Here is a 57,671-nt window from a genome sequence, read left to right on the forward strand (position 1 = left end):
GCCGATCAGCTCGGCGACCGCCGCGTCGGTGGCCGGGTCCGAGCCCACGGCGTACTCGACCACCTCGGCCTTGCCCGCCCGCTCGAACCGGCTGATCTGGTTGCGCAGCTTGCGCGCCCTCGGCCCGTCGACGTCGAACGCCGACAGGTCCTCGATGCGCTGGACCGCGCCGAACGGGGTCGCCGACAGCGGCCGGCCACCGGCCTCGGCCAGCGGTGACATCGCCAGGAACGCGGGCTTCGCGCCCTGGGCCGCCGCGTGCGCCAGCCATTCCCCCGCCAGTTCCGGCAGGTAGTCGGCGGTGCCGACGTAGCTCCACGCGAACAGCACGTCACCGCGCCGGGAGAAGTGGAAGTAGCCCTCGCGCCGGGAGCCCAGGAAGATCAGCGGCGCGATGTCGCGCCCCGGGAGACCGCCTTCCTTGGCGTGCGCGAGGTCGAGCCGCCGCACCAGCTCGGCCAGCTCGGGCCGCTCGTCCAGCTCGCGCTTGCCGACGACCAGCTCGCCGCCCGCGACGGCGTCGGGCACCGTGCTCGGCTCGGCCCGCTCGGTGCCGGCGATCAGCTCGGCGACGCCCGGCCCGAACACCTCGTCGAGGTGGGCCGCGAGGCGGGCCGGGGTCGGGTGGTCCAGCAACAGCGTCTTGCGCAGCGCGCCGAGGCCGCGTTCCAGGGCGGCGACGACCCGCAGCAGGTCGAACGACGTGAAGCCGCTGTCCTCGAAGGTGGCCTCCGGTTCGACCCGGTGCCCGACGGTGTCGAGGACGAACCCGATCAGCGCGTCGACGGTGGAGCGGGACTCCGGGGCCGGGGCTGGGATCGGGGTCGGGGCTGGGATCGGGGTCAGGGCTGGGATCGGGGTCGGGGCCGGGGCGTCGGGGGCGGCGACCAGGGGCGCGACGAAGTTCGCCAGCAGATCGACGGTGTCGTGGTCGTACAGCTCGACGGCCTTGAGGTCGAGCTCGAAGGTCGAGTTGATCAGCCGCACCAGGTCCATCCGGTAGATGGAGTCGAGGCCCAGCTCACCGAACGGGCGGTCGGGCTCGATCTCGTCGGCGGGGGTGCCGAGGATGTCGGCCAGCCGTTCGGTGACCACCTGGGCGACCCGGGCGATCGCCGCCGCCGGGGCCGGGACCGGGGTGGCTGCGGGCGTGGGCGGGGCGGCCACAGGCGCGGGCGCGGGCTGGACGGGGGCCGCCACAGCGGGCGCGGGCGGCGCGGGGGCAGGTGGCGCGGGGGCGACCGGTGCGGGCTCCGCGCCCGGCCGCGACAGCTTGATCTTGGGGCGCTGCGGCGCGGGCTTCGCGGCTGGGCGCACGGTGGCCTCCTCGGTGGTGGGTGTCGCGACGCTCGGCGTCACGGTCGCCGTCGGCGTCGCGGTCGGCGTCGCCGTCGGCGTCGCGGTCGGCGTCGGCGTCACGGTCGGCGTCGGCATCGCGGTCTGCGTCGGCATCGTGGTCGGCGTTTCGATCTCGGTGTCGAACCAGTGGCGGTCGGCGGCGAACTCCGTGCCGGGCAGTGGGACCCGGCGGGGTGCCGGGCCGGGCAGGCAGGTCGCCCAGTCCACCTCCGCGCCCCGCACCCAGGCGCGGACCAGGTCGCCGGGGGACGCCCCCGGTTCGGCGGGTGCCTCGCCCCTCCTCGCCCGGCCGCGGTGGACCCGGTCGTCGTCCAGGTCGCGCAGGAGCGCGATCAGCTCGTCCCGGTCCGCCGCCACGAACGCGGCGCGCTCGGGCAGCGCGTCCCGACCGTGCCGGAGCACGTGCGCGACCGTGGCCGGGTCGAGGTCGGCGCGCTCGACGTGGTCGGCCAGCGCCCGTGCGGTGCGGCGCAGCGCGTCCCCCGTCGAGGCGGACAGCGGCACCACGACCGGACCGGTGGGCACCGGCAGGTCGGGGGCGCTCGGCGCGGACTCGACGACCACGTGGGCGTTGGCGCCGCCGAACCCGAACGAGCTGACCCCGGCCCGGCGGACCGGCACGTCCGACCAGTCCACCGGCTCGGTGGCGAGCCGCAGCGGCGTGCCGTCGAGCCGGACGAGCGGGTTGACCTCGGTGACGTGCAGGGTCGCGGGCACCACGCCGCGCGACACCGCGAGCAGCGCCTTCACCAGGCCCGCCACGCCGGCCGCCGCCTCCAGGTGGCCGATGTTGGACTTCACCGACCCCAGGGCGACGTGGGCCGTGCCGGCGGGCGGCAGGCCGTGGTCGGCGTAAAGGGTGTCGAAGGCGCGCTTGAGCCCTTCGACCTCCACCGGGTCGCCGAGGGCGGTGCCGGTGCCGTGCGCCTCCACGTAGCCGACGGTGCGCGGGTCGACGCCGGCGGCGCGGTGGGCGCGCACCACCACCTGGGCCTGCGCCTCGGGGTTGGGCGCGGTCAGCGACGCGGCCCGGCCGCCGTGGTTGACCGCCGAACCGGTGACGACACCGTAGACGTGGTCGCCGTCCGCCACGGCCGCCCGCAGCGGCTTGAGCAGCAGCACGCCGCAGCCCTCGCCGCGCACGTAGCCGTCCGCGCCGGCCGCGAACGCCTGGCACGCCCCGGTGGGGCTGAGCATCCCGGACTGGGTGAACGCGCTGAACAGCCCGGGGCTGAGCAGGACGTTCACCCCGCCCACCAGCGCCAGGTCGCACTCCCCCGCCTTCAGCGCGGCGACGGCCCGGTGCACGGCCACGAGGGAGCCCGAGCACGCGGTGTCGACCGCTTCGCTGGGTCCGCGCAGGTTGAGCAGGTAGGACACCCGGTTGGCCAGCACGGAGTGGGCGATGCCGGTGGCGGTGTGCGCCCGCACCGGCACGCCGTGATCCTTGAGCAGGTCGTCGTAGTCGGAGGTGGACACCGCCGCGAACAGGCCGGTGCTCGTGCCCGCCAACGAGGACGGCCGGTAACCGGCGTCCTCGACCGCGCGCCACGTGGTCTGGAGGAACAGCCGCTGCTGCGGGTCCATCAGCGCCGCCTCGCGCGGGGCGATGCCGAACAGCCGGGCGTCGAACCGGTCCACGTGGTCGAGGAACCCGCCGCGGACGCCCGCCGCCTGCTCGTCGGCCAGCAGGTCGGTGCGGTCGGCGGGCACCGGGCCGACCAGGTGCCGGCCCGCGAGCAGGTTGTCCCAGAACGACTCGACGTCCGGTGAGCCGGGGAACACCCCGGCCATGCCGATGACGGCGATCCCGTCCGGGAGCGCGGCCGGTGCGGGCGCGGGCGCGGGTGCGGCCTCCGGCTCCTGCCCAACGGCGACGGCGGTGTCGGCGGCGTCGGCGGCGTCGTTGGGGTCGGTGTCGGCGGCAGCAGCGGTGGCCGTGGTCGCGGCGGCGATCTCGGCCCGGTGCTCGCGGTCGAGGTATGCGGCGAGCGCGCCCAGGGTGGGGTGCTCGAACAACACCGTCGGCAGCAGGTCCAGGCCGTAGCGCTCGTTGAGCCGGTTGACCAGTTCGGTGAGCGTGATCGAGTCGAAGCCCTGCTCCAGCAGCTCCGCGTCCAGCTCCACGTCGTCCGGTTCGACCAGCAGGAAGTCCGCGGCCAGCGCCTGGAGGTCGGCCGTCACGACCGGCAGGACCGACGCCACCGGGCCACCGGCGGCCGGGACCTGCCGGGTCGCGCGGTCGGCCTCGGCCGCACCAGCTGTGGCGGCGGTCGAGACGGTCACCCTGCTGACCCCGCCGGCCACGGCGCGGTCGAACGCGGCCAGGGCGGCAGCGGTGGGCAGCGGGCGCAGGCCCCAGCGACGCCGCAGCAGCTCCTCGGTCGCGCCGTCGACGGTCATCCCGCCCTCGGCCCACAGCGACCAGCCGATCGACACGGTGCGGCCCGCGCGCAGCCCCGCCGCGCGGCGCTGGTCGCGCTGCTCGGCGAACGCGTCCAGGAACGCGTTGGCGTAGGCGTAGTCGGCCTGGCCGGGGTTGCCGGTCTCGGCGACCACCGAGGAGAACAGCGCGAAGAACTCCAACGGCTGGTCCGCGGTCGCCTCGTCCAGGGCGAGCGTCCCCGCCACCTTGGGCCGCAGCACGGCGGCCAGGTCGTCGGCCGTCTTGACGACGAGTCGGGAGTCCCGCCGCACCCCGGCGGCGTGCACGACGCCGCGCAGCGGACCGACCCGCTCCACCAGCGCGCGCAGCGCGACCGGGTCGGCGACGTCGACCACCTCGTGCGTCGCGCCCGGGATGGCCGCCACCAGCGCCCGCCGCCGGTCGTCGAGCGCCGAGCGCCCCGCCAGGACGACGGTCCCGCCGCGGCGGGCGAGGTGGCGGGCGACGTGCAGGCCGACCGCGCCCGCGCCACCCGTCACCAGGTAGGTGCCCCCGGTCGACGGGGTGGTCGGCGCACCGGGGTCCCACCCGGTCGACGACTTGACCAGGCGTTGCCCGCCGGCGTGCCGCACCTCGGTCACGCCGGCCTCGCAGGACAGCAGTTCCGCGGCGGTCGCCTCGGCCAGCTCGGCGGCCGGGGCGGCGGCCCGCGCGCCCTCGAAGCCCACCACGACGGCCCGCAGGCCGGAGTGCTCCAGCGCGGCGGTGCGCAGGGCCCCGGCGGCGGCCACGTCGTGCGGTCGGGCGTGGGCGGTGGACGCCGAGTAGGTGTAGACCGCCCGCACCGGCCTCGGGCCGCCTTCGGCGAGGACGGCGGCGGTGAGCCACAGGAACGGGGCGAACCCGTGCCCGATCTCGTGCGCCACCTCGGCGGCGGAGGACGGGGCCGCGCCGGGGTCCCAGCAGCGGACCACGGCGTCGGGCAGCACCCCCCGGATCGCGAGTTCGCGCACCACCAGCCCGTACTGGGCCTGCTCGCCGGCGACGACCTCGTGCGTGCGGTGGTCGACCCAGCCGTGCAGGACGCCGGGCACGAGCACGACGCAGCGGACGCCGTCGCGTTCCAGGCGGTCGGCGACGGCCTCGCCGGTCTCCGCGTCGGAGGCCAGCAGGACGGCGGTCGTGGGCGCGTCACCGGCAGGTGCGGTCGCGGCCGGCCGCCAGACCGGCGTGGCGTAGGAGCACTCGTCCACCGTCCCGGTGGCCCGGATCTCCAGCCCGCGCAGCGACACCAGCGGTCGACCGCCGGAGGTGGTCAGGTCTGCGTCGTACAGCTCGCGCGGACCGGTTCCGCCCACGCGGGTCACGTGCACCTCGCACGGACCGGCGAGCACGTCGTGCACGGCCAGCTCGGCCAGCGCCACCGGGACGCGCACCGACGACCCGCCGCACGCGGCGGCCACCGCCTGGAGCGCGCCGTCGAGCAGGGACGCGTCCACATCGGACCGGGGAGCCACCCGGGGGCTGAGCCGCGCCCACGCCACGCCCTCGCCGGTGCGCAGCTCGTCCACGACCCGCAGCCCGGGACCGTGGGCGAGGCCGGCGGCGGCCATGCCCGCGTAGAACCCGGCGACGTCGACGGTGTCGGTGCAGCGGTCCGCGACCGACACGGGCGGGCGGGGCGGGGCGGGGTCGTCGGAGAGCAGCCCGGAGGCGAGGAGCGCGCCGGCCACGCGCACCGCGAAGCGGGTGCCGCCGTCCGCGGGGGTGAGGTCGACCGGCACCGGTCCGGGCAGGTCGTCCACGAGCACCGGCGCGTGCCAGCGCAGGTCGCGCAGGACCGCGGCGGGGTGCCGGTCGCGCGCCGACTCGACCACGGCGGCGGCGGGCAGCCAGCGGACACCGCCGACCCGGTGATCGGCCAGGTGCTCGGGCACACCGGCCCCCGACTGGTCGACGACCGACCGCTCCACGGCGACCTGTTCGGCGGCCAACCGCTCCACGGCGGCCCGATCGGCAGCGGCCCGGTCGGCGGCCGACTGACTGGCGGCAGGCTGGTCCGCGGCGAGTCGGTCGGCGGCCAACTGGTCGGCAGCGAGCCGGTCAGCGGCAGGCAGGTCAGCGATCGGTCCCGGTGCCCAGTAGCGGTTGCGGTGGTCGAACGGGTAGGTGGGCAGGGCGACCACGCGGGGCAGCGGGCCGGTCCAGCGGGCGCGCCAGTCCACCTCCGCGCCGGCGACCCAGGCCGCGGCGACGGTGGCCGGGGACGCGTCCGGCGGCACGACGGCGTCCGTGCGGACGGCGGTGCCCGACGTGACCGCCGGGTGCTCCCCACCACCGGCGAACGCCCGCAGCGCGTCGACCAGGCCCGCCAGGTCCGTCGTCCGCACGGCGACCCGCGCGGGCATCTCCCGCCTGCCGAGCTGGGTGGTCCGGGCGACCCGCGCCAGGTCGACGTCCCCGCCGGCCAGGTGGTCTGCGACCCGGCCGGCCAGGACGCCGAGCCGCTCGTGGTCGCGCGCGGACAGCACGACCAGGTGCTCGCCGCCGAACTCGACCTCGACCTCGGGCTCGACGCGCTCCGCCACGTGCTCCTCCAGGACGATGTGGACGTTGGCCCCGCCCGCGCCGAACGAGCTGACCCCGGCGCGGCGCGGGCGGCCGACGGGTTCGGGCCACGGCGCGGCCTCCCGCTGCACGCGCAGCGGCGAGTCCCGGAAGTCGATCTTCGGGTTGAGCCGCGTGAGGTTCGCGGCGGGCACGAGGGTGCGGTGCCGGAGCTGGAGCAGCACCTTGGTCAGGCCCGCGATGCCCGCCGCGCCCTCCAGGTGGCCCAGGTTGGCCTTCACCGAGCCCAGGGCGCACTCGTGCCCCTCGGCACGGCCCAGCGCCCGGTTCAGCGCGGCGACCTCGATCGGGTCGCCGAGCTGCGTGCCGGTGCCGTGCGCCTCGACGTAGTCCACGGTCGCCGGGTCCACGTCGGCGCGGCGCAGCGCCTCGGCGATCAGCGCCGCCTGCGCGCTCGGGTTGGGCACGGTGTAGCCGCTGGTCTTGCCGCCCGCGTTGGCGAAACCGCCCCGGATGACCGCCCACACGTCGTCGCCGTCGGCGAGCGCGTCGGCCAGCGGCTTGAGCAGCACCGCGCCGACGCCCTCGCCCGGCACGTAACCGTCGGCGGCGGCGTCGAACGCGCGGCAGCCGTCGCCGCCGGCGAGCATGGTCATGCCGGACAGCGCCACCAGGTGCGCGGGGTGCAGCACCAGGTTCACCCCGCCCGCGACGGCCTGCCGGCACTCGCCCCGGCGCAGGCTCTCGCACGCCAGGTGCACGGCCGTGAGCGACGACGAGCACGCCGAGTCGACGGCCAGGCTCGGACCGGTCAGGTCGAAGGTGTACGACACCCGGTTGGCGATGGACCAGTACGCCGAGTGCGCCGCCGGGAACTCGCCCCTGGGCCACCCGTCGACCGCCGCGAGCTTGCCGTAGGACCCGTACATCACGCCGACGAACACGCCGGTCTCGCGGACCGCGCCGTGCCGACCGAGGTGGCCGGTGCTCTCCAGCAGGTTCCAGCAGGTCTCCAGGAACAGCCGCTCCTGCGGGTCGACGGCCGCCGCCTCGCGCGGCAGCACGCCGAACAGCGGGGCGTCGAAGGCGGCGATGTCGTCGAGGAAACCGGCCCACCGGCCCCGGCTGCGGTGCGGGACACCGGGCCGGGGGTCGAAGTGGGTGCGCCAGTCCCACCGGTCGGCGGGCACCTCGGTCACGCAGTTGGCCCCGGCGAGCAGGTTGGTCCAGAGCGCGTCGAGGTCGGGTGACTTCGGGTACCGGCCGCTGACGCCGATGACGGCGATGTCGCCCTCCCGCACCTCCCGCGACCGCGTCACGGCGGGCGGGGCCGCAGCGGGTGCGGTCGCGACGGGGGCGGGCGCGGGGTCGTGGGCCGGGGTTCGCCGCGCGGCGAACGCGTCGGCCAGCCGGGCGGCCAGGTCCTCGACCGTGACGTGCTCGAACAGCAGGGTGGCGGGCAGCTCCCCCAGGTCCTCGGAGAACCGGCGCAGGATCTCGGCCCCGTTGAGCGAGTCGACGCCGAAGTTCTCGAACGTCTCGCGGTCGCCGATGGCCGACTCGGGCAGCTTCAGCACGGCCGCGAACACCGAGCGCACGTAGTCCCGCACCTCCCGGTCGGCGGAGGGCAGGGCGAGCCCGTACTCCGCGAACCGGTCGACGTCGGCCTTGAGCACCAGCGCCTGCCGCACACCGGAGGCCGACAGCGCGCGCAGGACGGCGAACCCCTCCTCGGGGGAGATCGACCCGACGCCGAGCGCCGCGAACCGGCGGGCGTGGGCCTCGTCCGCCACCGCGCCGACGCCGCCCCAGTAGCCCCAGTTGACGACCGTCGCGCCGGCCGCCGCCGCGACGGCGTCGAGCGCGGTGCTGCCCGCCGCGTAGTTGGCCTGCCCCGGCGGGCGGACGAACGACGCCGCGGAGGAGAACACCACGCGCACGTCCAGGTCCTCGTCGGCGACCGCGTCCAGCAGCGCGACCGCGCCGTCCCGCTTGGGTGCCAGCACGTCGGCGAACGCCTCGTCGGTCATCGTCGCGAGCGGACCGTCCCGCCACACGCCCGCGGCGTGCACGACGCCGTCGAGGCCGCCGAAGCGCTCCTTCGCCGCGCGCACCGCCCAGCGCGCCGACGCCGGGTCGGTCACGTCGGCGCTCAGGTAGAGCACCTGGCCGCCGGCGGCGGACACCCGCGCGGCGCGCTCGCCGATCGCGGCGTCGGAGGGGCGGCGCCCCACCCAGACCAGGTTGGCCCGGTGCTCGCGCGCCAGGTGCTCGCTCAGCGCCAGGCCGAGGCCGCCCGCGCCGCCGGTGATCAGGTAGGTGCCGCCGTCCGCGAACGCCGGCCGGGTCGGGGCGGGCAGCGCGAGGGGCGCGAACCGGCGCACGAGCCGCTGCCCGCCGCGCCACGCCACCAGCGGCTCGACCAGGTCCTCGGCGACGACCAGGGCCGCCGCCCGCGCGGTGTCGCCCGGCACGGTGTCGCCCGGCACGGTGTCGCCCAGCGCGGTGTCGTCCAGCGCGGTGTCGCCCGGCACGTCCACGCAGCCGACCCGCCAGCCCGCGTGCTCGGCCCCGGCGGCGCGCGCCAGGCCGATCAGCGCGGCGGCCTCGGGCCGCACGGGGTCGCCGTCGCGCACCGCCACCGCGTCGGCGAGGACGACCCGCACCTCCAGCGTCGGCCTGACCCGCGCCAGCGCGCGCAGCAGCCGGAACGCGGCCGGAACGGCGTCCGGGTCGGTCGTGCCGGCCGCCACCACGTACACCAGGTCGGCGGCGGGGTCGGCGGCGTCGAGCGCGGGCCGGCGGACGTCGTCGCCCGCGTGCTCGGCGGCCAGCGCGGCGGCGAGGGGTTCGCAGCCGGGGGCCGCGTGCACGGCGACGACCCGACGGGGGCCGACGACGCGGACCGGCGTGGGCGCGGGCGTCCACTGCGGCACGTAGACCGGGACCTGGACCGGGCTCGCCGCGCCCCGGTGCGGGCGCAGCGCGAGGCCGGAGAACGAGACCAGCACCCGCCCGTCCGCGTCGCACAGGCGCACGTCGAACCTGTCCTCACCGCTCGCGCGGACCGCGTGGGCGTGGGTCGGGACGCCGTCGTCGTGCACGACGACCTCGTCCACGCCGTGCGGGACCAGCGGCGTCGGGCGCTCACCCACCAGCGCGGCGACGGTCTGCAACGCACCGTCCAGCACGCGCGGGTCGGGGCGGTGCCCGACCGGTTCCCGGCGCGCGAGGGTGGCCAGCGCCTCGTCGTCACCGGCCCGCAGGTCGGTGACGACGCGGAAGCCGGGGCCGTAGCGCAGGCCGGCGCGGTCGAAGGCGGCGTACAGGTCGGTGACCGGCACGGACCGGCCGCACCGGGCGCGGGCGGCGGTCAGGTCGACACGTCGGGCCTCGCCCCCGGTGGTGACCCGACCCGTCGCGCAGGTCTCGCCGCCCTCCGGCGCGAGGCGGAAGGCCGTTCCGTCGAGGGTCAGGGTGGCGGTGGTGGGCCGGTCGACGACCAGGGGCCGCGACCAGGTCACGTCGCTCAGCCGCAGGGGTCCGGTGAGGCCGGCGCGCCGTGCGGCGGTCACCGCCAGGGCGACGGTGGCCGCACCGGGCAGCACGGGCTTGCCGGCCAGCACGTGGTCCACGACCAACGGGGCGTCGGGCTCCAGCGCCAGCGTCACCGGCCGGGTGTCCACCGCTCCGGCGGGCACCGGTCCGGCGAGCGCTGCAACCTCGGGCGCCGTGACCTCGGGGGTGGTGGCTTCGGGCGTCGTGACCTCGGGGGTGACGATCCAGTGCCGGTCGCGGGCGAAGGGGTAGTACGGCAACGACACGGGCCGGCCCGGCAGGTCGGCGAACACGGCGGCCAGGTCGCCCTCGCCGTGCTGCCAGTCCAGCGCGACCCGGTCGAGGTCGGTGTCGCCGCGGACCGGCTCCGCGCCGGCGAGGTGCCGGTCGAGCTGGGCGCGCAGGTCGGCCAGGTCCCGGGCGACGAACGCGACGCGGTGCCGGAAGTGCGCCCGGCGCACGGCGAGGGTGTGCGCGATGTCGGTCAGGTCGCCGCCGCCGAGCACGCCCGAGTGGATCATGCCGGCCGGTTCCAGCGCGGCCCGCAGGTCGGCGACCCGGGCGCGCAGCGCCTCCGGGGTCCGCGCGGACAGCGCCACCACGGACCGCTCGGGGCGCGGCCGGGGGTCGGCGGGCGCGGGCGGGGCCTCCTGGAGCACGACGTGGCAGTTGGTGCCGCTGAAGCCGAAGCTGCTCACCACGCCCGTGCGGACGCCGCTCGGTCCCGGGTACCAGTGCGCCCGGTCGGGCAGGACGCGCAGGGGTCCCCCGGCCAGGTCGATGTCCGGGTTGGCCTCGGTGAAGTGCGGCGACGGCGGCAGCTCGCCGTTGCGCAGCGCCAGCACGACCTTGACCAGGCTGGTGATGCCGGCGGCCAGGGTGGTGTGGCCGACGTTGGCCTTGACCGAGCCCAGGACGCCCGGCGCGCGCCGTCCGCCCAGCACCTCGGCGAGGGCCTTGACCTCGATGGGGTCGCCGAGCGCGGTGCCGGTGCCGTGGGCCTCGACGTAGTCGACGTCCTCGGCGGAGATGCCCGCGCGGGCGTGGACCGCGCGCAGCAGTGCCGCCTGCGAGGTGGCGCTGGGCGCGGTGATGCCGTTGGTGCGGCCGTCGCCGTTCACGCCGCCGGCGCGGATGACCGCGTGCACGCGGTCGCCGTCGGCCAACGCGCGGTCGAGGCGCTTGAGCACCACGGCGGCGCACGCCTCGCCGAGCACGATGCCGTCGGCGGAGGCGTCGAACGGCGCGCTGCGGCCGGTGGGCGAGAGCATCCCGGCCTTGCTGGTCCACACGTGCATCCGGGGCGTGTTCATCACGGCCACGCCGCCCGCGATGGCCGTGTCGCACTCGCCGGCGCGCAGGCTGTCGCACGCCAGGTGCACGGCGACCAGCGACGACGAGCAGGCCGTGTCCACCGCGATCGTCGGACCGGTCAGGTTCAGGTGGTAGGCGATGCGGGCGGGCAGGATCGACGTGGCGCTGCCCAGGAAGCTCTGGCCGGTGTCGTCCCGGCCGGCCTCCTCGACCAGCCGCAGGTAGTCGCCCGCGCCCGCGCCGACGAACACGCCGCACCGGCCGCCGCCGACCTGCCCGGCGTCCTCCAGCGCCGACCAGGCGGTCATCAGGAACAGCCGCTGCTGCGGGTCGACCAGTTCCGCCTCGGCGGGCGAGAGCTGGAAGAACGCGGCGTCGAAGCGGTCCACGTCGGACAACATCGCGGCCCAGCGGCTGTTCGTGGTGCCCGCGCGCAGGCGGTCGGGGTGGTAGACCGCGTCCACGTCCCAGCGCTCACGCGGCACCTCGCGGACGCTGTCGTGGCCGGAGACCAGGTTGTGCCAGAAGGTCGGCACGTCGGGCGCGTCCGGGAAGCGGCCGGACACGCCGATCACCGCGATGGCGTCACCGGGGTACGACTGCGGGCGCGGCTCCAACTGCGGCTTCGCCTCCGACTGCGGCTGTGGCTCCGGCTGCGACTTCGCCTCCGGCTGTGGCTCGGGCTGCGCCGCCGACTGTCGCTGCGGTTCGGGCTGCGGTTCAAGCTCCGACTCCGGTCGGTGCTCCGGCTCGGGGCGCGTCTCGGCGTCGGCCCGGGCGGGTTCGGACTCGTCGCCCTCCCCGGCCAGCGGGCTCCGCTCGGTGCGGACGCGGCGACCACGCGGCGCGGCCAGGGTCAGCGGCGCGGCGGCCGGCCGGGAGGGCGCGCTCAGCACGACCCTCGGCGGTCGGGACGCGGCCGGGACGCTGATCGCGAGAGCGGACGTCGCGGGGGCGGAGGTCGCGGAGGCGGAGGTCGCGGGGTCAACGGGGGCGGGGGCGACGGGGGCGGGTTGGGTGGGCGCATCTGCGAGGGCCGCGTCGAGCAGCGCCCGGGACCGGCCCGCGACCTCCAGCACGTGGTCGGTCAGCCGCTCGACGTCCGGGTGGTCGTAGACGGTCACGGAGTCCAGGTCGAGCCCGAACCGCTCGTTGACGGCCCGGACCAGGCTGACCGCACCGATGGAGTCCACGCCCAGCTCGCTGAACGTCCGACCGGGGTCGATCTCGTCGCGGTCCACGAAGAGCTGCGCGCACAGCGATTCCTCGATGACCTCGATCACCTCGGTCCGAGCGGGCAACGGACGCCCCATGGAGGGATGGGGGGATTGTTCAACAATCCGCGCGGCGGCGACAGGAGCAGGGGTGGCGGACGGCGAGGCGACCGGCGCAGTGGCGACGGGGGCAGTGGCACCAGCGGTGTAGGCAGTGGGAGCGGGAGCCGCCGGCACGGAAGCCACGGGCGCGGGGGTCGCCGGCACGGAGGTCACGGGCGCGGGGGTCACGGGCGCGGGGGTGCCGTTGCGGCGGAAGGCGTCGGCCTTGTCCTGGTGCGCGCGCACCCGTTCCAGCGATTCGGCCCCGAGCACCCGCTCGTGCAGCTCCACCTCCCGGCGCACCACACCCGACAGCTCGGCCAGCACCCGACCGGCCAGCTCCTCCTTGAGCGCGACGACGGCGGCACGCGGCTGGGCGGCGATCGACCGCGCCAGCTCCAGCGCCGCCGGCAGCACGTCGGCCGCGTCGTGCACGACGACGTGCGCGCCCCGCCGCTCCAGCTCGGCCCCGGACAGCGTCCGCGCGCCGAAGAACATCTCGGACGCCGTGGACGCGCCGAACCGGCGCTGGAGCGCCTGGGTGGCGCCGACCCCGGGCGTGAACCCGAACTTGAGGAAGTTCGCCGCGTACCCCGCTTCCCGGGCCAGCAGCACCACGTCCGCGTGCAGCCCGAACGCCAGGCCGCCGCCGGCGGCGTGGCCGTCCATCGCGGCGATCACCGGCAGCGGGCAGCGCGGCAGCCCCTCGTAGACGAACGGCGCGTCGGTGAACCGGCCGTTGCCGTCCGCGAGGTCGGCCAGCCCTTCCGGGGTACCGCCCATGCAGAACACGCCGTCCGAGCCGGTGAGCACGACGACCTTCAGGTCGGTGCGCGCCGCGACCTCGGCGAAGGTCGCCTCCAAGGCGGCCAGCAGCTCGGCCGTGAACATGTTGTGCCCGCCGCGCATGGTGACCAGGGCGATGCCCTCGGCGGGCACGCGCAGCTCGACGGGGGAGGCGGGGGACGCGGGGGTCTGCACCGTGGTCTCCTCGTGGTTCGGTGCGGCGGCCGGCGATGCGGAGCGCCACCGGCCCACCCAGTGGGCCTGCTCGCGGAACGGGTAGGTGGGCAGCGGGACGCGGCGGGCGCCGGGTTCGGCGCAGCGGTCCCACGGGACGTCGGCGCCGGCGACCCAGGCCGCGGCCAGCGCGGTGAGGTCGCCCGCGCGGTGCAGCTCCAGGCAGGTCCGCGGGTCGGGTGCGGTCTCGGGATCGCCGACGCCCCACGCGCACCCGGCGGAGGCGGGGCCGCCGTCGAGGTAGCGGCGCAGGCCGGCGCGCAGCTCGTCGGCGTCGGCGGCGACCACGGCGAGCCTGGTGCGCAGCGGGACGCGGCCCGCGGCGAGGGTGTGGGCGATGTCGCGCAGCGCCGGCCCGGCACCTCCCGGCACCGGTGCCGAGCGCGCGGCGACGAGGGCGGCGAGGTGCGCCGGGGACGCCTCGGGCCCGGCGGTGACCGGCAGCGGCGCGTCGAGGACGTCGTCGCAGCGGCGGGCCAGTTCCCGCAGCATCGGCAGGTCGAAACCCAAGTCGGTCAGCGGCTCCGCCGGGTCGACCCGGTCCGCGGGCACGTCGAGCAGCGCCGCGACCTGCTCCAGCAGCACGGCGAGCACGTGGTCCGCGCCCGGCCGTCGCGGTTCCCGGTCCAGCACCCCGAGCAGGTCTTCGGCACGGCGGCGCAGCGCCTCGTCGTCCCGCGCGGACAGCACGAACAGGCGGGTGGCGGCGACGTCCGGCGCGGCGACCGTCCGGGGCGGTTCCTCCACGACGAGGTGGCCGTTCGCGCCGCCCGCGCCGAACGCGCTCACCCCGGCGCGCAGGACGTCGCCGCCCACCGGCAGCCAGGGGCGCGCGTCCCGCTGCACCGCGAACGGCGAGCCGTCCAGCCGCAGGTGCGGGTTCAGCTCCTCCGCGTGCAGGGAGGGCACGAGGGTGCGGTGCCTCATCTGGAGCAGCACCTTGGTGAGCCCGGCGACGCCGGCCGCCGCCTCCAGGTGGCCGATGTTGGACTTGACCGAGCCGATCGCCACCGAGCCCGCCGGCAGGTCGGCCCCGAACGCGGCGCGCAGCCCGTCGAGTTCGATCGGGTCGCCCAGGGACGTGCCGGTGCCGTGCGCCTCGACGTAGCCGACGGTTCCCGGGTCCACACCCGCGCCGGTCATCGCGCGGCGGATCAGGGAGGTCTGCGCGGTGGGGCTGGGCACGGTGAACCCGCCGGTGTGGCCGGTGTGGTTGAGCGACGTGCCGCGGATGACGCCGTGCACGTGGTCGCCGTCGGCCAGCGCCCGGGACAAGGGCTTGAGCAGCACCACGCCCACGCCCTCGCCCGGCACGTACCCCGCCGCGCCCGCGCCGAAGCTGCGGCACCGACCGTCCGGGGACAGGAACTGGCCCTGGGAGAGCTGGAGGTACTTCTGCGGGTGCACGGAGGTGTTGACCCCGCCCGCGAGGGCCAGGTCGCACTCGCCGCGCCGGATCGCCTGCACGGCCAGGTGCACGGCGGTCAGCGACGACGAGCACGCGGTGTCCACGGACAGGCTGGGGCCGGTCAGGTCGAGCACGTGGGAGACCCGGTTGGCGACGGAGGCGTGCATGGCGACGGGCGCGACCCCGGCGTCCTGGTAGAGCTGGTAGTGGCTCCACGTGACCCCGGCGAACACGCCGACGTCGTGACCGGCCAGCACCCGGCCCGCGTCCTCCACCGCCTGCCAGCAGGTCGTGAGGAACAGGCGCTCCTGCGGGTCCATCCGCTCGGCGTCGCGCCGGGAGATGCCGAAGAACGCGTGGTCGAACCGGTCGACGCCGTCCAGGAAACCGCCCCAGCGGCTGTAGGTCCGGCCGTCGACACCGGGGCGCGGGTCGAAGTGGGCGTCGTGGTCCCAGCGCTCGGCGGGCACCTCGACCACGCTGTCCACGCCGTCGAGCAGGTTGCGCCAGAACGCGTCCAGGTCGGGGGCCTGCGGGTAGCGGCCGGCGAGCCCGATCACCGCGATCGCCCCGTCGTCCGCCGTCTCCCGGACCTCCTCCACGCGGCCCGGACCGGCGGACGGCGACCCGGCGGGGGCCTGCTCGACGGAGGGCGACCCGGCGGGGGCCTGCTCGACGGAGGGCGACCCGGCGGCGGGCTGCTCGGTGAGGGGCTGCCTGGCATGGGGCTGGGCGGCATGGGGCTGCCCGGCATGGGGCTGGGCGGCGGGCGGCGGGACGAGGTCGTCGATCCGCGCCGGGTCGCCGTGGACAACGACCGCGACGCCGTCGGGACCGGTCAGCAGGCGGTCCAGCACGGCCAGGCCGTCGGCAGTGGGCATCGGCGCGGTGCCCTGCACGTCCCACACGCGGCGCAGGGCGGTCTCGGGCAGGCGCATCCCGCCCTCGGCCCACATGGGCCACGCGATCGCCACGCTCGTCCCGGCCCGGTCGGACCGCTCGGCCCGGCGGCGGGCGAAGTCCTCCAGCGCGCCGTTGGCGTAGGCGTAGTCGCTCTGCCCGGTGTTGCCGATGGCGGCCGTGAGCGACGACGCCACCGCGAAGAAGTCGAGGGGCGCGTCGCCGATCGCCTCGTCCAGGTGCACGGCCCCGAGCAGCTTCGGCCCGAGCACGGCGCGCAGGTTGTCGGCGGTCTTGCGGACGAACAGGCCGTCACGGGTCACCCCGGCGAGGTGCAGCACGCCGTCCACCCGGCCGAAGCGGGCACGGGCGGCGGCCACGGCCGACGCGGTGGACGCCGCGTCGGTCAGGTCCGCGCCGACGGGCAGCACCCGCGCGCCGAGCGCGGCGAGGCGGTGGGCGCGTTCCACCAAGCGCGGGTCGTCGGCGTCGCGGCCGACCAGGACCAGGCACGCGCCGGGCCGGCGGGCCAGGTGCTCGGCGACCGGTCCGGCGACACCGCCGGCCGCGCCGGTGACCAGGTAGACGCCGCCGGCGGACCGCACCGCCGGCGCCGCGGGTTCCGGCACCACCGGTTCCGGCACCGCCGGCAGGTGGCGGCGCACGGAGCGCACCGCGCCCCGGTACCGGACCTCGGCCTCCGGCGAGCGGTCCCCCGCCTCGGCCAGCACCAGGGCGGCCAGGACATCGGCCGGCACGTCCTCGACCTCGACCGCGCGGCACCGCACGGACGGCGACTCGGCCGCGATCGTGCGCGCCGCGCCGGCCACCGCCGACCCGAGCGAGCCGTCGTGCACGACGTGCACCGCACCGGCCGCGCCGGTCCGCGCGAGCGCTCCCGCCACGTCCCACAGCGCACCGCCGGCCTCGGCCGGGTCCGGGGCGTCCAGGGCGAGCACGAGCACGGTGGCGGACCGGCCGGTGAGCAGGTCCCCGGCGTCCTGGCCGGTCGCGTCGACCAGCGCGCCGCCGTGGCGGCGGCGGAGGGCTGCGGCCAGCGCCTCGCCCCGCGCACCGGGGACGCGCACCACGACCACGTCGCCGACCGGTGCCGGGACCGGGGCGAGCGGCGTCCACACGGGGCGGTAGACGCGGGTGGTGACCTCGCGAACCGGAGCGGGAGCGGAAGCGGAACCGGGAGCGGGAGCGGGCTCGGCGGTCGCCCCGTGGAAGCCGTGCAGGCCGCCCAGGTGCCCGGCCACGCCCTCGATGTCGGTGAACTCGAACAGCAGCGTCGGGTACAGCGTCGTCCCCGCCGCGCGCTCCAGCTCGCGGCCGAGGTCGAGCAGGGCCACCGAGTCCAGGCCCAGGTCGTAGAAGCCGGCGTCGGCGGGCACGTCCGCAGGCACCCGGCCGAGCACACCGCCGACCAGCTCCCGCAGGTGCGCGCGGTGCGCCCGGACGGCCTCCGGGCCGGGCGGCAGGACCCCGCTGCTCCCCGAAGGCGACTCCACGACGGGCGTCTCCAGGACGGGCGACTCCAGGACAGGCGGTTCGGCGCTCGTCCCGCCGTGCAGCAGCCGGGTGATCAGGCCGGGGAACCTGATCCGCTTGCACGTCAGGCCGCGCACCTCCGCGCACAGCAGGCCGTCCTCGTCGTAGAGGCCGTAGCTGTTGGTGATCACGTCACCGGAGTCGGCCAGCACCTCCACCCCGGCCGCGTACAGCCAGGTCCGCCCGCGCAACGGGCGCGGCGCGCGGAAGCCCTCCACGAACATCGGGATGAACGGGTCCCGGGACACCGCCTCGGTCTGCCCGTAGGCGGCGATCGTGGAGGCGTCCATCTTGGCCGGGTGCAGGTGGAACAGCTCCTCGGACCCGGCGGCGGGGTCCAGGTCCAGTTCGGCGAGCAGGTAGCCGTCGCCCACGTGCAGCGTTCCCCGGCACGTCATGGCGGCCCCGTGCCGGATGTCCTCGGCCCGCGCCCGCGCGTACAGCTCGGCCAGCTCGTAGCGCCGCACCGCGCCGGCCCGCAGCGCCGCCGGGTCGATCCGCCCGTCCGCCTCCCGCTCGTCCAGCAGCAGCCGCGCGGTCAGGTTGGTGTGCCACGGGTTGTCCCCGCCCTCCCACCGGCTCGACACGGACACCGCCCGCACGCCGCCCGCGTCCGGCGCGCCCACCAGCACCCGGATCTCCCTGCCCCGGCCGGGTTCGGTCGCGATCGGCTCGGGGAACAGCACGTCCCGCAGGTCGGCACGGGTGTGCGGCAGGCCGGCGCCGGCGAGCACCCGGTGCACGGCGTCGAGCAGCGTCACGCCGGGCATGACGGACACGCCGTGCACCCGGTGGTTGTCCATCACGAAGTCGTCGTGGGCCAACTGGATGCGGCAGTCGATGGCGCCGTCGTGCATCACGGGGTCCTTTCGCCTTGCTCGCCGGTGCTGTGCTCACTCGTGAAGCGCAGGGTCGCCAGGGACGTCACCAGCCGGGGCGGTGACGGCGGTGGTGACACCGGCTGCGGTGACACCGGCTGCGGTGACACCGGCTGCGGTGACACCGGTGGAGGTGGTGGCGTGCGGTCGATCCAGTGCCTGCTCCGCCGGAACCCCGGTGGCGGCAGGGGTGCCCGCCGGGGCGTGTGCGGGGGCGGGTTGGAGACGATGGCGTGGGCGTTGGTGCCGCCGAGGCCGAAGGCGCTGACCCCGGCCACCCTGCGCCCGCCCTCCCACGGCGCGGTCGCGGTCGCCGGGCGGAACGGCGAGGAGGCGAAGTCGAACCTGGGGTTGGGCCGCTCGCAGTGCAGCGTGGCGGGCACCACGGCCCGTTCGACCGCGAGCGCGGCCTTCACCAGCCCGGCGATCCCGGCCGCGCTCAGCAGGTGCCCGATGCCGGACTTGACGCTGCCGACCGCGCAGAACCCGGTGCGGTCGGTGTCGGCGCGGAACGCGTCGGTCAGCGCGCGCAGCTCGATCGGGTCGCCGATGCGCGTGGCCGTGCCGTGCGCCTCCACCAGGCCCACGTCCCGCGCGGACACCCCGGCGAGGTCCAGCGCCCGGCGCACCACCGCCGCCTGGGCGGTCGGGTTGGGCGTGGTGAGCCCCATGGTCCGGCCGTCGTTGTTGACGGCCACCGCGTCGATCACCGCGCGCACGCGGTCACCGTCGCGCAGCGCCGCCGCCAGCGGCTTGAGCAGCAGCACCCCGCACCCCTCGCCGGGCACGAAACCGTCGGCGCGCTCGTCGAAGGTGCGGCACCGCCCGCTGGGCGACAGCGCCCGCGCGGCGGTGAACTCCACGTAGGGCTCCTCGTCCAGCAGCACGTCGACCGCGCCGGCCAGCGCCAGCTCCGACTCCCCCGCCAGCAGGCTGCGCACGGCGAGCTGCACCGCGACGAGCGCCGACGAGCAGGCGCTGTCCACCACCAGGTTCGGCCCGTGCAGGTCGAGGTGGTGCGCCAGGTGCGCGGCGATGAAGTTCTGGTCGCCCGAGGGCCCGCCCGCGCCCGTGCGCCTGCGGTAGTTCGACATCCGCGCGCCGACGAACACCCCGACGTCCCGGCCGCGCACCTCGTCGTCGTGGTAGCCGCCGTCGCGCAGCGCGGTCACGGCGTTCTCCAGCAGCAGCCGGATCGCCGGGTCGAGCGCGTCGGCCGAGGCGTCGTCCAGGCCGAAGTAGGCGGCGTCGAACCGGTCGATCCCGTCGACGAACCCGCCCCACCGGCTGATGCTGCTGCCGGGCGCGTGGTCGGTGCGGTGCAGCCCGTCGACGTCCCACCGGTCGGCGGGCACCTCGGTGATCGCGTCCACGCCGTCGACCAGGTTGCGCCAGAACGAGTCCACGTCCGGTGCGCCGGGGAAGGCGCACGCCATGCCGATGACCGCGATGCGGTCGTCCACGACCCGTGCCGGGGCTCCGGCGGCGGGCGCGGGCCCCGGCGCCGGGGGCAGGGGCGTGCCGAGGACGGCGGCGAGCCGGTCGACGGTCGGGTGCTCCAGCACCAGCGAGGGGTCCACCGGCCGGCCGAGCCGGGCCTCCAGGCGCACGACCAGCTCGGCCAGCAGCACCGACTCCAGGCCGAGGTCGGCGAAGGGCGTGGCCGGGTCGATCGCGGACGCGTCCGCGCCCAGCGTCTCGGCCACGACCCGCGTCAGCCAGTCGTGGTCGCCGCCGGGGACGGCCGCGCGCGGGGTGGTCGCGGGGCGGTGCCGCAGCGCGGACACCGGGTCGAACCCGCCGGGGGCGGCGGGCGCGGGCAGCAGCACCGGCCGGGCGGTGGCGACCGCGCGGTCCAGGCAGCGGAGCGCCTCGTCGTCACCGAGGGCGCGCAGGCCGACGGCGGCGCAGGCGGCCTCGCCGGACGCGCCCGAGCCGCTGTCCCGCCACACCGGCCACTGCACCGAGGTGAGGCCGCGCACGCGGGCGACGGCGTCGAGGACCGCGTTGGCCGCCGCGTACCCGGCCACACCCGCGCCGAGCGCGGGCAGGGCGGCCGAGACGGACGAGAACAGCACCGTGTACGCGGGCCGGTCGGGCGCGCAGGCGTCGAGCAGGTCGGTCAGCCCGTCCACCTTGGCGGCGAAGGCCCGGTCGAGGTCCGCCGGGTCCTGCCGGCCCAGGGGCGCGGGCGGGCCGCCGGCGTCCCCGGCGCAGTGCACGACGCCGCCGATGGGCCCGAGTTCGGCTCGCACCGCCGCGACCACCGAGGCGGCGTCGGCCAGTTCACCGGACCACAGCCGCACGGTCGCGCCCGCCGCCTCCATCCCGGTGACGGCCGCGGCGATCCGGGCGTCGCGGGCGGGCAGGCCCGGCGCGTTCCAGCGCTCGCGGTCGGCGACCGGGCGGCGGCCGAGCAGCACGACGCGCCGCGCGCCGCGGCGCACCAGGTGCCGCGCCACCGCGATGCCCAGCCCGCCCGTGCCGCCGACGACCAGGTGCACCCGGTCGGGGTCGGGCACGACCGGGTCACCGGTGTCGGTGACGGGGGTCAGCGCGGGCAGGTGCCTGGTGCCGTTGCGCGCGCAGACCTCGCCCGGGGCGTCGGTGACGACCCACTCGGCGGGCACGTCGCGTTCCGGCGCGTCGGTGTCGAGGGTGGTGGCGAGCACCGCCGGGTGTTCGGCGGTCAGCACCCGGGCGAATCCGGCGACCTCCGCGCCGGCCGCGGTCGGCACCGGTCCGGGCAGGTCGGCGAGGCCCGAGGTCACGTGCAGCACCCGCAGGGCGCCGGTCCGCGACCGCAGCAACGCCTGGAGCAGCGCCACGCGGGCGTGCCTCGGGACCGGCGCGGGGTCGAGGTCGCACAGGTCCAGCACCCCCGCGGCGGCCGGGGCGACGCCGGTGGCGTCCAGACCGGTGGCGTCGGGACCGGTGACGTCGGGACCGGTGACGTCCACGAGGGTCGCGCCGCCGATACCGGCGGCCACGCGCCGCGCGAGGTCCGCGGTGGCCGGGGTGTGCAGGCACAGCACGGTCCCGACGACCGGCGCGGTCGGGGCGACGGCGACGGCCGCCACCCAGGTCCGCTCGTACAGGGGCACCTCGACCGAGGGCGCTCCGGCCGCAGGCGCTCCGGTCACGGGCACTCCGGTCACGGGCACTCCGGTCGAGAGCCCATCGGCCGAGCGCGCATCAGCCGGGCGCACCTCGGCCGAGAACGGCGCAGCCGGGCGCACGTCGGCCGAGAACGGCGCAGCCGGGCGCACGTCGGCCGGGAACGGCGCGGCGGGTCGTGCGGCGACCGGCTCCGCTCGCTCAGGGCGCTCCGCGCGCTCCGAGCGCTCCGGCAGGCGGCACGGGACGCGGTCGAAGACCGTGCCCGGCAGCGCCACCGGGCGGTGGCCCCCGTCGTCCAGCAGGGCGAAGTCCGCGTCCTCACCGGCCGCCCACCGGGCGGCCAGCTCGTCCGCCGGCAGGGCGCGCGGGTCGAGTTCCGGGGTCGTGGCGCGTTCGTCGGCCCGCGCCACCCGGCCCCGGTGCACGGCGGTCGGGTCACCCGCGAGGAACCGCGTCAAGCGCTCGCCCGCCTCGGCCCGGGACGACGCGGCGAACGCCAGCCGCTCCACGCCGTGCTCGCGCCCGACCTGGAGGGTGAAGGCGATGTCGGCGAGGTCGTCGGCGGCGGTCAGGCCGAGCAGGTACGCGCCCGCGTCGCGCGCCGAGGCCAGGCCCGGCGGCAGCTCGCCGCGCGCGATCCGCTCCAGCTCGGCCCGGAGCGCGGCCGGGTCGGCGGCGGGGGTCGCGAGGAGGTGGTCGGCCAGCCGGCGGGCCTGTTCGGCGAGGCCGGTGGCGGTGCGCGCGGACAGCACGACCACGGCGGGCCGCGCGGGTCGCGGCGACCGGGGCGCGGCGACGAACTCCTCCACGACCACGTGCGCGTTCGACCCGCCCGCGCCGAAGGCGCTGATGCCCGCGCGGCGGGGGCCGGACCGGGGCGCGGGCCACGGCGCGGCCTCGCGCTGCACCGCGAGCGGGCTCGCCGCCCAGTCGACCTCGGGGTTGAGGCGCTCGGCGTGCAGCGACGGCACGAGGGTGCGGTGCCGCAGCTGGAGCAGCACCTTGGTCAGGCCGGCGATCCCGGCGGCGGCCTCCAGGTGGCCGATGTTGGACTTCACCGACCCCACCGGGACGGAACCGGGCGCGAGCCCGTCGCCCAGCGCGCGGCCCAGCCCGGCGATCTCGATCGGGTCGCCCAGCGACGTGCCGGTGCCGTGCGCCTCCACGTAGCCGACGGTGTCCGGGGCGATGCCCGCCTCGCGCAGCGCCGACGCCACCACCTCGCCCTGCGCCACCGGGTTGGGCACGGTGTAGCCGGAGGTGTGGCCGCCGTGGTTCACCGCCGTCGCCCGGATCACGCCGTGCACCCGGTCGCCGTCGCGCACCGCGTGCGCGAGCGGCTTGAGCAGCACCGCGCCCACGCCCTCGCCGGGCACGAACCCGTCGCCCTCGGCGGAGAACGCGCGGCACCGCCCGCTGTCGGCGGTCATCCGCATGGCCCGCTGCTGGACGAACTTGTTGGGGTGCAGGGACAGGTTGACGCCACCGGCGACGGCCACCTCGCACTCGCCCCGGCGCAGGCTGTGCACGGCCAGGTGCAGGGCGGTCAGCGACGCCGAGCACATCGTGTCGACGGTCATGCTCGGCCCGGACAGGTCGAACGCGTAGGACACCCGGTTGGCGATGCCGCCCGGCGTGGACCCGGTGTAGGCGGGGTCGCCATCGGCGGAGCGCTCCACGCCCAGGAACGGGTACTCGTTGTGCATCGCGCCCACGAACACCCCGACCCGGCCGCGGTGCCGGTCGCGCAGCCTGCGCGCGGAGTAGCCCGCGTCGTCCAGGGTGAGCCTGGCGACCTCCAGGAACAGGCGTTCCTGCGGGTCGATCAGCGCGGCCTCGCGGGGCGCGATGCCGAACAGCAGCGGGTCGAAGTGGTCCACGTCGGACAGGAAGCCGCCGTGCACGGACCCGGCGGGCCAGTCGGGGCGCGCCCGGTCGGCGGGCAGCGGGGTGACGCGGTCGCGCCCGGCGACCAGGTCGGCCCAGAACGCGTCGAGGTCGTCGGCGCCCGGGTAGCGGCCGGCCAGGCCGATCACGGCGATCGCGCCCGCGTCCGGGAACGCCTCCGGGGACGGCTCCGGGAACGGCTCGGGGGACGGCACGGGTGCGGGTTCCGGCTGCCGGGCGGTCACCCGCGCGCCGGTCCCGGTCAGCCGGGCCGCGACCCCGGCGAGGTCGCGGTGCTCGAAGAACAGCGTGGCCGACGCCGGCCCGAAGCGCTCGCGGACGAACACGGTCATCCGCACCGCCGCGGCCGAGGTCAACCCCAGGTCCGCCAGGGGCGTGCGCGGTCCCACCCGCTCGGGCGGCAACCCGGTGACGTCGGCGAAGGCGGCGCACAGCTCGCGCTCGACGTCGGAGAGGTCCGGGGCGGACGCGGCCGGCAGGCCGCTCCGCGCTCCGACCGCCTCCCCCGGGCCGAACCTGCGGGTGGGCAGCGGGACGTGCCGCGCCGGAACCGTCCACAGGGGACGCCAGTCGACGTCCTCGCCCGCGGCCCAGCGGCGTGCCCGCTCGTCGCGCACCGCGACCGCTCCCCCGGCGGCGACCGCGTCGAGGTCGGCGATCAGCGCGGCGAGGTCGCCGGCGTCGAACGCGGCCCGCACCGGGCGCGCGGCCCGACCGCACTGCGTGGTCCAGGCGACGTCCGCCGGCCGGGGCCGCGCGTCCGCGAGGTGGTCGCGCAGGGCGGCGGCCGAGGACCGCAGCGCGGGCGCGTCGTCGGCCGACAGCAGCACGACGGCGGGACCGGCGGGTTCCGGGCGCGGCGGGACCGGGTCGGGGGCGCGCAGCACGACGTGGGCGTGCGAACCGGTGGCGCCGATCGCCGTGACCAGCGCGCGGCGCGGCCCGCCGGTCCACGGCTCGACGGCGGTGCACGGCCGGACCGGGAGGCCGGTCCAGTCGACCAGCGGGCTGGGCTCGTCCGCGAGCAGGGTCGGCGCGAGTTCGCCGTGCCGCAGTTGCAGCAGCACCTTGGTGAGCTGCGCCAGGCCGGCGGCGGCCTCCAAGTGGCCGGTGTTGGGTTTGACGGTGCCGACGGGCACGGGGTCGCGGCGGTCGGCCAGCAGCGCGCTCAGCGCCTCGACCTCCGCCGCGTCGGCGATCGTCGCGCCGGCCGCCGCGCACTCGACGTAGCCGAGGTCCTCGGGACCGACGCCCGCCGCCTCCAGCGCGGCCGACGCCGAGGCGCGCAACGCCTCCGCGTCGGGCGCGCCGAACCGGCCGCCGCCCGCGTGGCCGAGGGCGCTGCCCTCGACGAGCGCGTGCACGGTGTCGTCCGCCGCGTCGGCGGCGCGGCGCAGCAGCAGCACCCCGGCGCCCTCGCCGGGCGACCAGCCGGGGCCGGCCGCGTCGAACGCGCCCGTGGAGCCCTCTTCGGCGACCAGGCCGAGGTCGGACAGCAGCGCGGCGTGGTAGCCGTGGCCGATCAGGTTCACCCCGGCCACCAGGGCCGCGTCGCACTCCCCCGCCCGCAGCGCGGTCGCGGCGAGGTGCACGGCGGTGAGCGCGGAGGAGCAGGCCGTGTCCACGGCCACGCTCGGGCCGGTGAACCCGAACGCGTGCGAGACGCGGTTCGGCAGGTCGGCGGCCAGGGCGGACAGCACCGCCCGGTCGCCCGCGCGCCACCGGTCCGCGCCGACCTGCTGGTGGTCGTGCCACATGGCGGCGGTGAACACGCCCACCCGGGAGGGCAGCGACGCGGGGGTGTGCCCGGCGTGCTCCAGGCACTGCCAGGCGGTGTGCAGCAGCAGGCGCAGCTGCGGGTCCACCGCGTCGCCGTCGACGGACGGGAACAGCGCGGCGTCGACCGGTTCGACGCCCGGCAGGTAGCCGCCGGGCACGGTGCCGAGCACGTCCCGGCGCGCGGCGGGCGGCGGGGCCACGGCGGTCGCGCCGGACCGCAGCAGCCGCCAGAGGCCGTCCACGTCATCGGCTCCCGGGTAGCGGCCCGCGACACCGATCACGGCGACCTCCGCCGGGACCGCGCGCGGCGCGGGGAGCCTGCCGGCGGCGGCCGTCGCGCGCCCGGCCGGTCCGCCGAGGAAGGCGTGCAGCAGCACGTCGTCCTCGGCGAGGCCGAACTCGCCGCGCACCCGGTCGAAGGCGAGGTCGCCGATCGGGCACAGGCCGAGGCCCGCGTCCGCCTGGCCCAGCATGAGGAGCTGGCCGAGGTAGCCGGCCTCCAGCGACAGGTAGTGCCGCGCGTCCTCGCCGTACAGCGGGGCCACCGACCGCGTGCTGCCGACGAGGTACAGCTCGAAGGCCGCCCGGTCGTGCACGGGCCGGTTGTAGACGAAGTGGACGGACCGGTCGATGGCCGGTTCGGCGGTGACGAGCACGAGGGCGTGCTCGTGCGGGTGGTGGTAGTACAGGCCGGGTTCCGCGCCCGTGACCGCGCCGGACCGCAGCCGCACGTAGACCTGCACGCCGTAGGTGTCGCCCGCGGAGGGGTAGAGCCTGCGGGCGCGGCCGTCGACCTCCGCCTCGCGCAGCAGGGCGAGCAGCGCGCCGAGTTCGGCGACGTCCACCGGCCGGTCGTCGAACTCGCGGGTGCTGGCCCGGCGGCGCACCTCCGCGGCGGTCGGCACGGGCCCCGGCAGCGCGACGCGGCGGGCGTCCGCGCCGAACCGCCGGGTGCCCCACCCGGCGGCCTTGAACGCGGCCCGCTCCTCGGCGGAGAAGAAGTCGACCACCGCCGGCGGGCCGGACTGCGCGGGGTGCTCGGGGTGCGCCGGGTGCGCCGGGTGCGCGGGTGGATCGGCGGGGCGGTCCGCCACCGCCCCGCCGGGTTCGGGGAGACCGCCGGTCAGCTCGGCCACGTGGGCGGCGATGGCGGTCACGGTCGGGTCGTCGAGCAGCACCGCGACCGGGATGCGGCAGCCGTGCGAGCGCTGGAGCGCGCCGGAGACCTGCATCATGGTGAACGAGGTCGCGCCCTGGTCCCAGAGGTCGGTGTCCGGGTCGATCTCGGCCACGCCCAGCAGCGAGGACAGGATGCCGCGCAACTCCTCGGCGATGGTGGACGCGGACGCAGCCGCCACGGCGGGCCCAGCAGGCGCAGCGGACGCAGAAGGCACGGCAGACGCAGCAGGCACGGCAGGCGCAGCAGGCACAGCAGCGGCGGCAGGCACGGCTGTGGCCGGCGCAGCGGCAGCAGGCACAGCTGCGGCCGGCACGGCTGCGGCTGGCGCAGCGAGCGCGGCTGCGGCAGGCACGGCGGCCGGCGCAGCGAGCGCGGCAGTGCCCAGCGCGGCGGCGGCAGGTGCGGCGGGTGCGGCAGCAGCGGGTGCGGCGGCAGCGGGCACAGCCGGGGTGGCGGGCACCGGCCAGGGCAGGGCGTCCCGGTCCAGCTTGCCGTTGGCGGTGGCCGGGAACACGGCCAGCGGCACCACCGCGTTGGGCAGCATGTAGTCGGGCAGCGTGCGGGCGGCGTGCGCGCGCAGCTCGGCGGTCGTCACCGGGCCGCCGGTGGGCACGACGTAGGCCACCAGCCTGCGGTCGCCGCCGGGGTCGGTGCGCGCGAGCACCACGACGTCCTGCACGCCGGGGTGGCCGCGCAGCGCGTGCTCCACCTCGCCCAGCTCGACCCGGAACCCGCGGACCTTGACCTGGCCGTCGGCCCGGCCGAGGAACACCATCACGCCGTCCGGCCGGTACAGCGCCCGGTCGCCGGTGCGGTAGAGCCTGCCGCCGGGTTCGGGCGAGAACGGGTCGGCCACGAACCGGGAGGCGGTCAGGGACGGCATCCCGAGGTAGCCGACCGCCAGGCACTCGCCCGCGATGTAGAGGTCGCCCTCGACGTCGACCGGGCACGGGCGCAACCGCTCGTCCAGCACGTAGTAGCGCGCGTTGTCGATCGGCCGGCCGTACGGGATGCTGCGCCACTCGGGGTCCACCCGGTCGACGCGGTGGAAGTTGGACCAGACCGTGGCCTCGGTCGCGCCGCCGAGGCTGACGACCTCCGCGCCGCGGAACACCCGGCGCAGCTCGTCGGGCAGGCTCAGCGGGGTGTAGTCGCCGCTGAGGAACACCAGCCGCAGCGAGTCGGTGCCGGGGTCGCCGCCGCGCAGGTCCGCCAGCAGCGGCATCACCTGGGCCAGGGTGGTCGGCGCGGAGTTCCAGAAGGTGATCGGCTCGGTGCGCAGCAGGTCCAGCAGCACGACCGGGTCGCGCAGCTGCTTCTCGTCGGCGACGTAGACCGACGCGCCGCACCCCAGCAGACCGAACAGGTCGAACACGGACAGGTCGAACCCCAGCGAGGTCACCATCAGGCCGGTGTCGGCCGGGCCGAACGCGAAGGTGCGCCCGCACCAGTTCAGCAGGTTCAGCAGGGCCCGGTGGTCGACCGCGACGCCCTTGGGGGTGCCGGTGCTGCCGGAGGTGAAGATGACGTACGCGAGGTCGTGCTGGTCGGTGACCGGCGTCGGCGGGTGGTCGGCCGGCGCGGTGTCGGCCACGTCCAGCAGGCCGGTGCCGGCGGGCGCCTCCCAGCGCGGGCCGGTGGTCCCGAGCACGACCTCGACGCCGCTGGAGCGCAGCATCGACGCGGCCCGCGCGGCGGGCAGGGCCGGGTCCACGGGCACGTAGCAGCCGCCCGCCTTGAGCACGCCGAGCACGGCGGCGACCAGGTCGGGTCCCCGGGACAGCGACACCGCGACCGCCGTGCCCCGGCGCACGCCCTTCGCCCGCAGGGCGTGCGCGATCCCGTTGGCGCGGCGGTCCAGCTCGCGGTAGGTGGTGGTGCCGGTGCGGTGGCGCACGGCGACGGCGTCCGGGGTGCGGCGGGCCTGGTCCTCGACCAGCACGTGCGCGGGCCGGTCGACGGGGAACGGCGCGGCCGTGTCGTTCCAGGCGTCCAGGTCGGGCGCGGCGGGGCCCGTCACGCCCTCGGCGCGGGCGTCCCAGCCGGTGCCCTCCGCGAGCGCGGCCAGCAGCGCGGTGAACCGCTCGAACGCGGCCTCGACCGCGCCGGGCGCGAAGTCGTCGGGCACGGCGTCCCACCAGCAGGACAGGACGTCGCCCTCGGCCATCGGGATGCAGTCCAGCGACACGTCGGGCGTCGCGGTGCGCCACGGGGCGGTGCGCGTGCCGGGCGGGAGCGCCGCGTCGCCCATCTCCAGCAGGCCGGTCCACACGACCGGGAAGCCGGAGCCGGTGGTGTCGCGCTGCCGCAGCACCTTGCGGCGCAGTTCGCCCAGGCCGCCGACGGCCGACGCGGCCAGGTCGGCGGCGAGCAGGGCGTGGTTGTCGGCGGCGCGCTCGGCCACCGTCCGCCCCGCCGGGCCGCGGGCGAGCCAGCTCAGCACGGTGTGCTCGCCGGGCCGCAGCGCCTCGGTCCCCGCGGTCCAGCGCACCACGGGCACGGCGAAGTCGCGGTCGACGCCCGGTTCCAGGGCGGTCAGCAGCGCGGCGACCAGCACGGCGTCCGGGTGCAGGCCGCGCGCGTCGATCTCGGCGCGCAGCGCCGCCCACCCGGTGAGCCGGGACGACAGCCGGGTGCGCCGCCGCCCGGCGGCGGGGGTCACCGGGGGTCCGGCGGGCAGGTCGGCGAGGCGGTCCCGCCAGTGCGCGGACGCGGCGGCGACCTCCGCCGGGGACGGTGTCGGCGGCACGTGGTCGGCGGGCTCGGGCAGGTACCGGGCGTCCGCGCCGGCCGTGCGGGCGACCAGTTCGCGCAGCACCAGGTGGATGCTGCGGCCGTCGAGGACGATCAGGTCCACCGCGGCGTGCAGGGTGGCGGAGCCGTCGGGGCGGCGCACAACGCGCAGCTCGCACTGCGGCCAGCGGCCCAGCGGGAACGCGGCGCCGACCATGTCGGCGGCGGTGCGCTCGGCGAACGCGTCGGCGTCCTCGTCGGCGGGCAGGTCGACCACGGCGACGTGCGCCCGACCGGGCCCCTGCGGCAGCACGACCAGGTCGCCCTCGTGGGAGGCGCAGGAGCGCAGCGCGTCGTGCCGGTCGACGAGCCTGGTCCACTCGCGGGCCAGCGCGTCGACGTCCAGGTGGTCGAACTCGAAGCCGTGGTGGACCTGGCAGCCGTCGTCGTCGGTGCGCTCGGCGACGCGCGCCACCCAGTACGCCTGCTGCAACTCGTTGAGCGGGCGGCGGACCGGGGCGGCGTCGGGCGTGGCCAGCACGTCCAGCGCGGTGGCGAAGCGGGCGGACAGCACCTCGGGGTCGCCGGTGGCGAACCGGTCCGCGGCCACGTCCCAGCGCCACGCCAGACCGCCGCGCCAGGACCACACCTGGCAGTCGAGGGCCACGCCCGACGTGCGGCTGGAACCGTGCACCACCGCGTCGGCGAAACCGCCGTCCTCGCCCTCGTGCGCGGCGTCCAGCAGGCTGGTGAAGACCACCGGCAGGTCGGGGGCGGGTCCGCGCCCGCGCAGCGCCCGCAGGGCGGTGACGCCCGAGGTGCCGATGTGGTCGAGGTCGCGCCACAGCAGGTCGTGCACCTCGCGGGCGGCGTCGTCGAACGGCCGGGCCGTCGTGGCCGGCGCGGCGAACACCGCGGTCGAGGTGAAGGCGCCGACCACGCGGTCGGCGGTGGCGGGCAGGCGGGTGCGGTCGCTGGTGGTGAGCACGACCGCGCAGGGCTCGGGCGGGCCCGGCCGGGCCAGCGACTCGGTGAACGCGGTCAGCAGCAGGGCGGTCGGCGAGACGCCGAGCCGGTCGGCGCGGGCGCGCAGGGCCGCCCACCGCCCCGGGTCGAGTTCGCCGCCGAACTGCGCGCGCCGCCCCGACGACCCGGCCGCGGGCCGGAGCCGCACCGGGGCGGGCGGCAGCGGGTCGAGCCGGGCGGTCCAGTGGGCCAGGTCGGCCTCGCGGGCGGCCGGGTCGCGTTCGGCGGCGAGGAGCAGGGCGCAGTCGCGCAGCGACAGGGGCGCGGTGGGCGGCACGTGCGCCGGGTCGGTGTAGAGGCGGTGCCAGTCGGCGAGCAGCACGGCCAGGCCGCGGCCGTCGACCGCGAGGCCGTCGAGGGCGAGGTGCACCACGGCGGTGTCGTCGGCGTCGAGGGAGATCTCCACCGCCGCGAGGGGTTCGCCGAACCCCGGGACGCCCCGCTCCAGGCGGTCGCGCACCGCGCGCACGTGGGCGGCGAAGGCGTCCGGGGTCGCGTCGCGCCGGTCGTGCACCGGCACGGGGGGCGCGGCGAGGTCGGGCAGGACCCGTTGGGTCCCGGTCTCGGAGACGACCAGCCGCAGCGCGTCGTGGTGCGCGACGAGCCGGTGCCACGCGGCGACCAGCCGGTCGCAGTCGGCGTCGGGGACGGTGAACTCGCGGTGGACGCGGCAGCCGACCGGGTCGTCGGTCAGCTCCGGGTCGCGGCCGACGACGTACGCCTGCTGGAGGGGGCTGAGGGGGAACGGGTCCGCGGCGTCGCCGGCGGGGGCCGTCGCCGGGGCGGTCGCGGCGCCACCGTCGGCGCGGTCCGCGAGTGCCCGGTCCGCGAGCACCCGGTCGGCCGGCGCCCGGCCTTCCGGCGCCCGGCCTTCCAGCGCCCGGTCCACCAGGGCGGTGGAGTCGGCGCCGGCCAACCACTGCACCGGCACGTCGACGCCGAGCCGGCGACGCAGTTCGAGCACCACGCGGGTGGCCGCGATGGAATCGAGCCCGCATTCCCGGAGGGTTCTCCCGGGAATCGGGTCGGCGGCGGGGAGCACTTCGGCGAGAATTGCCGAGACAACCGAAAGGACATTCTCGCGGTTTGCCGCAAGCGTCGATTCCACGGCTACCTCCGGATATGTCGACCAAGTGGAGGGTAACAACCGCCGCCGTGGATTCCTGCTCACAACTGAGCATGCCGGGGGTGCCGCGCGGGGAGCGCGGCACCCCCGGCCGTCAGCACGGACAGCCCTCCAGGAAGGCCGTCATCCGGGACTCGTTGATGCACAGGAACGAGTCGGGCACCGATTCCACCAGGCCGGCGTCCCGGAAGCGCTTGAGGAAGTACCCGACGCGCGACCGGGTGGTGCCGACCATGCCGGACAGGTCCTCCTGGGTGATCCGGTCGCGGATCTGCACGACGTAACCGCAGTCGGCCCTGCTCCCCACCTTCTGCGCCAGGTGCAGCAGGATCGCGGCCAGCCGCCGCTCGCTGTCCATGGTGAGCAGGTTGGTGATCATCTGCTGCTGCTCGACGACCCGCTCGCCGAGCTTGACGATGAAGTCCTGGAGCAGCGCGTCGTCCGACAGCGCCTGCCGGAGCCTGGACGCCGGCACCTGCCGCAGCACGGTGCGGGTCATCGCCATGGCCGACTCGGCGCGCGGCGGGCCGAACAGCGCCAGCTCGCCGAACGTGTCACCCTCCGGGTGAATCGACAGCAGACATCGCTTGCCGTCCCGAGAATAGGCGACGGTTTTCACCTGGCCGCTTTCGACCAGGTACACGCCGGAATCCCGGCTACCGACGCTGTAAATACTCTCGTCTTTCTCCACGACTAGCCGCGCCGCGCCTGCGCAGTTGTTGCGGATATATGACGAAATACCACTCGTGGACCGTTCGACGACATTGCGGGATGAGCGCACGGAGCACCCCCAGTGTGCATTGTTCGGGCGGATCGAACACGGTTTAGAATGTGCTGCATGTGATGGGACCGCGGCCTCGCGGCCGCCGAACCGGTCCCCTCGGGACTTGCTCAGCCGACCGGCGACCCGGTCCCCGCTAAGCGGGACCGGAGCAGGCCGGTCAGGTGCGCCGGGGCGCGGAACAGGGTGAGGTGGTCACCTTCCGGCTCGACGTGCAGCCGGGCGGCGGACAACCGCTCCGCCACCGCGAGCGACCCCGCGGGGTGCGCGGTGCTGTCCTGTTCACTGGTCACGACCAGCGTCTCGGCCGCCACCCGCGCCAGGTAGGGGCGGGCGTCCTGGGACATGATCACCAGGTTGAGACGGCAGTAGCGGAAGAACAGTTCCTTCGAGGCGTACGGGTAGAGCACGAGGTGCGCCAGGTCGGCGGGCACCCCGGCGAGGGCGTTCTGGAGCAGGACGTCGTGCACGACCGCCGCGGTCTCGCGGTCCTCGGCGGCCATGCCCATCAGCGCTTGCAGGTTGCGCTGGTGGTCGGTCTTCGGCGCGTCGTCGCCCAGGTCGAAGTCGCCGTGCCACAGGCTCAGCGAGTCGACCCGGTCGGGCAGCTCCGCGGCGGCGGCCAGGGCGAGCAGCGCGCCGCCGCACATGCCCGCCACGTGCGCGGAGGGCACCCCGAACGCGTCGAGGACCGCCGCCAGGTCGGCGACCTGCGCGGCGACGTCGTGCGCCAGGTCCACTTCGGACCCCAGGTCGGCGAACAGCCAGCGGCTCTCCCACGTGATGACGCGCCGGTCGGCGGCCAGCGCGCGCAGCCAGCCCTCGGCCAGGCGCACCGGCATCCCGCACGGCAGCACCAGGAGCACCGGCGGCGCCGAGGCGGGACCGACCGCCCACGCGGGCAGCCGCGCGCCGTCGGCCGTCTCCACCACGACACCGTTGTCGGGCGCGAGGAAGTCGTCCGCCAGCGCGCCCGCCACGACGGCGTCCACATCGGACGGTGCGGGCAGGCCGGCGGCGGCGAGCGCGGCGGCCGTGCCCGCCAGGTCGAGGTGGTCGCCCACCACCCGGCTCAGCGCGGGCAGCGCCGCACCGGCCGGACCGACCTCGAAGCGGGGACCGCCCGACAGCGCCGTGACCCGGGCGAGCAGGTCGGTCGCCGCCGCGGGCCACGGCGAACCGTCCTCCGGGGCCGCCTCGACGACCGCGGGCACGGTGAGCGCACCGGCCAGCGGGGCGACCGACCGCACCGCCGCCGCCAGCCTCGCGGCGGGGTGCGGTCGGGCGCCGGTGCTCATCAGGACGCCGCCCCGTCGGCGGACGGGACGTCGTGGCGCGAGGGGAAGCGGTGGCCGCGGGTGGTCTCGGTGACGACCCGGTTGTGCGGGTTGGTGTTCTCGCCGGTGACGAGGACGGCGCCGTAGCGCTCCAGCGACACCCGGCCGCCGTACTCCTCGATGTCCTCGGAGTCCGGGTAGACGTCCACCGACGTGGGCACGTACCGCGAGGCGAAGCCGAGCCGCATCTCGTCGGTGTTGCCGCTGTGCGGGTGCGAGGCGTGCATGAGGGTGGACCAGAACATGATGGCCTCGCCCGGGCGCATGACCATCGACACGGCCTTCGACTCGTCCGGGCTCCAGTTCTCGTCCTTCTGGAGCTCGCGGTAGTCGTAGCCGAAGAAGCCGCGCCGCACGCCGTCCTTCTCCGCGTTGTTGATGCGGTTCGGGTCGTAGTGCATCTTCTTGGTCTCGTCGTAGAACATCTGCTGGTGCGTGCCGGGGATGAACTGGAGGCAGCCGTTGTCCTCGTTCGCCTCGGTGAACGCGGTCCACACGGTGATGGTGCCGCCGAACTCCTCCTGCCCCTCGGGCCACAGGATCTGCGGCTTGCCGGAGGCGTTGGCGAACGTGTCCGCCTGGTGCCAGTCGGTGCCCTCGTCGCCCGGGTACTTGGGGAAGAACTCGGTGCGCCAGCACAGCACGTCCGGGCCGAGCACGCTGTTGACCCGGTCGGTGATCTCCGGGCGGCAGATGTGGTCGGCGAGGAACTGCATGTCCAGGTGCCGGTCGTAGTTGGAGATGTTGGTGTTGCCGGACTCCGCGGCCTCGTCCTGGTACACGGCCATGGACCGGTCGAGCATCCGCAGCCGCTCGCGCCGCCAGGTGGCGACCATCTCGTCGATCTCGTAGACCTTGAACGGGCCGAAGTACCCGTTGGCGCGGAAGCTGTCCAGCTCTTCGGGGGTCAGCGCGAACGTCCGCTCACGACCTGCCAGCGTCATGTCAGGGCTCCTTCGGGTTCAGGCGGTGACGTGCTCGGTGGTGGCGCGCCCCGCGGCGGCCAGGGCCAGTTCGACCTGCTCGGCGATGGCCAGCACGCTGGCCGTGCCGTCCAGCTCCCCGCCGGTGAGGCGCAGGCCGAACCGGAGGTTGACGCCGGTGATGACCCGGACGAGCGACAGGGAGGTGGCGCCGATGTCGAACAGGTCGACCGCGGGGTCGACCTGGCGGCCCATGACCGTCGTGGCGATCTCGCGGACCGCGGTCACGACGTCGGTCGCGGCGGGCGGGTTCTCTTCCGTGAGTGGCAAGTCGCTCACAGCCTTTCTGTTCACCTTGCCCTGGGGGGTGATCGGGAGCGCCGCCACCGGGCAGACGGCGGACGGTCGCAGGTGCGCGGGCAGCAGCCCGGCGACGTGGTCGCGCAGCTCGGCGACGAGGTCGCCGCCGGGGGCGCCGGGGGCGGGCACGACGTGGGCGACCAGGCGCACGTCGCCCTCGCCGAAGTCGCGGGCGGTCACCACGGCCGCCTCGACCCGCGGGTGCGCGAGGAGGCACGCCTCCACCTCGCCGGGCTCGACCCGGTAGCCGCGGACCTTGAGCTGGTCGTCGGCGCGGCCCAGGTAGACCAGCTCGCCGCCGGCCAGCCGGACCCCGAGGTCGCCGGAGTCGTAGAGCCGCAGCACGGGCCGGTCCGCGCCGCGGTCGACCCGCACGAACCGCTCCTCGGTCAGCTCGGGCCGGTTGAGGTAGCCGCGCGCCAGGCCGGGACCGCCGACGTGCAGCACGCCGGGCGTGCCGGCGGGCACCGGCTGGCGGCGCTCGTCCAGCACGTGCACCACCAGGTCCGGGATCGGGCAGCCGATCGGGCTGACCGACGGCTGCTCCAGGTCGGCCTCGGTGATCCGGCGCCGGGTGACGTGCACGCACGTCTCGGTGATGCCGTACATGTTGGTCAGCCGGGGGCGGTCGTCGCCGTACCGCTCGACCCACGGCCGCAGCAGGCCCACGTCGAGGCGCTCGCCGCCGAAGACGACGTGCCGCAGCGCGTACGGGGCGGGCTCGTCGAGCATGTCCGCGGCGATCAGCGCGCGGAACGCCGACGGGGTCTGGTTGAGCACCGTGACGCCCTCGGTGAGCAGGAGCTTGCGCAGCAGCGCCGGCATCCGGGCGGTGTTCGGGGGCACCACGACGACCCGGCCGCCGGTGAGCAGCGGGCCCCACGTCTCCCAGACGGAGAAGTCGAACGACGGCGAGTGGAACATCGTCCACACGTCGTCCTCGCCGAACCCGAACCAGGACCGCGTCTGCGTGATCAGGCGCAGCACGGCGTGGTGCTCGACCACGACGCCCTTGGGCGCGCCGGTCGACCCGGAGGTGTAGATGACGTAGGCGGCGCGGTCCGCGCCGGCGGGCGCGGTCGCGGGGGCGGCGGACCCGGCGGGCGGGTCGGCGTCGGCGGCCCCGTCGAGCCAGACCACGCCGGCGGACAGGTCCGCGGGCAGCGCGCCGGCCGAGCGGGTGGAGGCCACCACGACGGGCACCGCGCTGTCCTCGAACAGGTAGCGCAGCCGCTGCTCGGGGTAGTCGGGGTCGATCGGCACGTACGCGCCGCCCGCCTTGCAGATGCCGAGCAGGCCGACCACCAGCTGCGCGCCGCGCGGCGCGCACAGGCCGACCAGGGTCTCCGGGCCGACGCCGACGGCGCGCAGGCGCTCGGCCAGCTCGGTCGACGCCTCGTCGAGCCGGCGGTAGGTGAGGACGCCGTCGGCGGCGGTCACCGCGACGGCGTCCGGCGTCCGGGCCGCCTGCGCGGCGAACGCCTCGTGCAGGAGCCCGGTCACCGGTTCACCCCCGTTCCTGGTGCCGTCGTTCATGCCTGGTCCGGTTTGGCCGTCGCGTAGAGGCCCCAGTGGTGCGGGGTCAGCGCGGTGTCCAGGAAGCTGCCCTGGGTGAACATCCGGGCCCAGGTGCCGCCGCCGCCCTTCTCCGGGGCGCGCTCGCGGAAGAAGATCTCCCGGGCGCCCTCGTCGCGCACGTGCAGGCGCATCAGGCTGCGGTAGGTGGACAGCGAGCGCATGTGGATCATCCAGTGGATGCGGTCCGCCGCGCCGAACGCCTCCTCGTAGACCAGCACGGTCGCCTCGCCGGCCAGGTTGTCGTTGATCACCTGGGCGGCCTCGCGGGCGAACTGCCTCGCCTCGGACCGGTAGTCGTAGACGATCTCGGCGGTCCGGTGCAGCAGGATGCCGGCGTTGGCCGAGTGCAGCAGCTCCTCGTCGGCCTGGGTCGTCTGGGCCCGGGCCGGCGGGAGGTCGACGTCCGCGTCCTCGCTCAGGTAGACGTCGGTGCTCCGCTCCAGCTCGCCGTCCACCCTGGTGCCGTACATCCCCCAGAACTGGGGCAGCATGACGGTCTCCTGGAGGCTGCCGTCCAGGAACATCCGGGACCACGTGCCGCCGCCCCGCTCGGGGGCGATGCGCTGCTTGCCGAACAGCGCCCGGTACGACTCGTCCGAGTCACCCATCCGGACCAGCGTGTCGTAGGCGTCCAGGGACTTCAGGTGGATCAGCCAGTGGATGCGGTCCTTGGTCCCGAACGTCTCCTCGTACAGGAAGACCGAGGCCACGCCCTCCTGGGTGGTGTTGATGTGCTCCGCCAGCTCGCGGGCGAAGACGCGCGCCTCGGAGTGGAACTCGTTGCGCACCTGGGCGGTCCGCTCGACGATCATGCCCGCGTTGGCGCTGTGCAGCGCGCGGCCCGGCGACAGGCTGGTCTGCCCCTGCGCGCCGCGCGGGGCGGACACCGCGGAAAGCTGCCCACCGGTGCGCGGTTCAACGATTGTCACACATTCCTCCTCCAGTCTTCCGCAGCACCAGGTGCCCTGGAGACGCGGGAACCATATATGGCGAATCCATCCGGCAGAACGTCCGAACGGATGAACGCAACGACCCCCTCATAACCATTTTCGAGGCGACCCTATGCGTCTACCCGATGGCTCCCCAGCTCACTTTTGAGCACGCCACCGCCGGTCATTACGCCGAGCCACCGAGCAAATACGGAGACGGCATCCTCCATCAGGCGCGAGGCCACGACATCGACGTGGCGATTACGCCAATGTGCCAGTTCGGTGCTTTTGAGGTATCGGTTGAACGACCCCATCGCGGGCCCCGTGTGCACCTGGGCGTTCACCCGCTCCCCGCCCCGCAGGGCCGCCCTGGTCCCGTCCACGAAGTAGGCGCGGAAGACCTGGGCCATGCGCGCCTTGGGGTCGCGCAGCGCGCGCTCCAGGTCGGCCGGCCGCTCGCGGCGCAGGTACTCCTCGGTGGTCCGCCACACCTCCGCCAGGGGGCGGCGGAAGAACTTGTCCTCCAGGGACGCCACCGCGGCGCCGTCCAGCTCCTCCAGCGAACCGTGCCGCCGGTACAGCTCGTACAGCCTGGTGGCGCGGGCCGCGAACAGCGTGCCCCGGCGGGCCACCTGCACCCGCGCGCCCATCTCGAACATGTCGCCGGCCGGCGCGTAGGCGGTGTCCTGCACGTCCAGGCCGGCCAGCAGGTCCTTGACGTCGTCGGACACCCCGGCCTCCGGGGTGCACTGGTTGATCGACCCGGTGACGACGAACTCCGCGCCGAGCAGGAAGACCGCCGCGACCGCCTCGGGCGAGCCGAGGCCGCCCGCCGCGCCGACCCGGACGCGCCGCGCGTAGCGGTGCTCGGCCATGACTTCATCGCGCAACCGGCACATTGCGGGGAGTAGCGCCAGGGCCACGCCGCCGTCGGTGTGGCCGGCGGAATCGGATTCCACGCAGATGTCCCCGGCGACCGGCAGGCGAATGGCCGCCGCCGCCTCCGCGCGGGTGAGGTGCCCGCGGGCGACCAGGTCGTCCAACAATGCCCGCGCGGGCGGCCTCATGAATGCGGCGGCGACTTCCGGGCGGGACACCTTGGCCAGCACGTGGCGCACCGCGACCGCATTCCCGTGCTCGTCGAGGTGCGCGCCGGAGAACCGAAACCGGACAACCGGGGCGGTAACGGTCGCGTACCCGGCGGCCTCGACGTGGCGCACGTCGTGCCGCAGGCAGAGGGCGACCAGGTCGTGCTCGCGGGCGTCGTCGTCGAGCCCGTGCAGCAGGTTCACCCCGAAGCGACCGCCGCGCCCGAGCTCGCGGGTCAGCCGGGCCACCGCGTCCTCGACCACGTGCCCGCGCAGCCCGCCGGCCCCGAAGAAGCCCATCAGCCCGGCCCGCGCCATGCGCAGCACCAGTTCCACCGACGAGATGCCGTGGTACATCGACCCGGCGAGGTAGGCGTAGCGCAGCCCGTAGTCGGCGCGGAACTCGGCCGACCCCAGGTTCTCGGCGCGCAGCCCGAACGCGGCGGGCGGCGGCACGACGGGCGCGGCGATCTCGGCGGGCGCGGGCACGACGGCGGGCGGGACGGCCGGCGCGGGGGGTGCGGCGGGCGCGGGCAGCGGGCGTTCCAAGGCCTTGCGCCACAGACCGGTCAGCACGGTCCCGGGTCCCAGTTCGCGCAGCTCGCACACCCCGGCCCGGCGCAGGTGGTCCACGGTCCGCGCCCACTGGACGGGCCTGACGATCTGCTCGGCCAGCAGCTCGGCGACCCGGCCGGGGGTGTACGGCTCGCCGGTCACGTTGGCCACGACGGGCACCGCCGGGTCGGCGAAGGTCTCGGCCGCGACGACCCGCCGGAACTCCTCGGCCGCGCCCGCCATGTACCGCGAGTGGAAGGCGGCGCTGACGTTCAGCGGCACGCACCGCACGCCGGGCAGGGCGGTGAGCACCGGGGCGAGCGCGCTGAGGCTGTCCCTCGGGCCGGACAGCACCACCTGGTCGGGCGCGTTGACGTTGGCCGGGTCCACGTCCGGCGCGTGCTCGGCGACCAGCTCGGCCACCCGCTCCGCGTCCAGGCCCAGCACCGCGAGCATCCCGCCGCCGCGCGCCTCCCCCATCAGCTCGCCGCGCCTGCGGACCATGCGCAGGCCGGCCGCGAAGTCGAAGACGCCCGCCGCGAACAGCGCCGCGTACTCCCCGAGGCTGTGCCCGGCGAGGTACGCGGGCAGCGGCTCGCGCTCCCTCGCGTCGAGGAAGGTCAGCGCGCCCACGACGAACAGCGCGGGCTGGGCGTAGCGGGTCTCGCGCAGCAGGTTGTCCGGGTCGCGCAGCAGCAGGTCGCGCACCGGGAGGCCCAGCTCCGCGTCCGCCCGCGCGACCAGCTCGGGGAAGCGGTCGAGCACGTCCGCGCCCATGCCGCGGCGCTGCGACCCCTGACCGGGGAAAACCCATGCCTGCACGGACACTCCTCACCTCGGCGCGAGACGGGCGTCAGCGTTCCCAGGGGAACCGCTGCTCGGTCACGAACGCGGCCATCCGCTCGCGGACGGTGGCCGAGTCGAGCAGGCGGCGGAACTCGGCGACGGCGGTCCGCTCGACCTCGTCGGTGACGATCCACATCCGCCGGAAGTAGTGCTTGGCGTCACCCACCGTGACCGGGTCGACCTTGCCCACCCGGAACAGCAGCCTGCGCAGCAGCAGGTCGAACTCCTCCGCGCGCTCCACGGCCTCGTCGACGAGGTTCCACCGCTGCGCGCGGTCCACGTCGACCGCGGTGGTGGTCAGGGTCATCGAGTAGGCGGCCTGGAAGCCCGCCCGCCGGATCAGGAACGGCGTGACGCACGCGGGCAGCAGCCCCCACAGCGCCTCGGGCAGGCTGAACCGGGTGCGCGCCGTGGCGTGCACCAGGTCGCAGGCCGCGACGATGCCCACGCCGCCGCCGGTGACCCGGCCGTCCACCTGGGCCACGACCACCCGGGGCGTCTCGGTGAGCCGCCGCAGCACGCCGAGGAACTCGGCGCCGCCGCGCTCGGCGGGGCGCGCGCCCGGGTCCGCCGCCGAGGCGAGGTCCATGCCCGAGCAGAACACCCCGCCGGTCGCGCGCAGCACCACGACCCGGCAGCCGGGGTCCGCCTCGGCGGCGTCGAGCACCCGGTGCAGGTCGGCGAGGAGGTCGCCGGTGATGCTGTTCTGCTCGCCCGGCCGGTCGAGCACGACCGTGCAGACCTCGCCGTCCAGGCTCGCCCGGACCGCGGTGGTGGTCGTCAGCTCCACCGGTACCCCCGGTGGAAGTCGCGGATCTCGTCGAGCACCAGCAGCCCCTGACCGGCGAAGCGGTCGTCGTAGACGTCCTGGTACTCCTTCGTGTCGAAGACGTGGTCGCGCACGCCGCTCATGCGGTGCGCGGCCCCGTCGACCAGGACCTCGTACTCGGGCATCTCCAGCGGCCTGCGGTCGGCGATGCGCCGGCCGACGCCGGCCGCGCCCAGGCGGTCCTTGGCCCGCGGCGGCACCACGCCGCTGTAGAACTCCGACGCGCAGCCCGAGCCGTAGGAGAACATCCCGACCCGGGTGTCCCGGTCGAAGGCGCCGTGGTCGATCGTCGAGCACAGCGCCAGGTACAGCGCGGCGGAGTACACGTTGCCGACCTCGGCGCAGTACTCCAGGGAGCCCGCGACCCGCTCGGCGAAGTCCGCGTCGATCTCCGCGGCCGACAGCCCCGCGTGCCGGCGCACCAGCGTGCGGTGCGCGCCGCGGACCATGCCGGCGAACGGGGTGTGCAGCACCAGGTGGTCGAACGTCGTCACGACGTGCGCGCCGACGACGCGCTCCGCGTAGTGGCGGTAGCTCTGGTCCAGGCACTCCAGGTAGGACAGCAGCGACAGGTCGGAGTCGCCCGCCTCCAGGTCCGGCCGGGGGCGGAGGGTGTCCATCACCTCGTGGCTGTAGTAGCCGTTGGCCCCCGCGTCGAGCGCCAGGACGTCGGCCTGCCGGCTGACCAGCATGGCCACCGCCCCCGCGCCCTGCGACGGCTCCCAGTAGGTGCCGCGGGCCGCCGCCATCGCCGCGTCGGCCGCGATGACCAGCGCTTTCACCTCGGGGTCGGGGTGGGTGCCGACGAACGCCGCGGCCGTCTGGAGCGCGGCGGTGCCGCCGTAGCAGGCGTGCTTGACCTCGAACGAGCGGCAGCGCCTGCCCAGGCCGAGCGCCTCGTGGACGTAGGTGCTGATGGGCTTGCCGAAGTCGATGCCGGACTCGGTGCCGACGACCACCAGCTCGATCAGGTCGCGCTCGTCCGGCGCCAGGGCGTCGACCAGCGGCTTGGCGGCGTTGACCGCGTTGGTCACCGCGTCCTCGCACGGCAGCCCGACGGACTTGCGCCGCATCATCAGGTTCTCGAACCGCCGCTGGTCGAGGTCGCGCGCCTGGAACAGCTCGCGCACGCCGACGCTGGTCCTGCCCACGTAGACGTCGATGGCCTCGATGCCCACCGCTGAGTCCGTCGTCACTCGCACCCCTCGCTCCGGTCGTCGTGGTCGGCGGCGGCGTCAGCTGCCGGCCGCACCGGGGTAGTGCGGGATGAGCACGGTGTCGTGCAGGGAGCCGTCGAGGAACAGGGCGCCCCAGTCGCCGCCGCCCGCGCCGTCCGACACGCGCTGCCTGCTCAGCAGGGCCCGCATCTCGTCGTTGCCGGTCTCCTGCTCCAGGACGGCGCGGTAGTCGTCCAGGGTGCGCAGGTGGATCATCCAGTGGATGCGGTCCTGGGTGCCCCACTGCTCCTCGTACAGGAAGACCGTGCAGCGGCCGGCCAGCTGCTCGTTGAGGTGCGCGCCCCACTCGAAGGCGAACTTGCGGCCCTGCTTGCGCAGCGCGTAGCGCACCTGGCCGGTGCGGTGCAGCACGACCCCGGCGTTGCCGCTGTGCAGCATGACGTCGGGGGCCTGGCTGGTCTGGAACTGCGCGGGGGCGGCGAACAGGCCCTCGACGTCGTGGTCGTCGGCGTGGGTGAGGCCGTGCTGGGGCACGATGATGTGCTCCTGGAAGGACCCCTCGGCGAACATCCGCTCCCAGTTGCCGCCGCCCTCGTCGGCGAGCCGGTCGGCCTGCGCGATCTCCTGGTACTCGGCGTCGTGGTCGACCATCTCCAGCAGGCGGCCGTAGTCGTTGGGCGCCTTCATGTGGATCAGCCAGTGCAGCCGGTCCTGCACGCCGAACAGCTCCTCGTAGACGAGCGTCGTGGCGTACGGGTGCAGCGCCTTGTTGGTGCCGTCCTGGAGGTCCTTGGCGAACGACCGGGCCTGCCGGCGGAACCGGTAGTTGACCTGGCCGACGCGGTGGATGATCAGCCCGCTGTTGCCGGTGTGCAGCAGTTCGTCCACGGGATCGGTGGTCTGCGCCTGCGCGGGCGGTACGAAGGTCCACGCCGTCATCGCCTGCTCCTCTCGAAGGGACGCCCCCGCGGCGGTTGTGCGGCAGGCGGAGCAGGACGCTAAGCACGCCGGGATGGCCGCGCCGCTCAAAGTTGTGCATCCCCGGTCACCTGGCAGGACGCAGTATTCGGGGCACGCCGGGAGGGCGGACAAGCGGACCCGACGGTCCGGTTGGGCTATGCTCCCGCCGTAGGCCCGCCTGCCGCGGGACGCTGTCGGTCGAGCGCACCAGAGGGAGTCCGGTTCCATGGCCCAGACGATGTCCTTCGACAAGGACGCCGACGACTACGACGCCTACCACGGCGGCCTGGAGCGGGGCCGCAAGGCCGCCGCCGACATCGCGCCGCACCTGGTGCCGGGCACCGTGCTGGAGGTCGGCGTCGGCACCGGCCTGGTCGCCTACGGCATCCGCGAACTCGGCCACCCGGTGGTGGGCATCGACGTGGCGCCGCAGATGGCGGCCCGCGCCGGGTACCGGCTCGACGGCATGGCCGTGCTCGGCACCGCCGAGAAGCTGCCGTTCGGCGACGACTCCGTGCCGAACGTGGTCATGGTGCACCTGCTGCACGTCGTGGACGACATGAAGGCCACCCTGAGCGAGGCGGCCCGCGTGCTGGCCCCCGGCGGGCGGCTCGTGGCGGTGCACGGCGTGCCCGAGGCCGAGCCGGACGACATGGTGGCCGCCGCGTCGGTCCTGGACGTGCTCAAGCCCGAGGTGCCCGACACCCCGGAGAAGCTGCACGAGACGGCCGCGTCCCTCGGCCTGAAGCTGGTCGCCACCGGCGGCGCGAACCCGTACGAGCTGGACATCAGCCCGAACGACTACGCGGACAGCATCGCCGGCCGCGTGTGGTCCTACCTCAAGAACGTCGACGAGGCCGACTGGGAGCGCCTGGTCGTGCCCGCGGTGGCCGCCCTGCGCGCGCTGCCCGACCCCGGGACCGAGCGCCACCAGGTGTGGCAGGTCCCCCTCTCGGTCTTCACCCTGGACTGACCGCCCGGAGCCCTTTCGGGAGCACGGCCCGCCGCGCGCGGCGGGCCGGGTCGTCCCCTGCCCGCACCCTGGAGGAACCGTGCCCGAGGACGTCACCCTGCCCGTGCTCCTGCGGAACCTGGCCGCGACCGCGCCGGACGCCGTCGCGGTCACCGTCGACCCGGACGCCGTGCTGACCTTCGGCACGTGGGAGCGCCGCTCGCAGGCCGTGGCGCTGGAGCTGCTCGCCCGCGGCGTCGAGCGCGGCGCGCGGGTCGCGGTGTACTTCGGCGGCGACGAGTGGGTCGACTACGCGGTGGCCTACCTGGGCGTGCTCAAGGCGGGCGCGACGGCGGTGCACCTCAACGGCGGCATGACCGACGAGGAGCTGGTCCGCCGGCTCGACCAGTGCCGGGTCGCCGGGTTCGTGCACGGCTCCGAGGCGCCCCGCCCGGTGCTGCTGGGCACCGACCGCTGGAGCACGCCCGTCACCGCGCTGGAGACCGGCCGCACCGGCCCCACCGGCGTCGAGCTGCGCACCGACGACCTCGCCGACGTCCTCTACACCACCGGCACCACGGGCCTGTCCAAGGCCGTCGCGTGCCCGCACGGCAACTACGTCTTCGGCCGCGCCCAGGCGACCATGGACCACATCGCCGCCGTGGACCACATGCTCGCCCCCATGCCCCTGGGCACGTCGACCAGCCAGGCCACGATCTGCTTCCCGATCCTGTCCGGCACGCCGCTGCTGCTCAACGCCCCCGGCGACCCGGAGCGGTCCGCCGAGCTGATCGAGCGGCACCGGCTCGGCACGATCATGGTGCCGCCGCACGCCGCGATCCAGCTCGTGAACTCCGGCGCGGCGGCCCGCCACGACCTGAGCTGCGTGGAGACGGTGGCCACGGCGTCGGCGGCGTTCCCGCCCGCGGTGGCCGAGGCGCTGCTGGCGGCGCTGCCGCAGGCCCGGCTGGCGACGTCCTACACCTCGATCGAGGCCGCGCCGGCCGTGGTGATCAACGTGTTCGACCCGGCCGCGCCGACCGCGCTCGGCGTGCCCGCGCACGGCACCGAGCTGAAGATCACCGACGACGACGGGGTGGAGCTGCCGACCGGGCGGGTCGGGCACGTCTGGCTCCGGTCGGCCGCGCCCAAGCGGCTCTACCTCGACCCCGAGCTGAACCGCGTCACGCACGTGGACGGGTGGACCCGGCTCGGCGACCTCGGCCACGTGGACGAGGCGGGCGTGCTGCACTTCTTCGACCGCGCGGTGGACGCGGTCCGCACGGCCGGCGGGCTGGTCTCGACGTTCGCCGTCGAGTCCGCGCTCTACGAGCACCCGGCCGTGCTGGAGGCCGCCGCCTACGGCGTCCCCGGCGACGACGGCGAACGGGTCGTGGCGCTGGTCGTCACGGGCGACCCGGTCGTCGTGGCGGAGCTGTCCGCGCGGGCGTCGGAGCGGGTCGGCGTCCCCGTGGAGGTCGAGGCGGTCGACGCGCTGCCCCGCAATTTCCTCGGCAAGGTCGTGAAGCGCGAGCTGCGCGCGCGATCGGCAGGCACCCCACGACCCGCGACCGCGGGTGACGTCCCGGAAGGAAGTGAACGACCGATGAGCATCCAGTCGGCCCTGCTGGAGCTGCTGCGCTGCCCCCACGACACCGCGACCCCGCTGGGTCAGGACGGCGCGGAGCTGGTGTGCCCGACGTGCTCCCGCAGGTACCCGATCGTGGACGGCGTCCCCGTGCTGCTGCCGGAGCCGGTGGCGGGCTGACCGCGACGACGGGCACCCTGGACGCGATGACGACCGGAACCACCAGCACTGGGGGCACCATGGCCGGCAAGGCCGAGCGCGGCGTCGCGCGATCCCGCACGGACGCGGTCCGCAACCAGCGGTTGCTCGTCGAGGCCGCCGGCCGGGCGTTCGCCCGGTCCGGCCTCCAGGTCTCGGTCTCGGCGGTGGTCGACGAGGTCGGCCTCGGCAAGGGCACCGCGTTCCGGTGCTTCCGCACCAAGGAGGACCTGGTGGCCGCGGTGGTCGCGGCGCGCCTGTCCGAGCTGGCGGCCCTCGCCGTCCCCGCCACCGACGACGAGTCGCCGGTGGCGGCCCTGCTGCGGTTCCTGGAGCGGCACGTGGAGCTGCTCGTGACCGACCGCGGGGTGTCGGAGGCGCTGGACGACCCGGTCCAGGCGCACCCGGAGGTCCGGGCGGCGGTGGCGGCCCTGGTCGAGGCCGCGGAGGCGGTCGTCGCACCCGCCCGCGAGGCGGGCGGGCTGCGCGCGGGCGTGACGGCGGTGGACGTGGTGGTGCTGGCCGGCGCGGTGGCGCGGACCGCGCGGCCCCTGGGCGCCGTCCGGCCGGACGCCTGGCGGCGCTACCTGCACGTCGTCCTGGACGGGCTGCGGTCCGGCGTGGACGACCGCGACCCGCTGCCTGGGCGCGGCCCGGCGGCCGAGGACCTGGACACCGCCATGGGGGCCGCCGCCCGCTGAGCGCGGGCCCCGCCCCCGCACCGCCCGCGACGGCCACCCCGCGCCGCCCGCCCCACCCCACAGCGCCCACCCCACAGCGCCCACCCCACAGCGCCCACCCCACAGCGCCCTCCAGACAGCGCGCATCCCGCAGTACCCGCCCGGTAGTGCGCTGTTCTGCGCAGCCGCGAGGGCCGCGCGTCCCGGAGGATCGACCGGCACACCCCTTAAGCGGACCAGTGGGTCCGCTTAGCTGCTACGGTGAAGCCCCGATCCCCTCCAGGAGTTCAGCCATGACCGCATCTCCGGGTCTCGACAGCCAGTCCGCCTCCGGAGGAGGCGCGTCCGGGAACCGCTGGCTCGTCCTCGTCATCGTGTGCCTGGCCTACTTCGTCGTCGCACTGGACGCCACCGTGGTGAACGTGGCGCTGCCGTCCATCGAGCGCGAGCTGGGCATGTCGCCCGCCGCGCTCCAGTGGGTCGTCAACGCCTACGCCCTCGTCTTCGGCGGTTTCCTGCTGCTCGGCGGTCGGCTCGCCGACCTCGCCGGCCGCAAGACCGTGTTCATCGCGGGCGTCGTGCTGTTCACCGTCGCCTCCGCGCTCAGCGGCCTCGCCACCTCCCCGGAGGTGCTCACCATCGGCCGCGGCCTCCAGGGCCTCGGCGGCGCCCTGATCGCGCCCTCGGCGCTGTCGATCCTGACGACCGCGTTCCACGACCCGGGCGAGCGCACCAAGGCACTGGGCGTCTGGAGCGCCATCGGCGCCGGCGGCAGCGCGTTCGGCCTGTTGATCGGCGGCCTGCTCACGGGCCTGCTGTCGTGGCACTGGATCTTCTTCATCAACGTGCCGTTCGGCGTCACGGCCCTGGTGCTGGCGGTGCGCACGGTGTCGAACTCGCGCGAGGAGCTGCCGCACCGCAGCTTCGACGTCGCGGGCGCGCTGACCGTGACCGGCGGCCTCGTGCTGCTCGTGTGGACGCTGAGCAACGCGCAGGCGTGGGGCTGGACCTCCCCGGTGGTGCTGGCCCTGCTCGGCCTCGGCGTGGCCCTGCTGGCGGCGTTCGTGGTCATCGAGTCGCGCAGCAAGTTCCCGCTGATGCGCCTGAGCGTGCTGCGCATCCGGACGCTGGCCGTGGCCAACGCGACGCTGATCTTCCTGACCTCCGGCATCTTCACGATGTTCTTCTTCTCCGCCCTGTACCTCCAGGGCATCCTGGGCTACGGCCCCATCCAGGGCGGCCTGGCGTTCCTGCCCGCCGCGATGGGCGTCATGGTCGGCGCCACCGTCGCGGACGCCCTGGCGCGCAAGATCGGCCACGTCGTCACCGGTGCGGGCGGTCTCGGCCTGGCCACGGTCGGCATGCTGCTGCTGTCGCGCATCACCGCGCAGTCGACCTACGCCGCGGACCTGCTGCCCGGCCTGCTGTGCCTGTCGATCGGCCTGGGCATCGCCTTCGTGCCGATCACGTTCCTGGCGACGTCCGGCGTCCCCGAGGCGGACTCGGGCCTGGCGTCGGGCATCTACCAGACCGTGCAGCAGATCGGTGGCGCGATGGGCCTGGCGGTGCTCGCCGTGCTGGCCGCCAACCGCACCGAGGCGGTCCTCGAAGGTCCCTCGCCGCTGCCGCTGCCCGAGGCGCAGGTCGCCGGCTTCAACGTCGCCTTCGTCGGCGGCGCGGTGCTGCTCGCCGCGGGCGCGGTGGTGTTCGCGGCCCTGCTGCGCAAGCGCCACATCGCGCCGCTGCTGGCCGAGGCGGAGGCCGCCAAGGCGGCCGGGCCGGAGCCGGCCGGGGAGTCGGCGAAGGACGCGCGGGTCGACGGGTCCGCCTGATCGGGCCGGTGCCGGTGCCCGCCGCCCGGCGGGCACCGGCACCGCGTCACGCGCCGGGCAGCACCGGTGCGCGCTCCACCGCCAACCGCTCCAAGAGGTCCACCGCGTGGTCCGTGCCGGGCAGCTCCGCCATCTCCGCGCGGGCCTTCGCGATGTCGGCGCGCATGTCCTCGTCGCCCAGGACGCCGAGCACGGCGGACCGCACCCCCTCCGGGGTCGCGGTGGCGGCGTCCAGCGGCCTGGTCAGGCCGAGCGCGGCGAACCGGCGCGCGTTGTCGTGGTCGTCGGTCAGCAGCGGGATGCTGACCTGCGGCAGCCCGGCGACCATCGTCCCCGTCATCGTGTTGAAACCGCCGTGGTTCACCACCGCCGAGCACCGCGACAGCAGCAGCGACTGCGGCAGGTAGCGCTCGACGTGGACGTTCGCCGGTCGCGGCCCCAGGTCGGCCGGGTCGCGGTCGTGGCCGACGGTGGCGACCACGTCGGCGTCGAGGTCGGCCAGCCCGTCGAGGACCGTCCCCATCAGCCCGGGGTAGGCGCCCGGGTAGAAGCGGATCGCCACGGTGCCGAACGACACGTACACCAGCGGTCGCTCCCCCAGGTGCGCCAGGTGCTCCGGCAGCCGCTGGTCACCCAGGTTGTCGAACAGGCCGTCCCGCAGGTGGTGGGTGGTCGGCGGCACCGGCCGGGCGGGGTCGAGCAGGCGCGGCAGCGCGAAGCACAGGTTCAGGTGGCGGTGCAGCATCCCCAGGCCGTCGCCGGGCGGCAGGCCGACCTCGGCCCGCAGCCGCACCATCTCCTCGGCGATGTCGTCCAGCAGCGGGGTCGTGTCGTACAGCGGCGTGATGTCCACGGAGGCGCACGGGATGTCGAGCGCCTCGCCCACCGCCGCCGCGGCGGGCTCGTAGCTGTCGCGCACCAGCACGTCCGGCCGCCACTCCCGGCACACGGGGACCAGGTCCACCGCGGTGCGCCGGGCCCGCACGCCGTACATCACGCGGGCGATGGCGAACCGGTCCATCTCCACGCCCGGCGACAACCCCCTCGCCCCCGCCTTCAGGGCGGTGAACTCCTCGTCGCCGTCCCCGTCGCGGCTCAACCCCGCGGCGAAGCCGGCGAACCCCAGGGAACGCACGTCGTCGAGCAGGTTCGAGGCGCAGGCGAACGCGACCTCGTGGCCGCGGTCGCGCAGCGCGGTGGCGAGCGGGACGAGGGGGTGCAGGTGACCGGACGTCGGGGTGGAGGTGAACAGGACACGCACGGCGACTCCTTCACGGGGGACCGGGAGCCCGTTTCTACGCCGCCGCGCGCGTTCCGTCGTGCCACAAGTGAGCACCGGTCCCCGCCCGGTGCGCCGGTCAGCCGCGGAACTCCGGGTTGACCCAGTAGGTGCTGTTGCCGCGGTTCTCGGTGGGGAAGCCGCCGCCCTCGCCGCGGCGCAGGACGCCCGCTCCCGCCGGCGCGGTGAAGGGGCCGTGGGTCACCGGGGCGGTGTAGTAGTCCGGGGAGGTCAGGTACCCGCCGTACGGGCTGTAGTAGGAGATCACGTACTCGCGGCCGGCCTGGACCGGGACGGGGGTGGCGAAGAAGATCTCCGCCATCCGGCCGGGGTGGGCCCAGGCGCGTTCGGCGAGCAGCGCGCCGTCCTGCCACAGGCGCAGCGTGACGGGGCCGCGGTAGGCGCCGCGCAGCAGGGAGGCCCCGAGGACGTGGCCGGGCCGGTCGAAGACGGTCCGCAGGCCGACCTCGGTGGGGCTCACGTCGTCGCTGACGACCTCCGGCGCGGGACGGGTGACGAACTCGCAGCCCTCCACGCAGGACACGGCCCGCGGCCCGGGGATGCCGAGCGGCGACTCCGGCGAGGCCGCCGACAGCGTCGCGGGCGCGGCGTGGTGGGCGGGGACGCGAACCGGGCGGTGCTGGTCGACCGCCTGGGCGGAGCCGGACAGGACCAGGGCCGCGACGGCGACGGTCGCGAGCAGCCTGGGTAAGCGGGACATGCGGACTCCTCTGGGGGCGGCGGACGGGGAGTGGTCCCCCGTGGTGGGGATCGTTCGGCGGGGCCCCCGCGCTACGCCGGGGCGGTGAAGACGACGTCCACCCAGTAGTTGTTGCCGCCGTAGTAGTCGGTCGGGAAGCCTGCGCCCTGCCGGAACCTGCCGTTGGCGTACGGGCCGGCGGCGGTCCAGAGCGGTTCGGAGAACACGCGGGGGCGGCGGTCGAAGTAGCCGTGGTCCATGGCGTGGTGGCCGTTCGGGGCGGTGTAGGAGGCCACGTACACCCGGTTGGCGCCGATCCGGACCGGGGTGGCGAAGGTCAGCTCCTGCCAGCCGGTGTCGGTCTCGCCGGTGAACGTGCCGGTGGCCAGGAGCGTGCCGTCCGCCGCCCACAGCGAGCCGGTGTGCGTGCCGGTGTTGCCGGGGCCCTTGTAGAACCGCACGCCGGTGACGGTGCCCGGGGTGGAGGTGCCGAAGCGGACGCCCAGCTCGAACGGGCCGCTGTCGGGGCTCGCCGGTACCTCGGGCACGGTCGCGGCGCTGAACAGCGAGCACGGGCACGCGGTGCCGGGCGCGGTGGTGAACGACCAGGTCGCGGGCACGGCCAGGGCGTTGCCGCGCGCGTCGGCCACCACGGCGCTCGCGGTGTAGCGGGTGCCGGGGGCGAGCGGGGCGTCCGGGGTCCAGGTGACGGTCCTCCGGTCGTCGGACAGCGCGGCGGTGCCGTGCAGCACGGCGCGGCCGTCGTCCGACAGCGTGATCGTCGGCGACGCCGGGTCGATCGGTTCGTCGAAGCCGAGGGTGAGCACGCCGGTCGCGGGCGCGCCCGCGCTGTCCGGGGCCGGGTCGCGGGTGTCGAGCACGGGCCGGGTGTAGTCGCCGTCCGCGCCGTGCCGGTAGACGACGTCGACCCAGTAGTTCGACGCGTGGTAGCCGCTGTCGGGCATCCCGCCGCCGTAGCGGAACAGGCCGTTGGGCGTGGTGGCGGTGTCGGCGACGGCCCAGACCTGGTCGTGGCCGATCAGCCGGCCGTAGTTGCCGAAGAACGTCTCGTCGATCGCGTAGTGGCCGCGCGGCGCGAAGTAGGAGACGACGTAGGTCGTGTTGGGCTCCACCGCGACGGGCGCGGCGAAGGTCAGCGACTGCCAGCCGGTCGTGGTCTCGTCGGTGAACGTGCCGGTCGCCAGGCGCCGCCCGGCGGCCGACCACAGCGAGCCGGTGTGCGTGCCGGTGTTGCCGGGGCCCTTGTAGAACCGGACGCCGAGCACCTCCCCCCGGCCGGTGAAGTGCACCTTCGCGCCCAGCTCCACCGGGTCGGGGTCGTCGGTGGCGGGGCGGCCCGGGACGGCGAAGTCGTCCCAGATCGTGCACGGGCAGTCGGCCGAGCGCGGGGTGCCGGTGGTGAACGACCAGGTGGCGGTGGCGTCGCCGGCCTGCACGGAGGCGGTGTAGGTCGTGCCCGGGAGGAGCGGCGCGTCGGGGGTGAACCCCGCGGTCGGGCCGCTCGCCGGGGCGACCCGGCCCTCGACCGCCCCGGCCGGCCCGGTGAGCGTGAACCGCACCTCGGCGTCGGCGATGGTCCGGTCGAAGGTGGCGGTCACGGTGGGGGTCAAGCCCACGCTGCCCGCGCCGGCGGGCGGTTCCGCGCCGAGCAGCGCGGACGTGGTCGCGGTGGCCCCGCCCACCTCGTCCGGTCGCGGCACGCGGCTCGACTCGGCGGACGCGGCGGGGACGACGGGCAGCACGGGCGCCAGGGCGGCGACGGCGAGCACGAGCAGTCGTCTCAGCGGTCCACCGGCAGCGCGGCGGGTGGCGCCTGGTAACGGCATGGTTGTCGCCTTTCCCCTCAGACCGGACCACCCGATCACACGTCGGGGATCGGTGCGGTCGGATGCGCCGTTACCGCTTCCCGGGGTCCGCGCTGGTATTCCGCACGAAGGGGGTGCGCATCCGGGTGCGGACCGCGCCGCGCGGGGGATTTCCCGGCATTTCCCACTTTGTGCGGTGCGCGGTGGCGCACACCCCGCGATGATGCCGCCGGAACCGTTATCCGGTCCGTCCGCAGTGGAGCGCCCGCAGCACGGCGGCGTGGGCGGGTTTCGGGTTGCCCGCGCCGTCGAACAGCAGGGGCGTGCTGCCGGCGCGCCACGAATCGGTGTCGCGGACGCCCCACACCGTGATCCCGGCGCACCGGGGCACCGCCAGGCACGCCCTCGTCACGCGGCCGAAGTCGTCGGCCTGGGCGGCGCCGGAGCCCTCCACGTCCAGCTCGGTGACCTGCACCTCCACGCCGAGGTCGGTGAAGTCGCGCAGGGTCGCCGCGAAGTCGACGGGCACCGGGTTGGCGGCGCCGAAGTGCGACTGGAGGCCGACGCAGTCGATCGGCACGCCGCGCTGCCGGAAGTCGCGCACCATGTCGAGGACCGCGCGGGTCTTGGCGTGCGCCCGGTCCTCGATGCCGTAGTCGTTGTAGCAGAGCTTCGCGCCCGGGTCGGCGGCGCGGGCGGCGCGGAACGCGGCCTCGACCCAGTCGTCGCCGGTGCGCTGGAGGTTCGAGTCGCGGCGGCGGCCGGACGTGCCGTCGGCGAACGCCTCGTTCACCACGTCCCAGGCGTGGACCCGGCCCCGGTAGTGGGCGGCGACCCCCGTGACGTGGTCGAGCATCGCGGCGCGCAGCGCCGTGCCGCTCAACGCCGCCAACCACGAGGGCTGACCGGCGTGCCACAGCAGGGTGTGGCCGCGCACCCGCTTGCCGCCGCGCAGGGCGTGCTCGACGATCGGGTCGGCCGCGGCGAACGTGAACCGGCCCCGCTGCGGTTCGGTCGCGTCGAGCTTCATCTCGTTCTCGGGGGTGACCACGTCGAACTCGCGGTCGAGGATCGCCGCGTAGACCGGGTCGGACAGCTTGCGCCCGGCGACGGCGACGCCGAAGTACCGCCCGGTCCGCCGCGCCGCCTCAGCCAGCGTGGACGCCGGCGCTGCCGCACCCGAGGCGGTCACACCCGAGGCAGCGACACCCGAGGCGGTCACACCCGAGGCAGCCGCACCCGAGGCCGCGGCACCGGGTGCGGCGAGGCCCGGCGCGGGGAGCGAGGCGGCGAGGAGGGCTGCGACGAGGAGTGCGCGCACTGGGCGGTCCTTTCGGCCGTGGGGCGACCATGGTCTTGCGCCCGGCGGGCGCGGGCAACGCTTGGCGCAACCTTGCGAAACCGCGCCTCCCCCGACCGGCGCAGCACGCCTTCCCCGCCCCCTGTCGGCCGATAACGCATTCCGCGCCACTTCTTTCGGCGCATTCACCCCAACGCCCGAACAATCACGCGGACAGGTTCACCCTCGACCCCGTATTCACCGGTCCGGAAAAAATCAACACCTTTCCCCCGGGTGAGCACGCGTTATCCGAAAAATCGGAGTTCTGCGTCATGTGGCACAGTGCCCGCCTCAGCGCTTTCCCACACTGCGGGTGGTCGGAAGAGCGGCGACGGCCACTCTTCCGAACCGGGGGCCGAGAGAGGAACAACCTTGTCGCTCCACCCTGAGGCGCACCACCGATCGATAATCTCGGTGGACATCGCGGGCTCCAGTGCCGAGGGCAGGCGCGTGGGGCACCGGTTCCACGCGGTCCACTCCCTGCGCGGGATCGTCGACGGCGCCCTCGACGAGGCGGGCATCGCGCCGGAGCACTGCGACTTCCGGGACCGCGGGGACGGCTACCACATCCTGGTCGACGGCACGGTGCCCAAGGCCCGCCTGGCGCGCCGGTTCGTCAGCGAACTGGTGGACGGGTTGCTGGAGCACAACGAGAGGTCCAACGAGCAGAGCAGCCTGCGGCTCAGGGTCGCGCTGCACTACGGCGAGGTCACCCCGGCGGGGACCACCGAGGTCTCCAAGGCGATGGAGCACGCCACCCGCATCCAGGACGCGCGGCACGTCCGGGAGCGGCTCCGCGAGTCGGGCGCCGTGCTGGCGCTGGTGGTCTCCGCGGACTTCCACGACAACATCGTCGACGAGGTCGCGGCCATCCGCGACCGGTACGACTTCACCGCGTTCACCGAGCCCTTCCGGGGCGTCGCCCTGACGGCCTGGCTGTGCCTCTTCGGCGGGCGCACCTCCCGGGCCGCCGAGGTCGCCGACGACGGCGCGCGGGAGACCGGCCCCGCGCTGCCCGCGATCCCGCGCGACGAGTCGGACCCGGTGTTCGACGTCCTCCGGTCGGTCATCGTGCTCGGCGCGCCGGGCGCGACCGCGCCGCAGGAGCGGACCACCGCGCCCGTGCTGTTCGGGCCACCGGGGTCGGGCAGGTCGCGCACCGAGCGGTGGCTGTGCGACGACCTGGCGGCGCGGGGCCAGTGGTGGGTGCTGCTCGGCGCGGACGAGGACCGCACCACCCCGCCGGTGCCCGACCTGCTGCTGGAGGCGGCGCTCAGGCTGGTCGCGCAGGACGGCCCCTGGGACTTCTCCGGGCTGCTGGGCCACCTCGTCGCGGCGTCGACCCGGCGCGCGGGCGGCGGGGCCGTCGACGGCCTGCTGCCACCGCCGCGGTCGCGGCACGCGCTGGAGGCCGCGCTGGGCGGGCTGGTCGACGTGGCGGGGCTCGGCGACTGGGCCCGGTCGGCGGCCCACCGGGCGGGCGCCCGGCTGCTCCGGCCCCGCTGGACCCGGCCGGGCGGCGGGCACGACTGGCACCGCCGGGCCGGGTCGCTGGGCGCGTTCGCCGACCTGTCCGCGCGCGTCGACCAGGACTCCCGGGACCACGCCGACCGCGTCCTGATGACGGCCTTCCTGGAGGACCTGGCGGCGGTGGAACCCGGCGGGCGCCGGGTGGACCCGGTGGTCGTGCTGAGCAGCGACATCGACGCCGCGCCGCTGCTGCGCGCCTGGGGCGGGGCGCTCGCCGCGGGGGCGCGCGCCAGGGCGACCCTCGTCGCGGTGGGCGACCGCGCGCTGGTGGAGAGGCTGGGGCTGCCGCGCGACGAAGTGCTCCCGGCCGACCGGGAGGAGGTGCGGCGGTTGAGCCGCGGCGCCACCGCGGTTCGCGGGCCGTACACCCCGCTGCCGCTGTCGGGGCTCACCGCGCCGCAGGTCGAGGCGATGGCCGCCGAGGTGGGCGTGCCGGAGCGGCACCGGGAGCGCCTCGTGTCCTCCGTGCTGCGGCTCAGCGCCGGCCACCCCGGGGCGGCCGCCCAGTTGGTGCGCGCCGCGAGCCTGCTCCCCCCGGCCGAGTGGGTGCCCGGCCCCCTGCTGGGCGTGCACGCCCACGACGGTTCGGGTCCGCTGCGCGAGCACCTGCTGGACCGGCTGCTGGCGGGGCGGACCACCGGCGTCGAGGACGCCGTGACCCGCTCGGCGGCCAGGAACCAGGCCGAGGCCGCCCTGCTGATGGCGGACGCGCGCCGGGCGCGGCTGACGGGTCCCGCACCGGCGACCGAGTGGGCGTGCACGGGACCGGACGGCGTCCCGGTGATGCACCCGCTGCTGCGGCTGCTGCTGGTCGAACGGCTGGCCGGGCGACCGGCCGACGCGTCGGACTCGTGGGAGGCGGTGTTCACCCGGCTCGCCGGGTTCGCGAAGCGGCGCGGCGACGAGGAGGGCGAGCTGCACCACCTGTTCGCCGCGGGGGACGTCGACGCCGTGCTGCGGCGGCTGGAGGAGCTGCTCACCACCGTCGGCGGCCGGCGCTGGCTGGAGGTCGTGGAGGTCGTCGCGTCCTGCCCCGCCCGACCGGGCCAGCCGCCGCCCGGGGCGTTCCGCTCGCCGGTCGAGGCCGTGCTGCTGTCGTGGCACGCCACCGGCGACGTCCACCTGATCGACGAGTGGGCCGACCACCACATCACGACCGCCACCCACCTGAGGCAGGTGGCGGGGCTGGCGCGCAGCGGGCAGGTCGAGTTCCTCGACGCCGCCGACCGGCACGAGGAACTGGGCCGCCGGCGACCGCGCCGACCCGGTCCGCCCCACCAGGACAGGGAGGAACAGCGGTGACCCGAGTGGACATCCCCGACGCGCGGCCCCGGTGGGACAGGCGGAAGGTCCTCGCGCTGTGCTCGGCGGTGGTCGTCCTGCTCGCGGTGGTCGTGGCGGTGGCGCGGGCGGTGCGCGAACCGGTCTGCGACGACCAGGAAGGGCTCGCGCTGGTCGAGGAGCAGTGCGTCGGGGTCGCCGACCCTGGCCGGGCGTTCGACTTCGGCCGGCCCGCGCTCCAGGGCGTCATGGAACGCATCCGGGTGCAGAACGAGGTCGCGGCGCGGGACCCGGAGCACGTCAGCATCGCGGTCCTGCTCACCCTGACCCCGCGCGGCGCGCACGCGATCGAGCCCGTGGAGCAGGTCGAGCACCAGTTGGAGGGCGCCGTGCGCGCCCAGGCCCTCTACAACGAGGACGACGTGCCGAAGGTGGTCCTGCTGCCCGCCAACGCGGGCGAGGGCTTCACGCACTGGCGGCCGGCGGTGGACGAGCTGCTCCGCAGGCGCGGGGCGCCCGACCGGCTCGTGGCGGTGACCGGGTTCGGGCAGAGCCTCGCCCCGGCGGTGGAGGCGCTCACGGTGCTGTCCCGGAACCAGGTGCCCCTGGTGGCCTCGACGATGACCTCCGACTCGCTGCGCGAGGTCGACGGGCTGCTCCGCCCGGCGCCCAACAACTCCCGGCAGGCCGCGGTGGCCGCGCAGAAGGCCCGGGAGGTCCTCGACGCCGACGCCGCGCGGGCCGCTCCCGGTGCCGGGCCGACACCCCGGGGGGTCGTGGTGATCACCGACCGGAACACCGACGACCAGTACTCCGTCGACCTCGCCGAGCAGTTCGGGACCCAGGCCGGGGCGCTGGGCGTCGAGGTCCTCAAGACCATGACGTACGACAGCAGGTTGAAGGACATCAGGGTCACGTTCCGGGCCGACCAGGCCAACATCTGCTACGCGAGCACCCGCGTCTTCTACTTCGCCGGGCGGGGCGTGCACCTCGGCGCGCTGGTCGAGGCGCTGGGCGACGAGCCGTGCGAGAAGGGCCGGGAACTCGTGATCCTGACCGGCGACGACAGCCCCAGCGACGAGCAGGCGGGCACCGAGAAGTTCCGCGCGGGCATGGCCGGCGGCATCAGGATCATCCAGACCGACCTGGCGGCCCCCGACCTGCTGGAGAGCTACTCGGTGCTGGCGGCCAGGGGTGAGGAGTGGCGGATGAGCAGGCAGGCCGTCGAGGACTTCACCGGTCCGGGGCTGCCGGACTACGCGGTGAGCGGCGCGGCGCTGCGCGACGACGGCGCGGTCCTGTCCTACGACGCCGTGCTCACCGCGCTCGCCCTCGTCACGAAGGCCGTGGACCCCGAGCAGCGGACACCGCTGGACCACCGCGAGGTGCTCAAGGTCATCCACACCCTGCACGACGCGAACGCCGTGCCGGGTGCCAGCGGGCGGCTGTCCTACACCGGCGACGGCGACGCCGAGGACAAGGTCGTGCCGCTGATCGAGCGGACGGCGTCGGGCACGGTGCTGGTGGACGTGCGCTGAGGCCGGCGCGGGCGACCCGGCTCGGACGGGGGACGTCCGAGCCGGGTCCGGTCACCTCCCGACGGGCGCGGTCACCTCCCGAGGGGCGCGGTCACTTCCCGAGGGGCGCGGTCACTTCTCGACGGGCACCCGCGCCGCCGCGTCGAGGCGGCTCTGCTGCGCCCACCGCACCACGAACGGCGTCACCAGGCCCAGGCCCAGCAGCAGCACGCCCAGCGCCACCCAGCCGGGCAGCCCCTGGTCCAGGCACAGCGCGGCCAGCAGGGCGGGCCCCGCCGCGTTCGCCGCGCCCGCGCCCAGGCCGAAGATCCCGGCGTACTGGCCCTGCGCGTGCGGCAGCGCCAACCCGAAGGCCAGCTCGAACGACGCCGCCGCGTGCCACAGCTCGCCCAGCGTGTAGACCACCACGCCGAGCAGGAGCACGAACGCGG

Annotated in this window: 22 protein-coding genes (2 of these 22 only partly in view); 6 read left to right on the forward strand and 16 right to left on the reverse strand. The window is 75.8% G+C overall.

Annotated features, from left to right (window positions below):
- From ACRAKJ_RS27745 to ACRAKJ_RS27795, 11 genes are all read right to left on the reverse strand, one after another.
- On the reverse strand, positions 1-18,240 hold the 5' portion of the coding sequence (locus ACRAKJ_RS27745; RefSeq protein WP_438923686.1) for an SDR family NAD(P)-dependent oxidoreductase. It extends 2,748 nt beyond the left edge of the window; 18,240 of the gene's 20,988 nt are visible here — the first part of the coding sequence; its start codon is at positions 18,238-18,240; its stop codon lies beyond the left edge, outside the window.
- Positions 18,240-31,178 carry an amino acid adenylation domain-containing protein gene (locus ACRAKJ_RS27750; RefSeq protein WP_447008726.1) on the reverse strand — a complete coding sequence of 4,313 codons (12,939 nt, stop codon included), beginning with the start codon at positions 31,176-31,178 and terminating at the stop codon, positions 18,240-18,242. Before ACRAKJ_RS27750 ends, ACRAKJ_RS27745 begins: the two co-directional genes overlap by 1 nt.
- Before the next feature lie 49 nt (positions 31,179-31,227).
- Positions 31,228-31,914, reverse strand: coding sequence for a Crp/Fnr family transcriptional regulator (locus tag ACRAKJ_RS27755; RefSeq protein ID WP_447008727.1), 687 nt, complete (start codon positions 31,912-31,914; stop codon positions 31,228-31,230).
- Between the two features lie 110 nt (positions 31,915-32,024).
- Positions 32,025-33,212 (reverse strand): alpha/beta fold hydrolase, encoded by a 1,188-nt coding sequence (locus ACRAKJ_RS27760; RefSeq protein WP_447008728.1) that lies wholly within the window; start codon positions 33,210-33,212, stop codon positions 32,025-32,027.
- On the reverse strand, positions 33,212-34,195 hold the full coding sequence (locus tag ACRAKJ_RS27765) for a chlorinating enzyme (RefSeq protein WP_447008729.1): 984 nt from the start codon (positions 34,193-34,195) through the stop codon (positions 33,212-33,214). The genes ACRAKJ_RS27760 and ACRAKJ_RS27765 overlap by 1 nt, the downstream gene beginning before the upstream one ends.
- An 18-nt stretch (positions 34,196-34,213) precedes the next feature.
- Positions 34,214-36,037, reverse strand: a complete 1,824-nt coding sequence (locus ACRAKJ_RS27770) for an amino acid adenylation domain-containing protein (protein ID WP_438926171.1) — start codon at positions 36,035-36,037, stop codon at positions 34,214-34,216.
- A 29-nt stretch (positions 36,038-36,066) separates the two neighbouring features.
- Positions 36,067-37,041: a DUF6039 family protein gene (locus ACRAKJ_RS27775; RefSeq protein WP_438926170.1), complete on the reverse strand. Its 975-nt coding sequence runs from the start codon at positions 37,039-37,041 to the stop codon at positions 36,067-36,069.
- Between the two features lie 131 nt (positions 37,042-37,172).
- The gene (gene fabD, locus ACRAKJ_RS27780; protein ID WP_438926169.1) at positions 37,173-39,506 is read right to left on the reverse strand and encodes an ACP S-malonyltransferase; all 2,334 of its coding nucleotides are present in this window, start codon (positions 39,504-39,506) and stop codon (positions 37,173-37,175) included.
- A gap of 31 nt (positions 39,507-39,537) precedes the next feature.
- Positions 39,538-40,320 carry an enoyl-CoA hydratase-related protein gene (locus ACRAKJ_RS27785; RefSeq protein WP_438926168.1) on the reverse strand — a complete coding sequence of 261 codons (783 nt, stop codon included), beginning with the start codon at positions 40,318-40,320 and terminating at the stop codon, positions 39,538-39,540.
- Positions 40,311-41,555 (reverse strand): hydroxymethylglutaryl-CoA synthase family protein, encoded by a 1,245-nt coding sequence (locus tag ACRAKJ_RS27790; protein WP_438926167.1) that lies wholly within the window; start codon positions 41,553-41,555, stop codon positions 40,311-40,313. The genes ACRAKJ_RS27785 and ACRAKJ_RS27790 overlap by 10 nt, the downstream gene beginning before the upstream one ends.
- A 39-nt stretch (positions 41,556-41,594) precedes the next feature.
- The gene (locus ACRAKJ_RS27795; RefSeq protein WP_438926166.1) at positions 41,595-42,476 is read right to left on the reverse strand and encodes a DUF6039 family protein; all 882 of its coding nucleotides are present in this window, start codon (positions 42,474-42,476) and stop codon (positions 41,595-41,597) included.
- A 247-nt stretch (positions 42,477-42,723) separates the two neighbouring features.
- Between ACRAKJ_RS27795 and ACRAKJ_RS27800 the strand changes: the two genes are divergently transcribed.
- The 4 genes from ACRAKJ_RS27800 to ACRAKJ_RS27815 all read left to right on the forward strand — a co-directional run bounded on the left by ACRAKJ_RS27800 (position 42,724) and on the right by ACRAKJ_RS27815 (position 47,747).
- Positions 42,724-43,470, forward strand: coding sequence for a methyltransferase domain-containing protein (locus tag ACRAKJ_RS27800; RefSeq protein ID WP_438926165.1), 747 nt, complete (start codon positions 42,724-42,726; stop codon positions 43,468-43,470).
- 79 nt (positions 43,471-43,549) lie between these two features.
- Positions 43,550-45,217: an AMP-binding protein gene (locus ACRAKJ_RS27805; protein WP_438926164.1), complete on the forward strand. Its 1,668-nt coding sequence runs from the start codon at positions 43,550-43,552 to the stop codon at positions 45,215-45,217.
- 26 nt (positions 45,218-45,243) lie between these two features.
- Positions 45,244-45,936, forward strand: coding sequence for an SbtR family transcriptional regulator (locus tag ACRAKJ_RS27810; protein ID WP_438926163.1), 693 nt, complete (start codon positions 45,244-45,246; stop codon positions 45,934-45,936).
- A gap of 272 nt (positions 45,937-46,208) precedes the next feature.
- Entirely contained in the window at positions 46,209-47,747 is a 1,539-nt protein-coding gene (locus ACRAKJ_RS27815) for an MFS transporter (RefSeq protein ID WP_447008730.1), read from the forward strand.
- A 46-nt stretch (positions 47,748-47,793) separates the two neighbouring features.
- Here ACRAKJ_RS27815 and ACRAKJ_RS27820 read toward each other — a convergent pair whose 3' ends face one another.
- The 4 genes from ACRAKJ_RS27820 to ACRAKJ_RS27835 all read right to left on the reverse strand — a co-directional run bounded on the left by ACRAKJ_RS27820 (position 47,794) and on the right by ACRAKJ_RS27835 (position 52,873).
- Entirely contained in the window at positions 47,794-49,008 is a 1,215-nt protein-coding gene (locus ACRAKJ_RS27820) for a glycosyltransferase (RefSeq protein WP_447008731.1), read from the reverse strand.
- A 97-nt stretch (positions 49,009-49,105) separates the two neighbouring features.
- Positions 49,106-49,747, reverse strand: a complete 642-nt coding sequence (locus ACRAKJ_RS27825; RefSeq protein WP_438926634.1) for a DUF4082 domain-containing protein — start codon at positions 49,745-49,747, stop codon at positions 49,106-49,108.
- 71 nt (positions 49,748-49,818) lie between these two features.
- Complete coding sequence (locus tag ACRAKJ_RS27830) at positions 49,819-51,573, reverse strand: DUF4082 domain-containing protein (protein ID WP_438926633.1); 1,755 nt, start codon at positions 51,571-51,573, stop codon at positions 49,819-49,821.
- A 217-nt stretch (positions 51,574-51,790) separates the two neighbouring features.
- Positions 51,791-52,873, reverse strand: coding sequence for an endo-1,4-beta-xylanase (locus tag ACRAKJ_RS27835; protein ID WP_438926632.1), 1,083 nt, complete (start codon positions 52,871-52,873; stop codon positions 51,791-51,793).
- A gap of 432 nt (positions 52,874-53,305) precedes the next feature.
- Between ACRAKJ_RS27835 and ACRAKJ_RS27840 the strand changes: the two genes are divergently transcribed.
- Both ACRAKJ_RS27840 and ACRAKJ_RS27845 read left to right on the forward strand, forming a co-directional pair.
- Positions 53,306-55,723: a hypothetical protein gene (locus ACRAKJ_RS27840; protein WP_438926631.1), complete on the forward strand. Its 2,418-nt coding sequence runs from the start codon at positions 53,306-53,308 to the stop codon at positions 55,721-55,723.
- The gene (locus ACRAKJ_RS27845; RefSeq protein ID WP_447008732.1) at positions 55,720-57,240 is read left to right on the forward strand and encodes a hypothetical protein; all 1,521 of its coding nucleotides are present in this window, start codon (positions 55,720-55,722) and stop codon (positions 57,238-57,240) included. The genes ACRAKJ_RS27840 and ACRAKJ_RS27845 overlap by 4 nt, the downstream gene beginning before the upstream one ends.
- A 111-nt stretch (positions 57,241-57,351) precedes the next feature.
- On the opposite strand, the gene ACRAKJ_RS27850 is transcribed toward ACRAKJ_RS27845, so the two are convergent.
- Positions 57,352-57,671 carry the final stretch of an MFS transporter gene (locus ACRAKJ_RS27850; RefSeq protein ID WP_438921600.1) on the reverse strand. Its footprint extends 988 nt past the window's final position, so 320 of the gene's 1,308 nt are visible here — the last part of the coding sequence; its start codon lies beyond the right edge, outside the window; its stop codon occupies positions 57,352-57,354.

The organism is Saccharothrix sp. DSM 118769, from assembly GCF_052936295.1.

Coding starts and splice junctions, on each gene's coding strand:
- ACRAKJ_RS27825 (WP_438926634.1), bottom strand. CDS start 49,747: ATGTCCCGCTTACCCAGGCTGCTCGCGACCGTCGCCGTCGCGGCCCTG.
- ACRAKJ_RS27810 (WP_438926163.1), top strand. CDS start 45,244: ATGACGACCGGAACCACCAGCACTGGGGGCACCATGGCCGGCAAGGCC.
- ACRAKJ_RS27800 (WP_438926165.1), top strand. CDS start 42,724: ATGGCCCAGACGATGTCCTTCGACAAGGACGCCGACGACTACGACGCC.
- ACRAKJ_RS27815 (WP_447008730.1), top strand. CDS start 46,209: ATGACCGCATCTCCGGGTCTCGACAGCCAGTCCGCCTCCGGAGGAGGC.
- ACRAKJ_RS27760 (WP_447008728.1), bottom strand. CDS start 33,212: ATGAGCACCGGCGCCCGACCGCACCCCGCCGCGAGGCTGGCGGCGGCG.
- ACRAKJ_RS27765 (WP_447008729.1), bottom strand. CDS start 34,195: ATGACGCTGGCAGGTCGTGAGCGGACGTTCGCGCTGACCCCCGAAGAG.
- ACRAKJ_RS27795 (WP_438926166.1), bottom strand. CDS start 42,476: ATGACGGCGTGGACCTTCGTACCGCCCGCGCAGGCGCAGACCACCGAT.
- ACRAKJ_RS27830 (WP_438926633.1), bottom strand. CDS start 51,573: ATGCCGTTACCAGGCGCCACCCGCCGCGCTGCCGGTGGACCGCTGAGA.